The organism is uncultured Roseovarius sp., assembly GCF_947259555.1.
In the GTDB taxonomy this organism is placed as follows: domain Bacteria; phylum Pseudomonadota; class Alphaproteobacteria; order Rhodobacterales; family Rhodobacteraceae; genus Roseovarius.
In genome coordinates this window covers 1-56,203 of record NZ_CAMYMD010000038.1, presented here as the reverse complement: position 1 = coordinate 56,203, position 56,203 = coordinate 1, and the positions used below count along the sequence as shown (strand labels likewise).

Here is a 56,203-nt window from a genome sequence, read left to right as displayed (position 1 = left end):
GCACTTCAGGCCCGGCTATTCTTGCCATGTCTGCGTGCTGCGGCCCCATAGCCGGGGGCGCGTCACCCTGCGCTCGGCGCGCGCAGGCGATCCGCTGCTGATCGACCCGGCGTTCCTCAGCGACCCGCGCGATCTTGACCTGCTTAAGCGTAGTGCGCGGCGGGTGGACGAAATCCTGCGCGCCCCGCCGCTCGATACGTGGCGCAAACGGCGGCTCTATCCGCATGGCGGGAGCGATGCCGCACTGGAGGCCGACATTCGCGCGCGCGCCGACACGATTTATCACCCGGTGGGCACCTGCGCGATGGGGCGGGGCGAGATGGCCGTGGTCGACGGCGAGGGCCGCGTGCACGGCATGGAGGGGCTGCGCGTGGTGGATGCCTCGATCATGCCGCGCCTTGTCGGGGGCAATACCAATGCGCCCACCATCATGATCGCGGAAAAGATCGCCGGGGACATGACCGGGCGCAGGCCTGAGGTCAGGCGCGGTAACGCGCCAGGAACATCTCGACCGCGCCATTCACGACGCGCTCCACATCGGCCTCGGTGATCTCATCACACATCCCGCACAGCGAGCGGATGAACAGATCGCCCTTGCAAAGCTCCCCGAACTGGTTGGCGGCCAGATCCATGTCGTCGATCCGCAGCACACCCGCCTCGACATAGGGTTTCAGAACCATGCTCATACGCTCGCGCACGAGCGCGGGGCCCGAGGCATAGAACCGTTTGCCAAGCTCTGGGAAGCGGTGCGATTCCGATACGCAGATGCGAAACACCTGCTGGCCGAAATCCGACAGGAAGAAGTTTACGATCCGGCTCGCGGCCTCATGCAGCACATGCTCGATCGCAGCACCCTTGCCGATCACTTCCAGCGCCTCTTCGGCCTGCCGGTTGCATTCGACCCGCGCCACCTCGGAAAACAGCAGACGCTTGTCGGGGAAATAGCTGTAGAGCGTTGCCTTCGAAACCTGCGCCTCGCGCGCGATCTCGTCGACGCTCGCGCCCTCAAACCCGTCACGCATGAAAATGCGCCGCGCCCCGTCGAGCACCTGATCGAACTTGCGCCCTTTTTTGATTTCCGCGGCCGTTGCCGACATTAAACCCCTCCAGACAGGTCTGGACAGTGTAGTCGGGCCGGGCGGATATCCGCAAGCACATCTGCGTGCGCGGCAAGGGCGCGGGCCACCTGATCAGCGGCCCGGCGGAATTTACTTGGAGATCCCGCCCTGATCCTTGGTGACCGGCTGCGGCGCGGGGTCGGGATAGGTCAGGGTCGGGGTCAGGCTGCTCATATCCACACTGAAGGCCAGCACGGGTGAGGCGGCCAGAGAAAGGGCGAAGACAAAGGCGGTAAAGGTCGGTTTCATGGTAAGCTCCATAACTGAACTGTTTCGTTCACTTAATATCTAAACCGATCAGTTTAGAATTCAAGAGAAAAGTGAACTGACTGGTTCACTTTAAGTATCTGTGATTTTGACCATTGAACATTCCACCTGCGCACGTAAGTTAGAACTATTCTAAAATGAGGTTCGCAATGATTCCCGGTTTTTCCTCCCGCCGCCGCTTCAGGGATTTGTCCGAGCAGGAAATCCTCGCCCTCGCGATCTCGTCCGAAGAAGACGACGCGCGCATCTACCGCTCCTATGCCGAGATGCTGCGCGCCGACTATCCCGACAGCGCCGCCATGTTCGACGGCATGGCGCGCGAGGAGGACGGCCACCGACAACGCCTGATCGAGTTGCATCGCTCTCGCTTTGGTGACGTGATCCCGCTAATCCGCCGCGAGCATGTGGCGGGCTTCTATGCCCGGCGCCCGATCTGGCTGGTGGAAAACCTCGGGATCGAGCGCATCCGCGACGAGGCCGAGGCGATGGAGCACGACGCCGAAGCCTTCTATCTCAAGGCCGCCCAGCACAGCCGCGACGCCGCCACCCGCAAGCTCTTGGGTGATCTCGCCGCCGCCGAGGCGGGCCACCAGACCCGCGCCGAAGAGTTGCAGGAAGAACATCTGAGCGGCGACGCCCGTGACGCCGAGGACCGCACCTCCAAGCGGCAGTTCTTGCTGACATGGGTGCAGCCGGGCCTTGCCGGGCTGATGGACGGTTCGGTCTCGACGCTGGCCCCGATCTTTGCCACCGCCTTTGCCACTCAGGACACCTGGACGACCTTTCTCGTCGGGTTGGCGGCCAGCGTCGGTGCCGGCATCTCCATGGGCTTTACCGAGGCCGCAAGCGATGATGGCGAGCTATCGGGGCGGGGCAGTCCGTTCAAGCGTGGTCTCGCCTCGGGCGTGATGACCACTGTGGGCGGCCTTGGCCACGCGCTCCCGTATCTCATCCCGGATTTCTGGACCGCCACGATCATCGCCTTTGTCGTCGTCTTTGTCGAACTGTGGGCGATTGCGTGGATCCAGAACAAATACATGGAAACCCCGTTCTTTCGGGCGGCGTTTCAGGTGGTTCTGGGCGGCGCATTAGTCTTCGCGGCCGGGGTCTTGATTGGCAGCGGATAGACGATGACGCCAGAGCCAGGATCAGACCACGCCGGATGACGCATCTCCACCCTGCGCGGCCAAACTTTTGCGCAGGACAAGAGCATCCGAAGTCTCTCCATTCTGACGGACATAGTACGCCGTGCGTCGCGCGGCCTCTGTATAGCCTGCGCCATCATAGAGCGCGCGTGCCGGCAAATTGTCCTCCGCCACTTCGAGGAAGGCGACGCGCGCGCCACGCAAAGCGGCCTCGCGCTCGAATGCGGCGAGACAGGTGCGCGCGAGCCCGGATCTTTGGTGTGCAGGCGCGGTTGCCAACGTAAGCAACTCCGCCTCATCCGCAATCACGCGACCAAGCGCAAACCCGCGCGCATCCCCGGTGACAAACACGAGTGGACTGTCAACAAGCGCGTTGAACTCTACGTTGGACCAAGCCCGCCCGATGCCTGCAAAGGCGCTTGAATGGCAGGCCGCCATATCCTCAGGCGTCATCCAAGATCACCGGGGGAACATCGCGAGCAGGTGCCGCATCAGCAGGGCGGACATAGAGCGGTGCCGGCAACCCGGCATCGGCCGGAGCTGTCGCTGCAATCCACCCGATCCTCTCGGCCAGAGTGAGGGCTATGGGTGGCAGGACGGGCTGATCAACATCCGCCATCGCCACAAGTTCCGGCGTTTGGCCGGGCCTCTGCACATAACCCTGAGCACGTGGCGCCGGGACACAGGGTGTACCCCGCTCGGCCCCGAGTCGGATCACCGCCAATGTGCTCACGCCGATCGCGGGAATATCAAGGCTCAACGCTAAGCCACGCGCCGCCGCGACCGAAATCCGGATACCGGTGAAATTGCCAGGCCCGATCCCGACACCAATACGCGCCAAATCCTGCCACCGGGCGCCGCCCTCTGTGAGCAGTTCTTGCAGCAAGGGCATCAGCCTTTCGGCCTGCCCACGTGCCATCTCTTCAGCATGCAGAGCAATCGTGCGGTCACCAGACAGCAAAGCGGCCGCGCAATGCGCGGCCGATGTGTCAAATGCCAGTGTGAGTGGTTCAGACCCCAACAGGCCGCACCTCTGTTACCTCCGGGATATAGTGGCGCAGGAGATTCTCGATCCCCATTTTCAGGGTGATGGTGGACGACGGACACCCGGCACAGGCGCCCTGCATGTGCAGATAGACCACGCCACGCTCGAACCCGTGAAAGGTGATGTCGCCGCCATCCTGTGCCACGGCAGGGCGCACGCGGGTATCAAGCAGCTCTTTGATCTGGCCAACAATCTCGGAGTCCTCGCCACTGTGATCGGCATGGCCGGATGCGACACCACCGTCGCCCAGCATCACGGGCTGACCGGACTGGTAGTGCTCCATGATGGCACCCAGAATCGCGGGCTTGATATGGTCCCAGTCGGTAGCCTCGTCCTTGGTCACGGTCACGAAGTCATTGCCAAAGAAAACGCCTGCTACGCCCGGCACCTTGAAGATGCGTTCGGCCAAAGGTGATGTGTCAGCGCCCTCGGGGGTCGGGAAATCCGCAGTGCCAGCGTCCAACACGGTTTGCCCGGGCAGGAACTTGAGCGTCGCGGGATTGGGGGTGGATTCGGTTTGGATGAACATTGCAGCGCCCTTTCGTGTTGGCTCAGATATGCGCCCCGGCAGCGCGCAAGTCAAGGTTTGGAACCATTCTAAACTGAAAAGCTGCGATGATTCAGGTGATCGCCTCAAGCCGTTCCTTGCTCAAATCGCCGGGCACTATGGTAATGGGAATGGGCAGGGTGCCAGCGGTTTTGGTGAGCTGTGTCACCAGGGGACCCGGCCCCTTCTTGCCCGTCGCGGCCCCCAGGACGAGAACACCGATTTCCGAATCATCGCGCACCTGCGCGATAATCTCGTCAGTCGGCTCACCCTCGCGGATCACAAGCTCTGGGTCGATGCCTTGCTTGTCGCGCATCCATTTCGCGAACACTTCGAAATGCGCCTCGATCCGCTCGCGCTGCTCTTCGCGCATCAGATCGCCAACGCCGATCCAGTGGTTGAACTCCTCGGGCGGGATCACGGCGAGGATTTCAACCCCGGCCCCGGTATGGGCGGCGCGCATGGCAGCAAAGCGCATGGCATTGAGACATTCGCGGCTGTCATCCAGCACGACGAGAAACTTGCGCATCGGTCTTATCTCCTCAGGCACGCATCATGCCGTGCTTTTGTGGCGGGGGCAACACGACTGATCAGGTGGCGCGTCGGATCACTCAGTCAAACGTGCCTGCAACCCGACCAAGCAACATGAACGCACGCGCAGTGCGAGTCTCGGAAAGCTCCGATACCTCGGCATCGGTTGCAGTCTCTGCAAACTGCGTGAACATCCGGTCAAACAAACGCAGAAAATGATGTGCCGCATCGCGAAAGATCGTGTCTTGCTTCATGCGCGCCGCTGTCAGCGCAAGGGACGAACGATCCCGAATCCCGCCAAGCGCCGCGATGGTGCGCCCGCGCTCGCCCTCCGCAAAACGACGCCAGATTTCGGGGCGGGACATGTCCGGGCGCAGGTCATCCATATAAATGCCATCATGCGACATCAGCGTGAGAATATCCTGCGAGGCCCGAACCAACTGGGCCGTGGGCCGATCCTTGAGCGCGCGGCGTAGCGCGGCAAACCCGGCCTTGTCCTCGGGGTTATCCGGGAAATTGAGCGCGCGAATGAAATCCATGCGTTCCAATGGCGGCTGTATGTCCTCGGCCGAGGTGCCAAGCGGGAGCGCGACCTGATCACTCGGATCTGTCGGCGATGGCGCAGGTGCCAACACAGGTCGTGGTTCTGGCTGATCTGCGCGGGTTGTCGAGAAGGTCGCAAGCGCAGTCTCGGTCTTGCGTTGCGCTGCCGCGATCTCGTCAAGCTTCTGGCTTACAGTCTTGTCGACCGTCTGGCCGAGCGTCTGGCTCTGCGTCACATAGGCTTGGCGGATCGCATCTATAGCCGCCCGCAAACGGCGGCTTTCCTCTCGCATGACCCGGCTGGTCCGCGCCGCCGTAGCCCCGACCCAGATCATCGCGACAGGCATGAACACCGCAATCAGGATGATCACGAACTGCAACGCCCCGCCATCTGTCTCCACCCGCGGCGCCAATAACAGGAAAAACACCGCGGTTCCCACAAGCCACAGGAGCGACAGCGCCAATGCGATCAACTCGATTGACGTAATCCCTTCGGAGTCCGGCTTGGTTTCAAAGCCCTTCCCAGGGCCACTGTCGCTGCTGGGGCGCATGTGTCAGCCGCCTAATCAAATGTAAGCGATCTTTAGCACTTCGTAGGACCGATCTCCACCGGGCGTATGGACCTCGACGCTGTCGCCCTCTTCCTTGCCGATCAGAGCACGCGCAATCGGCGATTTTATGTTCAAGAGACCCTTTTCGATGCTGGCCTCGTATTCGCCCACGATCTGATAGGTCTTCTCCTCGTCGGTATCCTCATCGACGAGTGTCACCGTCGCCCCGAATTTGATCGGCCCGGACAGCTTGGCAGGGTCAATCACCTCGGCGAGGCTAAGAATACCCTCGATTTCCTTGATGCGGCCTTCGATGAAAGACTGTTTTTCCTTCGCCGAGTGGTACTCGGCGTTCTCGCTAAGATCACCATGCTCGCGCGCCTCGGCGATGGCCCGGATGATCGCCGGACGCTCGACCGACTTCAGCTGCTTCAGCTCGACCTCAAGCCCGGCATGGCCGCCTGCTGTCATCGGAATTTTTTCCATTGCGTCCGTCCATTGTCAGAAGCGGGGCCGCTGGATAGCAGGCCCCGTCATTGCACTTGTTCAGTTTCGATCCAGATTGCCCGAAGCCCATGCCCGATTGCAAGTAGAGATGACGAGGCTCGGCGGTTTCATGGTTTCATACGTGACAAATTGCCGTTTTCCATGTGGTTTTACGTCGTGTTTCAATTGACGCTTGCCGCGCGGGCAAGATACTCACACTCGCAACTTTGTTGTGTAGAGGTTCTGGCCCCACAGCGCCCCGAAAAAGGATGAGGACGATGACCGATATGACACGCGAAACGATGGAATATGACGTGGTGATCGTGGGCGCGGGCCCGGCCGGGCTATCGGCTGCGATCCGCCTGAAACAACTTGACCCCGACTGCGAGGTGGTTGTGCTTGAAAAAGGCTCCGAGGTGGGCGCGCATATCCTGTCGGGCGCAGTGCTCGATCCGTGCGGCCTAGACGCGCTGATCCCGGACTGGAAAGACAAGGGCGCACCACTCAACACGCCGGTGAACGACGACAATTTCTACATGCTGGGTGAAGGCGGCAAGGTCCGTATCCCCAACTGGCCGATGCCGCCGTTGATGAACAACCACGGCAATTACATCGTCTCGATGGGCAATGTCTGCCGCTGGATGGCCGAACAGGCCGAGGAACTGGGCGTCGAGATTTTCCCCGGCATGGCCTGCTCTGAAATGGTCTATGGCGACAACGGCGAAGTGAAGGGTGTCGTGGCTGGCGAATTCGGCAAGAACGAGGACGGCACGCCCGGCCCAAGCTATGAGCCGGGAATGGAACTTCATGGCAAGTACGTGTTCTTGTCCGAGGGCGTACGCGGCAGTCTCGCCAAGGAGGTCATGGCCAAATACGATCTGTCGAAGGACAAGGAACCGCAAAAATTCGGCCTCGGCATGAAAGAGATCTGGGAGGTGGACCCTGCCAAGCATCGCGAGGGCAGCGTCACTCATACGATGGGCTGGCCGCTTGGCAGCAATGCCGGTGGTGGCTCCTTTATCTATCACCTTGAGAACAATCAGGTTTATGTCGGCTTTGTGGTGCATCTCAATTACCAGAACCCGCATCTTTACCCCTACATGGAATTCCAGCGTTTCAAGCATCACCCGATGGTTGCGGAGCTGCTGAAAGGCGGCAAGCGGGTGGCGTATGGTGCGCGCGCCATTACCGAGGGCGGCTATCAGTCGATGCCCAAGATGGTGGCCCCGGGCGTCGCGCTTCTGGGCTGTTCGGTCGGCATGGTCAACGTGCCGCGCATCAAGGGCAATCACAATGCCATGCTCTCGGGCAAGGCGGCGGCGGAAGCGGCGCATGCGGCCATGGCTGCGGGCCGCGCCAGCGACGAACTCAATGAGTACGAAACCGAGGTGCGGACAGGCGCGATTGGCAAGGATCTCAAGAAGGTCCGCAACGTCAAGCCGCTCTGGTCAAAATACGGGCTTCTGGCCTCACTCACTGTCGGCGGCCTCGACATGTGGACCAACACTTGGGGCTTCAGCCTCCTCGGGACGCTCAAGCATGGCAAGACCGATGCCGAGGCCACGGGGTTGGCCGTTGCGCATAAAAAGATCGAATACCCCAAGCCGGATGGTAAGCTGAGCTTTGACCGACTGACCAATGTGAGCTTTTCCATGACCAATCACGAGGAAAGCCAGCCCGCGCACCTGCACCTGAAGGACCCCAATGTTCCCGTGGTAATCAATCTGCGGAATTACGCCGAACCGGCACAGCGCTATTGTCCGGCGGGCGTCTACGAGGTGGTGCACGAAGACGGCAAGGAGCCACGCTTCGTCATCAATTTCCAGAACTGCGTGCATTGCAAGACTTGCGACATCAAGGATCCCAGCCAGAATATCAACTGGGTCACACCACAGGGCGGCGACGGGCCAAATTACCCGAATATGTAACCATCGCGTGATAAACAGGTGGCGGCGCAGCAAAAGGGCTGCGCCGCATTGCCTTGGGGGGGTTGGCATATTACCTTTGCGGGAAATTGAACGAAAAAAGGCAGGACAGCTTGACATTCAGAACCTTCCCGGCGCTCGCATTGACGGCTCTTTTGCAGGCCGCGCCCGTGCCTGCCCTCGCCGACGCCGCACCCGGTGCCTATCTCGCCGCGCGGCAAGCGCGCGCCACGGGCGATTTTGCGGCCGCCGCCAAATACTACGCGATGGCACTTGCACGCGATCCTGCCAACCCTTCTATGCTCGAGAATGCGACTGTCGCCTATCTTGCACTTGGTCAACTCGATCAGGCAGTTGCCATCGCCCGCAAGATCGAGGCCGACGGGCTGCGCAGCCAAGTGACGCAGATGGCGCTTGTGGCAGACGAGACGCGCAAAGGCGAATGGGAGGCACTGCTGTCTCGGGTCAAGGACAATCGGGGCGTGGGAGATTTGGCCGACGGCTTGATTTCCGCTTGGGCCGATCTGGGCAAAGGGGATATGACCTCGGCCTTGACACGCTTTGATCGCGTCGCCGAGGAGCGTGGCCTTCGTAGCTTTGCAATTTACCACAAGGCGCTGGCACTTGCCTCCGTCGGTGATTTCGAAGGTGCCGACAAGGTGTTCAGCGGCGAGGCAGACGGCCCGATCCAGCGCACGCGGCGCGGCGTCATCGCGTGGGCGCAGGTGCTCAGCCAACTTGACGAACAGGACCGCGCCGTAAAGATCATCGATGACACCTTCGGCACGGATCTGGACCCCGAAATCATGGCGTTGCGCGCCAGGCTCACATCCGGCGAGCGCCTGTCGTTCGAGTTGGTCAACAGTCCGGCAGACGGGATTGCCGAAGTATTCTTCTCTCTCGGCCGCGCGCTCATGCAAGAGGCCAATGACGAATATATCCTGATCTACGCGCGTGTCGCCGAGATGATCAAACCCAATCACGTCGATGCCATCCTCATGGCCGCCGAACTGTTGGAAAGCCTGGAACGGTTCGATTTGGCGATCCAGGCGTTCAAAAAGGTGCCGCGCAGTCATCCCTCTTATCATCTGGCCGAATTGGGGCGCAGCGACGTATTGCGCCGTATCGAAAAGCCTGATGCCGCCATCGAAGTTCTTGAGCAACTGGCCGAGAATTACCCCGACCTCGCTACCGTGCACGTCGCGGCGGGTGATCTTTATCGCTCGCAAGAAGAGTTCGCTTCGGCGGTCACCGCTTATGACCGCGCCCTCGCCCTTTACGAGGCGCGTGGCAACGACCAATGGTTTGTGCATTACGCCCGCGCCATCAGCCACGAGCGCCTTGACAACTGGCCCGAGGCCGAGGCTGATTTCCGCCGCGCGCTGGAGTTGAACCCAGACCATCCGCAGGTGCTGAACTATCTTGGCTATACCATGGTCGAGAAACGCGTAAATCTTGACGAGGCGCTCGAGATGATCGAAAGGGCCGTGGCTGCACAGCCCGAGAGCGGCTATATCGTGGACAGCCTCGGTTGGGTGCTTTACCGGCTTGGCCGTTACGAGGAGGCCATAGGACATATGGAGCGCGCGGCAGAATTGATGCCGACCGACCCAGTCGTAAATGACCATCTGGGCGACGTTCTGTGGGCCGTTGGGCGCAAGGTTGAGGCGCGCTTTCAGTGGAAACGCGCCCTCTCGCTGCACGAGAGCGGACCCTCGCCCGATCTGGAACCAGATCGCGTGCGCCGCAAGCTGGAAGTCGGGCTCGATCAGGTTCTGTCCGAAGAGGGCTCCGAGCCACTGAGAGCTGCGGATGCCACACCCGCCAATAACTGAGACAGCCCCGGCCAAAATAAACCTGACATTGCACGTCACCGGGCGGCGAGACGATGGCTTTCACTTGCTGGATTCACTGGTTGTTTTTGCCGATTTGGGCGATATCCTGACGATTGTACCCGCTGACCAGAACAGCCTGACCGTGATCGGGCCAATGGCGCCGGGCGTCCCCGAGACTCAGGACAATCTCGTGCTGCGCGCGGCAGCGATGATGGGTCAACGCGCCCACATGACGCTCGACAAGCAACTGCCATCCGCAGCGGGCATCGGCGGTGGCTCCAGCGATGCCGCAGCCTGCTTGCGTGGCCTGTCTAGAATGAGCGGCGAGACACCTCCGGACGACGTGCTGCGCCTCGGGGCCGATGTGCCGGTTTGCCTGTTGGCACGATCGGCCCGGATGCGGGGCATTGGCGAAGACACCCAGCCAGTGCCCAACCTGCCGACGCTACACGCAATTCTGGTAAATCCCGGCGTTCCGGCATCCACGCCGGCGATCTTTCGACGCCTCCGACAGCGCGACAACCCCGCCATGCCCAACGATTTGCCCACCTGGCCCGATACTATGGCACTGATCCGCTGGCTCGCGTGTCAACGCAACGATCTTCAAGATCCGGCGCTGGAGGAGGTCCCGGTCATTACTGATGTTCTGGAAGATATCGCAGCAACGTCGGACTGCGGCCTCGCGCGCATGTCAGGCTCGGGTGCGACCTGCTTCGGCCTCTACCCCGAGGCCATCAGCGCGGCCAACGCCGCAACTGCCCTAAGTGCCAAGCGGCCCGAATGGTGGGTGCGCTCCGTACGGCTCAGCTGATACGCGCCACCACGTAATCGGCCAGATGGTCCAGCATCTCGCGGACCGGATGCGCGGGCAAGACTCGCAAAGCGCCTCGCGCTTTGGCGACCCACTCCTGCGCATTGTCACGCGTCTGATCCAAAGCCGCGTGTTTGTCCAGAAGGTCAAGCGCGTGTGCCAGATCGCCCTCGCGCTGATCGCCCTTTTCGATGACCCTCCGCCAAAAAGCCCGCTCCTCGACATCCGCTGCCGCGATCGCCTTGATCACCGGCAGCGTCAGCTTGCGTTCGCGAAAATCGTCTCCTACGTTTTTTCCCGTCGCCTTAGCGTCGCCTTGATAATCCAGCAGATCATCCACGATCTGAAAGGCGATACCAAGCGCATCACCATATTCAAAAAGCGCCTTTACCTGATCCTCCGGTGCGCTGGCGATCACGCCACCCACCTCTGTTGCCGCAGAAAACAGCGCCGCTGTCTTGCCACGCACCACCTGAAGATAAATATCTTCGGTCGTCGCCAGATCCTGTGCCGCACTCAGTTGCAGCACCTCACCCTCGGCGATCGTAGCGGAGGCATTTGCCAGAATATCCAGAACTCGAAGTGAACCGGGTTCGACCATCAACTGAAACGCGCGCGCGAACAGGTAGTCGCCCACCAGTACGCTCGACTTGTTGTCCCACAGAAGGTTGGCGGTAGGCCGCCCACGGCGCTGCGCGCTCTCGTCCACCACGTCGTCGTGCAATAGCGTGGCGGTGTGAATAAACTCGACCGTCGCTGCCAGATGAACGTCGTAAGGTCCGTCATAGCCACACAGATCAGCCGTCGCAAGCGTCAGCATCGGGCGCAGCCGCTTGCCGCCCGCCTCTACCAGATGTGCGGTCACTTGTGGAATACGCGGTGCATGGCGCGATGCCATACGATCACGGATCAACGTGTTGACCGCCTCCATCTTGCCCGCGAGATGCGCGGCCAGTTGTTCATGCGGTTTCGTCGCGGTCTCGTCCAATCCCATAACACTCCCGTCAACACGGCTCGACATAGCACAAGCCCTGCCCTTATCTATGGCCTATGAAACAGCTTTTACGCACGAATGATCCAGCGTCTATCGCCTTTGCCCAGGCGCTTCTTCAGGGCGAGGGTATAGACTGCTTTGAGATGGACGTAAACATGAGCATCCTCGAAGGGTCCATCGGTATTTTTCCTCGTCGCCTGATGGTCGCGGATGCCGACTATGACGATGCGCGTGTCGCGCTGATCGACAATGGATTTTCGCTTGAGGACTGAGCCATTTGCAGAGGCCGATCTCAGCCATGACGCCTTTCTTGGCGGCCGATTGCGAATCTCACAACCGCGCAAGGGCTATCGCGCGGGGGTCGATCCGGTACTGCTGGCCGCCAGCGTGCCGGCACGCGCCGGGCAGAGCTTGCTCGACCTGGGCTGCGGGTCAGGCATTGCCGCGCTCTGCGTTGCGACGCGCGTGGCTGGGCTGGTGCTGACAGGGCTAGAGTTGCAACCCGCCTACGCGTCGCTTGCTCGCCAGAACGCCGCCAACAACTCAATCCCGTTCGATGTCCACGAAGGCGATCTTGCAGCCATGCCCGCCGGATTGCGCGCGCGGCAATTCAACCATGTTATTGCCAACCCGCCTTATTTCGATCGCACAACCGGCACTCCAGCGCAGGACTCCGACCGAGAGCACGCCTTGGGTGAGGCACGGCCTCTCACCGATTGGGTTCGTGCGGCGGCGCGGCGGGCCCTGTCCGGCGGTACCGTTACCTTCATCCAACGGTGCGAGCGGCTGACAGATTTGCTGCCCGCCATGTCAGCACATCTCGGCTCAATCGAGATCTTGCCGCTGATTCCGCGCCGCGGCCGGTCCGCACGGCTGGTGCTGATCCGGGGCCGCAAAGGTGGGCGAGCGGCAATGCGTCTTCACGATGGCTGGCTGATGCACGCAGGCGAAAGCCACGATCAAGATGGCGACGACTATACCCCCGCCACATCAAACGTGCTCAGAAATGCCGCAGAGCTGAGTTTTCCGCATTGATTTTAGCAAAATGCCGCACGCAAATTGCTTCAGATTTCGCAGTCGCAGCGTGACACTATTGTAAAAATATGCTGCACTTCCCATGTCGAATAGACGCACCCACCAGAGAGGAGACTGCCTATGAGCTTGAGTTCGCATATTGAAGAACTGAAGAGGAAACATCACGCGCTCTCGGAACAAGTGGAACAGGCGCAGCGCGCGCCGGGCAGCAGTACCCTTGAGATTGCCGATCTCAAGAAACAGAAGCTCAAAATCAAAGAAGAAATCGAGCGCCTCAGCATCAACGCCTGAGTGCGCTTTTTTTAAATTAGCCTTGCCCGCGATCCTCTCGGGCGAGGCCGCACCAAGCCACCTGATCCAGAATGCAATCTGGTATTTTACCCGCTTCAATATTTGCCAAACAGGACTGGCACTGCCTTTTGCTTGGCGTCACAAATGAACGCCCGATTTCAGCCGCGCCAAGTGCGCCTTCTGCTTGATCCGATTTCTTTGGATGAAATCCAGTCTCACCTTTCCGACCTGAGATTTCCAGACACCCCATTGACGGTTTCGTGCTCTGTCAAGGATCAGCAGGCCGTGCATTCGCAAACCTGCCTGCAAGGCAGATGGCTTCCGCCCTTCGGGAAACACGAAGGTTGAGTCCAGTTAACAAGAATTGATCGGGCCTGCGACCATTCGCTTGAGTGTGTCTCTTGCATTAAAAGCGAACATGAGGCTAAGGGGTATCATGCAAATCTACCTCCCCATAGCCGAGGTTTCGGTCAACGCTTTCCTTCTATTGGGATTGGGTGGCCTCGTTGGCGTTTTATCGGGCATGTTCGGGGTGGGTGGCGGTTTTTTGATGACGCCACTTCTTTTCTTCATCGGCATTCCGCCCGCTGTCGCCGTTGCCACCGAGGCCAACCAGATTGTCGCCTCGTCTTTCTCCGGCGTCCTGGCCCATCTCAGGCGCAAAACGGTGGATCTCCGAATGGGCACGGTCCTGCTCATCGGCGGGCTGATAGGTGCTGCATTGGGCGTCCTATTATTCAACTACCTGAAGTCGCAGGGACAAGTCGATCTGTTGGTCAAGCTGTGCTACGTCGTATTTCTCGGCGTCGTTGGCGGCATGATGTTCGTCGAGAGCCTGCGCGCCATTCGTCAGACGCGTCGCGGCGCAGCCCCCAAACGCAAGAAACACGGCTGGGTACATGGCCTACCATTCAAGATGCGCTTTCGCACCTCGGGCCTTTATATCTCGGTCATTCCACCGCTTCTGGTGGGGGTAAGCGTGGGTATTCTGGCCGCGATCATGGGCGTCGGCGGCGGTTTCATCATGGTGCCCGCGATGATCTACCTGCTCGGCATGCCGACCAAGGTCGTTGTGGGGACGTCGCTCTTCCAGATCATTTTCGTGACCGCATTCACCACCATGCTGCACGCCACAACCAACTACACGGTGGATATCGCTCTAGCGGTTCTGTTGCTTGTGGGGGGCGTGATCGGTGCGCAGATCGGGACGACGATCGGCACAAGGATGAAGGCCGAGCAATTGCGCATTCTTCTGGCAGGCATGGTGCTGGTGGTATGCGGAAAGCTTGCATTTGACCTGCTTGTGCAACCCGCCGAGCTTTATTCTCTCGGCGCAAGCGGAGGGCATTGATGCTCTTGCGATTTGCAGCATTGTTGATCCTTGTCGCGTTTCCCTTGCGCGCAGAAGAGGTCGTCCTTGGCCTTTCGAGCGACAAAGTGGCGATCACCGCCACCTTCGAGGGGTCCGACATTTTGATCTTTGGTGCCGTCAAACGCGAATCGCCCATACCCGAGACACCGCTCGATGTGGTGATATCGGTCTCCGGACCGTCACAACCGGTGCAGGTGCGGCGCAAGGAGAGACAATTCGGCATATGGGTCAATACCGACATGGTCGATCTCGATGCCGCGCCCAGCTTTTATGCCGTGGCCACGACCGGCCCGCTCGACAAGGTGCTGTCCAGCACCGAAGATCTCCGGCATCGCGTCTCGATCCCACGTGCAATCCGCTCGGTGGGCGCGGCGAGCATGGTGGAGGACGTCGAGAGCTTTACCGACGCGCTGATCCGGATCAAGCGCGATCAGGGCGCCTACCAAATGCGCGAGGGTGCGGTGGTGTTCGACGAACAGACGCTTTTCCGGACGGCAATCGCCTTGCCAGCCAACCTTACCGAAGGGGTCTATTCGACACGTATTTTCCTGACCCGCGAGGGGCGGGTTGTGTCACAATTCGAGACCGTGATCGACGTGCGAAAAGTCGGGTTGGAGCGCTGGCTCTTCACCCTCTCACGAGAACAACCCATGCTTTACGGCTTGATGTCGCTGGCAATTGCCATTGCAGCGGGTTGGGGTGCGTCAGCCGCATTTCAGGTGATGCGGCGAGGTTGATTGACCCTATCAGCGTCGAGCGATTTGCAACAGCGCGGCAAGCCATTCTTATGGGACTATCTTCACCCGTCTGTTCCCATAATCACCTGAGCCGCAATCGCGCTCATGTAGACAACAAGCAGCGCCACGCTTTCCGCGCCGATATGCGCAGGCCCCTTGCGTTGGCGCAAAATCAGCCCTCCCAGCAAAATGGCGGTCATCAGGATCGCCGTGAGGGTCCAGAACTGATCGCTCGTGCCTGCCGCGTGGTAGAGAGACCCCTCTCGATAGGATAGGTCGGCCGCAGTCAGAAAGAGCGTGTCAAAGGTATTTCCGCCGATGATACCGCCAACCGCCAATTGCAACGCCCCACGGCGCACCGCAGCAATGGTGGTCACAAGCTCGGGGAGCGATGTCACGACCGCCGTCGCCAGGGCACCAACGAGCGATCCCGACAGCGCCATGCGCCCGGTGAGCGTGCCTGCTGTCTTGGCAATGATCCAACCCGAAAACGCCATCACCAGCATCAGCAGAAAGAGCAACAAAAAAAGCCGTGACGTGCTTGTCCAGCCCGCGTCATCGGCTTCCTCATCGGGTGTGTCTGCTCTTGTATCCTTGGTCGAAACAGGATGCCACATCGGCTGCTCGCGCAACGCGCGAGTGACGAGCAGCGCGAAGACATAGACAACCGGAATCACCAGCGAAACAGGATGAACGGCGAGGATCGTGAAATCCGGTAGGGTCTGCGCCATCAGCGGAAGTGTCAAAAGCACGATCAACGTAACCGACTGAAAGATGTTGGCCAAATCGGCGGCGGCGTGTTCCAGATTGGCTTTGCGGTACACCACATCCGCGATGGCCAAAAATGCGGTCTGAGCGGCAATACCGCCGATGCTGTTGGAATACGCCAAGGACGCATAGCCGTCGAAAGCCACCGTAATGGAAACGATCGTTCCGCTCAATGATGTTGCCGCCCCAAGCAGGACCGCCCCCGCAAGCGCCTCGCCGACGCCAGTCCTGTCTGCCAGCCTGTCGACGACACTTGTGATTCTCAGACCGGTCAGCAACACCCCGCCCGCAGCCAGCAGAAACGCTGCCAACAGTGCAGCAAGCGACCAGTCCGCAAGCATGCCCATATCTTTAGACGCCCCCTTTCTTCAGGCTCCGGCCCCGTCAGCCCCTTCCGACAAATGGCATTTTCGTGGCCATCAGCGTCATGAATTGCACATTCGCCTCGGGCGGCAGGTCGGCCATATGCAGCACCGCGCGCCCGACCTCGGCCACGTCCATGGTGGGGGGCGGGTTGCCGGGATTGGCGGCGATGATCCCCTCCAGCAACTCGGTGCGCGCATTGCCGATGTCGATCTGCCCGCAAGCGATGTCAAACGCGCGGCCATCGAGACTGAGCGTCTTGGTCAGCCCGGTGATGGCGTGTTTCGTCGTGGTATAGGCGACCGAGCCTTCGCGCGGCGCATGGGCCGAGATCGAGCCGTTGTTGATGATCCGCCCGCCTTGCGGGTGTTGCCGCCGCATCTGCCCGAAGGCCGCCTGTGCGCACAGAAACATGCCATGCAGGTTCACATCGACCACCTGCCGCCATTCGTCATAGCCCAACTCGTCAATCATCGCCGCGCGGCCAAAGCTGCCCGCGTTGTTGAACAGCACGTCGAGGCGGCCCGACTTGGCGGTGAAATCCGCGAAACAGCGCGCCACATCGTCAGGCGATGTCACGTCGCCGGGCAAGATCACCGCGCGGTCATTGCCTTCGGCCACCGCCTCCAGCGCCTCGGGGCGCCGCGCCATCAGGCCGACCTGCCAGCCTGCCTCCAGAAAGGCGCGCGCGCAGGCGGCGCCAATACCGGCACTTGCCCCGGTGACGAGAACGGATTTCATGGCTCTTCCTCCTGTTCGAGTTCCAAAGGCACAGGCGCGGCTCGCAGATCGTCGATGCTGAGCGGCGCGGTGGGTTTCGACAGCCGATTACGTACCACCCAATGCAGCCGCTCCTCGGCGCGGGTGATCGCCACATAGGCGAGGCGCTTCCACAAGGGCTGCCCGGCCTCCGACCGTCCCATCCGCGCGGCGGCATAGATGTCGGGGGCAAAGACCTGAACATCGCGCCATTGCGAGCCTTGCGCCTTGTGGATCGTCACCGCCGCGCCGTGCAGAAAGGTCGCCCCCATATTGGCCGCATAGGGAATGAACGGCTCTTCCTCACCCGGTTTTTCGATCTTCACGATCGACGCCGCCGACAGGCGCGGGTCCTCGGCACCGATGACATGCAGCCGCGAAAAACCGGGGCGCTTGCCGGGGCCGAGATAGATCACCTGCGCCCCCTTGATCAGCCCGCGCGCCTCAAGATCCAGCCGCTTCTTGCGATGCTTGAGCGGCAGTTCAATACCGTCGCACACCAGCGGCTCCCCTTCCAGCAATGCGGTCTCAGGCGCGCCATGTACCGCGCGAAACGCGTTGATCAAGCGGATGCGCGTGGCGTTGCGCCAGACGAGGACCGGCGAGCGCGCCATCAGATCGACCTCGACCCGTTCGGCCCACCTCACCCGCTCGTCGCGCTTGGCCGCGTCCTCGATCATCCGTTCGAAATGATGAAACTCCAACGCCGGATCGGCGAGCGCATGCGCCAGATCGAGGATCGGGTTATCAGCATCCTGCCGGTGAATGCGGCTCAGTTCCAGCCGGGCAGGCGCGGGCAGGGTCTCGAACACCATGCCGTCATTAGATTTCACCGGCGGCAATTGTGCCGGATCGCCGAACAGCAGAAGCGTCGGGAAAATCTCTTTCAAATCCTCGAATTGCTGCGCATCGAGCATGCTCGCCTCATCGACAAACCCGATATCGAGCGGCTCTTCGCGACGTTTCCAGCCGGTGATGAAGTCCGACCCGCGCAGGCCGGCAGCAGCAAGCGCACCCGGAATGGACTTGTTGCTCTGATAAAACGCCAGGGCCCGGTCGAGCGACAGATCGGTCAGCCCCTCGACCTCGGGGCGGTCGCCCTGCCCCGCCAGCCATTCGGCGATTTTCTCATATTCCGGGTCATAGACCGGGGTGTAGAGGATGCGGTGAATGGTCGTCGCGGGCACCCCGCGCAAGCGCAGCACGCTCGCCGCCTTGTTGGTTGGGGCGAGAATGGCCAGCGTGCGCCGGTCACGCCGTTTGCGCCCCTCCCAATCGCCCGAAACCACATCAACGCCTGCCTCCTCCAGCGCGCGGTAGAGCGCGGCCAGAAGTAGCGTCTTGCCCGACCCGGCCTTGCCCACCACCGCCAGAACCGCCTGTTTTCCCTCGCGCGGGGGTGTCAACACGCCGTCATCAATATCGACACCGACACCACGCAATGCGTCGGTGATACGGTCATGCGCCTCAGCCTGATCAGGCGAATATGTCAGAGCGGTTTCGGTCATGCGGGGACACTATCGTCGCGACGCGGCAGGTGCCAGTGAAAGCCGCTTGGCCGACTGATCGCCTCGGCCTTGAAACATCGTTTCACGCAGACTTGGAGGACGGTGGCGATCTACACCAAAAATGTAGTGCAGCATGGATAGCCCCTTTATCTTCCGAGGTGCCGCCCGATCGCAACCGGGTCAACGTGATCCGGCCGGGTGCACGCAATGCGCTTGACCATCCGGCCTTCCCTTCCCTATTGCAGCGCCAAGAGATAGAGTTTGGCAAAAAACCGCTTGCGGGCTATCCGCAGCTCAGGGGAAGCAAACCATGGCGCATATCATAGTCGTCGGCAATGAAAAGGGCGGCGCGGGCAAATCGACGGTGTCCATGCACGTCGCGACGGCATTGGCACGAATGGGGCACAAGACAAGCGCACTCGACCTGGACTTGCGGCAAAAAACCTTTGCCCGCTACGCCGAGAATCGCAAGAGGTTCATCGAGACATCCGGTCTGGACCTGCCAAGCCCGCGCTACCACGACCTCCCAGAAGTGGAGGCCGATCAGCTCAAACCCGGCGAGAACGTTTATGACAGACGCCTGTCGGCGGCGGTGGCAGAGCTGGAGGCCGATAGCGATTTTATCGTGATCGACTGCCCGGGCTCTCATACCCGGCTGAGCCAGGTGGCACACAGCCTTGCTGATACGCTGATCACGCCCCTGAATGACAGCTTTATCGATTTTGACCTGCTGGCCCATATCGACAGCGATGGAAAGAAGATCCAGGGGCCCTCAGTCTATTCAGAGATGGTGTGGAATGCCCGCCAACTCAGGGCACAAGCCGGGCTGCGTGCAATAGACTGGATTGTGGTCCGCAACCGCCTTGGTGCGCAACAAATGGTCAACAAGAAGAAGATGGGCGATGCAATCGACAATCTGGCAAAGAGGATCGGGTTTCGCGTCGCCCCGGGCTTCAACGAGCGCGTGATCTTCCGAGAGCTGTTTCCACGCGGCCTTACCCTGCTGGACCTCAAGGATATTGGGGTGAAGGGCCTCAACATTTCGAACATCGCCGCACGTCAGGAATTGCGCGATCTCATCAAGGCGCTGAACCTGCCCGGTGTGACTGTAAAGTTCTGATCCCCTGGCAATTTCATCGGCCATGCCACTTGATTGCGTCCCAAAACTTCATACCTAAATATTAAATACCGATTTTATGCGCCGACTGGGGGGGGCCGCGACGTGAGTGATCGGACAAGTTCGCCGTTTTCGAAAGGACGCGATGAGGCGTCGGATTGGCCGTCTCGATGGGATGGCATACTCGATCTCAGACAAAAGACATGGTGCGAGGCCAACGGCATCCCGCTCGCCTACGACCCGTTGCAGATTGGCTGGGTCATCGCTGAAAAAGAAGCACAGTGCCCCAATGCGGTTCCATCTGCTCCATTGTCATGGAAGGTAAAATGCGACCGCGAGCTTGCGTTTCGGCGCTGGAAGGCCGAGGACGTTGGCGACTACATTCGGCTTTTGGGCGACCCCGAGGTCTGGCGCTACATGCATGAGGCATGGCCGGGTGCGATGTCTGACACGTTGGCCCGCAGCCTGATCGACATTTCCGCTCTGGACGATCATCACGATGTTCTGGCCGTCACCTTGGACGGGCGACCGATTGGCCAAATGCGCTTAGCCTTCGGATTGGACGAGAGCAGCCGGGACACTGCTGAACTCAGCTATTGGCTGGGCCGCGAGCATTGGCAACAAGGGCTGGGGCATGATCTTGTGCGGCAGGCGACCAAAAGGGCTTTTGCCGATCACTCATGGCTTTATCGGCTAGTGGCTTTCGTGCATCCTGACAATCCTGCCTCGGTGCGCTGTCTGAGGCGCGTCGGCTATCATGACCGGGGGCATCGCGACGATGGATGGCAGTGTTTCGTGATCTACCGAGATAGCTGAGGATCAGGTCGGTGGTCCGGTGCGGGGGTGCGGTCGATTGCGCAGCCGGCGATGTGCGAGCAACGCCCAAAGGTTCGACACGAAAAGCGCACCGATCACCACAGCGCCACCGATGATCGCCCACACGCCAGGGTCTTCCCCGACCACGGCCCAAACCAAAAGTGGCGCAAGCACGGATTCAAGCAAGATCAGCAGCGCAACCTCTGCAGAGGCGATATAGCGGGGACCAAGCGTCAACAGACAGGTCGAAACGCTGATGAACGCGCCATGCCCCAGCAAGAGCGGCCAGTTTCCAGACCAGACCGCCATCGGCTGAGCCATTGGCCAGATCGCCAAAGAGGCCCCGAGGAAGGCAATCGGAATAGCCGGAATCATCGACACTGACCGCAACTGACGCGCCGCCGTCATCGCCGCAGCAAAGCTGGCAGAGACACCGAGCGCCACCAAATCACCGCTCCAATGCGCCCCTTTCGTCTCGCCCGACCCCCAAGCAATGAGCGCAAGACCTGCAAAAACGCCCATCATCGTCAAGACCATGCGACGGCTGATCGGTTCTCGCAGAAAAATCCGGCTGAAAATCGCAGCGAAAACCGGCATCGAGGCCAGAATGAAGACCACGTTGGCCACGCTGGTGAGACTTACGGCAAAGACAAAGCCCGGCGCGGTTGAGGCGATCAGAACGGTGTAGATAGCACCCGGCCAGCCGGTACGCGCAACACTCGAAAACCCACGCGGCCCTCTTGTGGCCAGCACGCCCATCAGGATCACGCTGCCCGCCGTCACACCACGCCAGAACGCGATCGAGGCCGCGTCGCCATCTATCAGCCGCACAAAGAGCGAATCCGGCACGACAAAAAGCACGCCAAGTGCGGTGATAACCAGTCCTTTTAGATGCGTGGTCATACGCCAATGAGTGCGTTGATGGCGATCCAAAGTAAACCCCGCACTGCACTCTCGTCTTTTACGCCACTGGTCCTTTATGCTGACCGAGAAGCAAGAGGAGAGACGCATGCCCGCACCTGACGATCCCGGACACGCAGCTTCAGCCGCATGGCTCGTCGCCGACGTCGGAGCGAGCCATTCGCGGCTTGCACTCGCAACGACAGACGGGCTTTGCGAACAGAGTGCACAACGGGTTCGAAACACCGACTACCCCGGGTTCGAGCAGGTGGTCGCACAGTACCTTGCTCATCAGGACGTGCGCCCAACCGCTATTTGCGCCGGAGTCGCCGGGCCTGTTCGCGACGGGATATCGCGGCTCACGAACCTCGGCTGGGTGATCGACGCGGGGACGCTTGCCAGCGGCAGCGGGATTAGGCGCGTCCACCTCATCAACGACCTGCAAGCACAGGCTCATGCGTTGGATGACCTAAAAGCACCCAATGTCCAGACCCTGTTTGCGGGCCAGCCTACCCTTGATGGGCCACGCATGGTGATGGGCCTAGGGACCGGCAGCAATATCGCTGTCGCGTACCGCCTGAACGGGGCCCTTTTTGTGCCTGCGGCCGAAGCCGGGCATTCGGGCTTGCCGCATCTGGACGATGAGACAAACGCGCTTATCACCGCGCTTGAACGGCAGGTCTCTCACAAACCTTACGAGGCGCTCTTGTCAGGGCCTGGCCTTGCCCGGCTGCATCGGCTGCGCACGGGTGTCGAGATGACGCCAACCGACATCGTCGCAGGGTATGAGATCAGCCAGCCCGCCTGCGTGCAAAGTCTTGAGATGTTTGCGCGCATCCTCGGCGCGGTCATGGGGAACCTTGCGCTTGCGCATATGTCCACCGGCGGCGTTTTCCTGATCGGTGGTCTGGCGCGGGCCATCGCGCTGCATCTCGCAAATCTGCCGTTTTACGAGAGTTTCGTGTCAAAAGGCCCTTACCGTGACATCATGCAAGCGATGCCCATCCACATCGTTTCCGATGATCACGCCGCATTGTTGGGCTGCGCGCAATATCTGCGGGCGCAACGGGGCTGACAAAGGCAGGTCAGGCAACCGAAGGCGGACCGCACCGCGCAGAGGGAGCCGCGCCCACTTCCCCCGCCCCGCCCGCTCTGTCATACTGCCGCCCAACCCATAAAATAAAGAGCAGCGGCATGAACGATCTTCTCTCGCCCACCCCGAAATCCGACTATGACGCCTCCTCGATTCAAGTGCTTGAGGACATGGAGCATGTGCGCCTGCGCCCCGGCATGTATATCGGCGGCAAGGATGACCGCGCCCTGCATCACATGGTGGCCGAGATCATCGACAACTCGATGGACGAGGCGGTGGCGGGCCATGCCACATGGATCGAAGTGGAACTGCACGCCAATGGCCATGTCAGCGTGCGCGACAATGGGCGCGGCATCCCGATTGATCCGCATCCCAAGGACCCCAGCAAGACCGCGCTCGAGATCATTTTCTGCACGCTCAACGCGGGCGGCAAGTTTTCCGGCGACAGCTACCAGACCTCGGGCGGTTTGCACGGCGTCGGCTCTTCGGTGGTGAACGCGCTCTCTGATCACCTCAGCGTCGAGGTGGCGCGCAACCGCGAGCTTTACCGCATGGCGTTCTCGCGCGGCTTGCCGCAGGGCCCGCTGGAAAAGGTCGGCGCCGCCCCCAACCGGCGCGGCACATCCGTCACCTTCCACCCCGATCCCGAGATTTTCGGCTCGCTCACGCTCAAGCCCGCGCGGCTCTTCAAGATGGCGCGCTCCAAGGCGTATCTGTTTTCGGGCGTGGAAATCCGCTGGAAGTCCGAGATCAGCGATGGCGAAACCCCGCAGGAGGCGACGTTCAAATTCCCCGGCGGTCTGGCCGATTATCTCGCCGAGACGCTTGGCACCAGCACCACCTATGCCGAGCGCCCCTTCGCCGGGACGGTCGATTTCCGCGACAAGTACAACGTGCCCGGCAAGGTCGAATGGGCGATCAACTGGACGCCCGCGCGCGACGGCTTCATCCAGTCCTATTGCAACACCGTGCCCACGCCGGAGGGCGGCACGCATGAGGCAGGCTTCTGGGCCGCGATCCTCAAGGGCATCAAGGCCTATGGTGAGCTGAGCAACACCCGCAAGGCCGCGCAGATCACCCGCGAAGACCTCATATCGGGGGGCTGCGCGCTGGTCTCGTGCTTTATCCGCGAGCCGGAATTCGTCGGCCAGACCAAGGACAGGTTGGCCACCACCGACGCACAACGCATGGTCGAGGGCGCGGTGCGCGACCATTTCGACAACTGGCTGGCCGCCGACACCAAATCCGCCGGTGCGATCCTCGATTTCCTGGTGCTGCGCGCCGAGGAGCGGCTGCGCCGGAGGCAGGAGAAAGAGACCGCCCGCAAGACCGCCACCAAGAAACTGCGCCTGCCCGGCAAGCTGGTCGATTGCACCTCGAACACCCGCGACGGCACCGAGCTTTTCATCGTCGAGGGCGACTCGGCTGGCGGCTCCGCCAAGATGGGGCGGGACCGCAAGACACAGGCGCTTCTGCCGCTGCGGGGCAAGATCCTCAACGTGCTGGGCGCCGCGTCCTCGAAACTGGGCAGCAATCAGGAAATCAACGACCTGACACAGGCCCTCGGCGTGGGCTTGGGCTCCAAATTCAACCTCGACGATCTGCGTTATGACAAGGTCATCATCATGACCGACGCCGATGTCGACGGCGCGCATATCGCGGCGCTCCTGATGACCTTTTTCTTCACCCAGATGCGCCCGATGATCGACGCGGGCCACCTCTACCTCGCCTGCCCGCCGCTCTACCGGCTGACCCAGGGGGCAAAGCGGGTCTATTGCCTCGACGAGGCCGAGCGCGATTTGTGGATGGAAAAGGGCCTCGGCGGCAAGGGCAAGATCGACTACAGCCGCTTCAAGGGTCTGGGCGAAATGGACGCCAAGGACCTCAAGGAAACCACGATGGACCCGGCCACCCGCAAACTCATCCGCGTGACGATAGACGAGGACGAACCCGGCCAGACCGGCGACCTCGTGGAGCGCCTGATGGGGAAAAAGCCGGAACTGCGGTTCCAGTATATCTCGGAGAACGCGCGGTTCGTGGAGGAGTTGGATGTTTGAGAGAGGATAGACAATCAAAACTCAACAACTTACAACCCTAAGCAAAGAAGGTGCCGAAAGCGAGGGGTAAATAGTTCTATGGCAACGGAAACCGAACATCGTGCGCGGCTAAGGGCCGCGCTGGACGAGGCAGCACGGCGTCAGGGCGTGACGCTAACGCAAGAGGCCCGCACATTTTTCGTTGATCGAGCGATTAGGCATATTTATGACCGTTTTTTAGCGGAGCAAAACAGAGATCGTGAGATTTCCAACGCAGTTGGATCAGCAAACGACTTACTTCGCAATCTCTCTCCATTGGTACAAAACCGAGTAGCTAAAAACTTAGACGGCTCAATGGTCCAGAATTTTGCGAGGACGTCTGTCAACTGTATTTACCCTTTCTGCAAACCAAGCCCGTAATGAAAAGATTCGATATCGCCTTAGAGATTTCGAAACAATTGATAACGCTATGCAGCGCAATGCTTGTTGGCGTATCTGCACTAGCAAACTCGATTTTAAACAATGAAGCTGACGGCAGAGTGTTTACCACTTTGGTTCTTTTGTACATCTTTCTTTGCTGCTCAATAATTGCTGGGCTTCTTCACTTGGGTGCAATCACAAATTTAGTCGAGGCAAATGAGCGTAGAGCGTTTGATGCAAGCAGAGGCGAAGGAAAGGACGAGTTCGTTTCTTTGTTTGACAACAAGGCGGCACCCATCTCGCTCATTTTTCAACAAGGCCTTTTTCTATTGGCAATCATATTCCTCATAGCGGCCCTTCTTATTGATCGCTGCATAACCGACTTACCGACGCCAGCCTAGTCAAACCGAGTGAGCCTAGGACTGGGTTGCTTAGCAATAACAAGGCTACCCGCGCGAAACGCACCGAAGGTGCCGCGCGATCGCCGGGCCGCCCGACCGGCACGGCGATTTGGCTGCCACCTGCGCATCGCCCCGATGTTTTCCGGATTTGGCGGCCATAAAGGGCCCATACCCCCTGTTGGATCGCCGCACCGCGGCCCGTCGACCGCGCGGCCTCATCACGGCCCTTGTCGGCGCGACGCAGCAGGCATATCTTACATCTCGCAGCACCGGCCCCGCGCCGTGCCTGCTGCGCCCGAGGGCTCATCGCCCTGACCCTGTCAGGCTCCCCTGATCCCCTGAGCACGGACCGGCCCGGCATCCCGCCCGGCCGGGATCTTTCAGGAGTCGAACCCATGTCCAAAGAGAAAAACCGGGGCAACCGCGAGGCCAAGAAGCCGAAGAAGGAAAAGCCCAAGGTCCTCGCCACCGCGAATTCCAATATTGGCAAGACCGCCCCCGTGATCGCGGGCAAATCCGTCAAGTAACGCCGAACATTGCCCGCGGGGTGGGGTATACCCGCCCCGCGCGGCCCCATCTCACAGGTCACTCCCGCGCAGTCGGGCCTCTCGCGCAACAGGCTCCAGGAGATCCCCGCCTTCGCGGGGATGACGAGTTCATTTTCCGGCCATTTTGGTCCGACCTGTCGGCTGACCTCGAATGTGCGATTGACCTGGTGCCGCTGAAGGGACTCGAACCCCCGACCCCATCATTACGAATGACGTGCTCTACCAGCTGAGCTACAGCGGCCCCGGTTGCGGCGCTATAGCACCGTGTTTCCGAGGGGAAAAGACCTATTTTTCGGCCTTCGCCGCGTCCTCTTCTGCGACGATTTCGGCGTCGACGACGGCCTCGTCGGCATCCGCCGGTTCGGTTTCGCCGGCCTGATCCTCAATGGCCCCCACGATCAGCGGCAGCATTTCAAGGCCGGTGGGCGCGGCAATCGGGCTGTTGGGCGGCGCGCGCCAGCTGAGCGTATCGAACGACTCGCAGTTTTCGCAGGAGGGCGACCACTCGGCATGGATGTGCTGACATTTGTCACACACCCATTGCGGACCTCGCGGCGCCCCGAGCGCGCGCGCAAGCCAGCCCTTGACCACCGCGTCGGGCGCTCCTTCGCCACGCTCGATGGCCGCCATGATGGTCAGCGCACGCGCGTCCGGCTCGACCTCGGCGAGATCGCCGAGCGCGCGGCGGGCCGCCGGGAAATCCTCTGCCGCAAGGTGCAATTCCGCCTCAAGCAGTCGGGTCTCGCGATTGTCGGGATGCACCTTGAGCAACTTGCGAAATCGCTTGAGCCGCTGCGCCGGCGTCTCGTCGGGCGCAATCGCGGCAAAGGCGGCGGCGAGATCCGGATGCGGCCGCACTTGCCACGCCTTGTTGATCACCCGAACGGCGTGCCGCTTGTTGCCCTGCTCGATATAGCCACGCGCGGCGAGCACGGCGGCCGGGATAAGATCGGGCGACAGGCGGTTGGCCTCGATGGCGGCCTCGCGCGCCTCGATGCTCTTGCCCTCGGCCATCACGTCGCGCGCCTCCGAAAGGGCCAGCACCGCGTCGCGACGGCGATGAACATCCCGCGGCAGGGTGCCGTATTTCAGCTTGGCACTCAGGGTTTCGCGCGCGCCCTTCCAGTCGGATTTCCGGGCCTGCAACTCAAGCAGCGTATCCTGTACCTCGGCATGTCTCGGTTTGAGCGAAAAGGCGGTCTGCGCCAGTTTGAGCGCGGTTTCGGTATCGCCATCGGCCAGCTTCTGACGCATGATTCCACGCACACCGACAAAGCGGGTCTTTTCATTGGTCAAAAGGCGTTTATAGACCTTCTCCGCGCGCGTCCTGTCACCCGCCATCTCGGCGGCCTGCGCCGTGATCAGATCGGTCAGCGCGGGCTTGCGAAGATACCTGTCGGCCTTTTGCGCCTTGGCCATGGCAACTTCGCCCTCACCCGAGGCCAGCGCCAGCATACCTTCGGACAGCGCGCGATAGCCCTTGTCCTGACGGCTGCGGTCAAAATAGCGCGACAGCGCAGTTTCATCGCCATTGATGAATTTCAGCACCGCAACCACCAGCCCCGCCAGCTTCATCAACAGCCAGATCGCAAAGACCATAAGGCCCAATGCGATCACCGCCTTGATCGGTGTCAGGTTGATCTCGAGACCAGCCATGACGATACGCACGCCGCCATCCAGTTCGAGCAGCATGCTCGAGCCCAGCGTCAGGCCTGCCACGAGGGCGATAAAAACGGCTATCTTAATAATCGACCAAAGCATGACGCCCGCCTTTTCCAGTTCAATTCAAATGATCGGCCAGCGCCTCGGCGGCGGACAGGGCCTCTTGTCGGCGCGTGGCCTCTGCTGCCCAACCATCCAGCGCGGCGCGCGCGCCTTCGGGCAGGGCTTCGATTTCGGACAGAGCATCGCCCAGCCGCCCCTCCGCCAGCGCCGCCTCGGCGCGCGACAGGATGGCATCCGGGTCGTCGCCCTCGCGGGGGCTCAGCGAGCGGATACCCAATTGGTTCTTGAGAAAACCGCCCACCCCCTCTGCAATATCGTCTGTCTCGGCACGCGCAGCGGCCAGCGCGGCACGCGCAGCCTCGGGAAAGCTATCGGTCAGAGCAGATTGCGTCGGTACGCCAGAGTCGGCCTGATCGGCCAGCGCCGCAGGAACCTCAGCACCGGTTTCACGTAGATCATCCAAGGCCGCAGTATACTCGCTACCGCTGTCCAGTGCCGTCATGACGCGCGTGAGAGCGGCACGGCGAAGAGCGCCCAGCGCGCTGTCACGTGCTGCGCTCTCACGTGCCTCGGCGTCAGAGCGCAGTGTTTCGAGCGCGTCACCTTGTGCCTCAAGCTCTGCCGCCTGCTCTTCGAGGCTGGACCGCAGGGCGCTCAGGTCTTCTGACGAGGGTCCCGTCCCGTCACCCGTGGGCGCGGGGCGGTCTTCAAGCGCCGCAACCCGCGTTTCAAGCTCCGATATCTGTTCGGTCAGTGCGGTCATTGTCTCGCCAAGGCCGTCAATCTCGTCACTCAAATCAGGAGGTACAGAAAAGCCTTCCAGCCGAGAGCCTAGGTCGGCAAGCTGCGCGTCATGCTCGGACAACGCTGCTTCGACCTGCGTTTCAAACTGATCATCCGCTTGCGTGAACCAATCAGGCGGTAAGACATATGGCGCGGCATAGACCCCAAGACCTGCCGCGACAGCACCGCCCAGAACCATTGACCAAAAGCCGCCCTTGCGCACATGGACCTGCTCCGTCCTGACCACCGGCGACGGGGTCGGATCTGTCTCGGCGTTGCTGGCATAGATCGCACCGGGGGCCGTGGGCGGTGTGTCGGTCTCGGTTTCAGAGGTGGTCTGCGCGTCTGTGTCGGCCACAGGCTCCGTGCGGTCTTCGGCATTTGTCTCGTCTGTCGTGCCTGCGGTGTCCTCCGCCATCTCCGGCTTAGGTACTGTCGGCTCGGGCTCGGCGTCGGTGTCCTGCGGCGCTGGTTCATCAGTCGATGCAGCCTCGGTGCTCACGTCAGGATCTTCACCCTTTAAAGACGGCGCCGCAGATGTGGGATCAGCGTCACTATTGGTATCCGGCGCGCTGCTATCGGAGGTCTTTTCAACTTCGCTCGGATCTTTTGCAGCTTTCTTTTTATTCGCCACCTTGCGCCACCCCTTCGAATCTCACCATGCGTTCGTGTCAACTTGACCTTACTGTGCTCGTTTTCCACCCTCAAGCCACTTGGTTGCACTGATCTGCTCCTGCAGAATCTTTAAAACTCCATGCGAATCGGGTGTCTCCGCCACGCGGACCTCGTACGCGGCACCGTCTGGCACCTCTTCTGCGACCTTGCTGCTGATTGCCGCAATCGTCAGGGGGGCCCTTAACCGACCGGCACACGCCTTGAGCTGAGAAAAAAACAGCCTCGCACTGCGCGGAGACATCAGAGGCAGAATGATCTTGTTTTTTCCGCCCAGTGCCGCGAGCGCTTTTTCGGTCAAATTGGCCTCATGTTGCTCATAAACCACCGCGTCTTGTGCTTTGTACCCTTTGGCACGCAGACTGCCCGCAACATCGGCAGCAACATGTGTGCCGCGCAGATGAAGAAAAGGCCCACGAGCACCATCGCGGGCTATCGTGTCGAGCAGGGCGACCGCATCGCCACGGGCTGAGATAGCGCGCAGACCTTCTGCCCGCGCAGCCGCTGCCGTTGCATCACCCACCGCATAACACGTCAGTCCTCGCCGATCCGTCAGCCGACAAAACCCTGAGACCCCATGGCGTGATGTGAAAATCAGCACTTCGTCATCCGAAAAGTGAGGCAACACTCCGCAATAGTCTATGCGGATCAGCGGCGATACGATCACTTTCGCGTTTTCTCCCAGTACAGCTTGCAGGTGCCCCGCAAAACGGGTCGCCTCCGGCTCTGGCCGGATGATGAGGATCGTCACGGGCATGGATCATCCACAGTTGTTGGCTGCCTCATTCGGTGTTACCTGCCTTGCACCCTCCACGCAACGTATGGGCGCGATGAGCAAGCCGCTGATCTTCCTTGGACTTGAGAGTAGCTGCGACGATACCGCCGCTGCGGTCGTGCGTATCGATCTGGATGGGGCCCCCGAAATCCTTGCCTCGGTCGTGCATGGGCAGGCCATGCTGCATGCCGATTACGGCGGTGTGGTGCCGGAAATTGCGGCGCGGGCGCATGCTGAAAAGCTCGACATCTGCGTGCGCGAGGCGCTGGCGCAGGCGGGGCTTGCGCTGGCCGATGTGGATGCCGTCGCCGTCACCGCCGGGCCGGGCCTGATCGGCGGGGTGATCGCCGGGGTGATGTGTGCCAAAGGGATCGCCGCCGGGGCGGGCCTGCCGCTGATCGGGGTCAATCATCTTTCCGGGCATGCGCTGACGCCCCGCCTGACCGATCAGGTCACCTATCCCTACCTTATGCTGCTGGTCTCGGGCGGGCATTGCCAGTTCCTGATCGTGCGCGGGCCGGATGACTTTACGCGGCTTGGCGGCACCATCGACGACGCGCCGGGCGAGGCGTTCGACAAGACCGCGCGCCTATTGGGCCTCTCGCAACCGGGCGGGCCGAGCGTGGAGCGAGAGGCCGCATCGGGTGACGCCAACCGCCTGCGCTTTCCTCGTCCGCTGTTAGACCGGGCGGGGTGCGACATGTCGTTTTCCGGTTTGAAAACCGCGCTGCTGCGGGCCCGTGATCAGATCGTGGCCGAGAAATCCGGGCTGACCCGACAGGACCGTGCCGATCTTTGCGCCGGGTTTCAGGCGGCCGTCTGTGACGTGCTGGCCGAAAAGACCCGACGAGCGCTCAGCTTATATATGGCAGAGGCCCCTGCCGCGCCGCTTATTGCCGTGGCGGGGGGCGTCGCCGCCAACGGCCCGATCCGAGCGGCGCTGACGGACGTGGCGGCAGAGGCTGGCGCGCGGTTTCTCGCCCCGCCCCTCGCGCTTTGCACAGACAACGCGGCGATGATAGCCTATGCGGGGGCCGAACTCTACGCGCAGGGCCATCGTGACGACATGACGCTTGCGGCGCGGCCCCGCTGGCCGCTGGACAATGCCAGCCCGGCGATGCTGGGCAGCGGCAAGAAGGGGGCCAAGGCATGACTCTGATCTGCGGCGCGGGTGCGTTCGGCACGGCACTTGCCGTGACACTGGCGCAAAACGGCCCGGTCACGCTCTGGGCGCGCGATGCCGAACACGCCGCCGAGATGCAGGCAAACCGCGTCAATGCGCGTCGCCTGCCGGACATCGCCTTGCCCGAGGCGATCACCGTGATCTCGGGCATCCTGCCCAAGGGCGATACCCCCTGCCTTCTGGCCATGCCGATGCAAACGCTTGGCGGTTTTCTGACAGCGCATCACGGAGCACTCGGGCACCGGCCCCTCGTCGCCTGCTGCAAGGGCATGGACCTTGCCACCGGCCTTGGCCCGACCGGCCTGATCGCGCAGACCTGTGCCCAGGCCATTCCGGCAATCCTCACCGGGCCGAGTTTCGCGCGTGATATCGCGCTCGGCCTGCCCACGGCGCTGACGCTTGCCTGCGCCGACGCGGCGATCGGCCAGACATTACAATCCACGCTGAACACTCCCACCCTGCGCCTCTATCGCACCACCGACACCACTGGCGCAGAACTGGGCGGCGCGCTCAAGAACGTCATCGCCATCGGCTGCGGTGCAGTGATGGGTGCGGGGCTGGGCGAGAGCGCGCGCGCGGCCCTGATGACCCGTGGCTTTGCCGAGATGCACCGGTTTGCCCATGCTCTGGGCGCGCAGCCCGATACGCTCGCGGGGCTGTCGGGTTTTGGTGATCTGGTGCTCACCTGCACCAGTGGCCAGTCGCGCAACTATCGCTACGGCCAAAGCCTCGGGCGCGGCGAGGATTTCGATGCAACCGTCACCGTCGAAGGGGTCGCCACCGCCCGCGCTGTCCTGACCCGCGCCCACGCGCTTGGCCTCGACATGCCTGTCACCCATGCCGTCACCGCGCTTGTCACGGGCGAATTGCGCGTCAGCGAGGCGATGGATATGCTGCTTTCACGACCATTGAAGGAAGAATGATGCTGATTGCCCTGATTGCCCGCGACCATCCCGGTGCCCTGCAAACCCGCCTCGACAACCGCGATGCCCATATCGCCTATCTCAAGGAGACCGGCGTGGTGTCTCAGGCGGGTCCGCTTTTGAACGAAGAAGGCGAGATGGTCGGCTCGCTGGTGATCCTCGATGTCGAGGATATGGAGGCGGCGCAGGAATGGGCCAATAACGATCCCTACGCCAAGGCCGAACTGTTTTCGGGGGTCGAACTGATCCCGTGGAAGAAAGTGATCTGATGCGATATTGGCTATTCAAGTCCGAACCGTCGGTCTGGGGCTGGTCCGATCAGGTGGCCAAGGGCGATGTGGGCGAGGAATGGGACGGCGTGCGGAACTATCAGGCGCGCAATTTCATGCGCGAGATGGCGGTGGGGGATCGCGGCTTTTTCTACCATTCGCAAAAGGAAAAGGCGGTCGTCGGCACGGTCGAGGTGATCACCGAGGCGCATTCCGACAGCACCACCGATGATCCGCGATGGGAGTGTGTGGATATCAAGGCGCTGGAGGCGGCGCAAACCCCCGTCACGCTGGAGATGATCAAGGCCAATCCGCGCCTGTCGGAGATGGTGCTGGTGCGCAACTCGCGCCTCTCGGTACAGCCGGTGACGGCGGAGGAATGGCACATCATCTGTGACATGGCGGGGCTGAATAGCCAACGGTAAGAGCCTGCCTGGCGATATGTGGCGAGGCTTGCACTATTCAGGCTCGGTTCAAGATCAGGCGCGACACTGCAGCCCCGATCGCATGAAACCACCTGCATTTTGCTACTGAACGGTATCTGTCAAACGAAAAAGAGCAGCCGGGATGGCTGCTCTTTTCTCATTTTGCCGAGCAAACGAGGCTTCACTTCAAGGTCCGAACGACCTCTTCGCGCTCGAAAATCTCGATCACATCGCCGGGGCGAATATCATCGTAGCTCTCGAAAGCCATACCGCATTCCTGACCCGAGATAACCTCCGGGACTTCGTCCTTGAAACGCTTGAGCGTCTTGAGCGTGCCCTCGTGGACCACCACGTCGTCGCGCAGAAGCCGCACACCGGCAGAGCGCCTTGCGATACCTTCGGTCACGAGACAACCCGCGACACGGCCCACACCGGTGACCTTGAAGACTTCCTTGATCTGCGCATAACCGATGAACTTCTCACGAATTTCATTGCCCAGAAGGCCGCTTGCCGCCGCTTTCACGTCGTCCACGAGATCGTAAATCACCGAGTAATAGCGGATCTCCACGCCCTTCTGGTTGGCGCTGTTGCGCGCGGGCGCATTGGCCCGGACGTTAAAGCCAAAGACAGGTGCCCCCGACGCCTCGGCGAGGCCGATATCGGACTCCGTTATCGCACCGACACCTGAATGAAGGACGCGCACGCGCACCTCGTCATTGCCGATTTTCTCCATCGCTTGAACAATCGCCTCGGCAGAGCCCTGCACGTCCGCCTTGACGACGATCGGCATCTCCTTGAGGTTCTCATCTTCCTTGGCCTTGGCCAACAATTGTTCGAGCGATGTACCGGCCCCAGCCGCTGCACGTTTCTCTTTCGCGGCGTTCGCGCGGTATTCGGCGATCTCTCGCGCCTGCGCTTCGGTATCGACAACGTTGAGCACATCACCGGCCTCGGGCGTACCATTCAGGCCAAGCACCTCAACCGGCACAGAGGGGCCAGCCTCCTTGACGCGATCACCACGGTCATTGATCAGCGCGCGCACCTTGCCGTATTGTTCTCCGACGACAAAGATATCGCCCTGGCGCAACGTGCCCTTCTGAACAAGCACAGTCGCCACAGGCCCACGGCCCACATCGAGCTGCGCCTCGATCACGGCGCCTTCGGCAGAGCGATTCGGGTTGGCCTTGAGTTCAAGGATCTCAGACTGAAGCGCAATGGCCTCAAGCAGATCGTCGAGCCCCTGACCTGAGATGGCAGACACTTCGACATCCTGAACATCACCCGACATCGCCTCGACAACGACTTCATGCTGCAACAGGTCGGTACGTACCTTGTCGGGGTTCGCCTCGGGCTTGTCGCACTTGTTGATCGCCACGATCATCGGCACCTTTGCCGCCTTGGCATGGTTGATCGCCTCGATGGTCTGCGGCATGACCGCGTCATCGGCAGCCACGACAAGGACCACGATATCAGTCACCTGCGCACCCCGCGCCCGCATCGACGTAAAGGCCGCGTGACCCGGCGTATCGAGGAAGCTGAGCACCGCGCCACTTTCGGTGGTGACCTGATAGGCCCCGATATGCTGAGTGATGCCGCCAGCCTCTCCTGCCACGACCTTGGCGTCGCGGATCGCATCCAGAAGCGATGTCTTGCCGTGGTCCACGTGACCCATGATGGTAATCACCGGCGGACGCGACACGAGATCCTCAGACTTGTCAGCAACTTGCGCGATGACATCCTCGACATCCGAGTCGCTCACACGCACAACGCGGTGACCGAACTCCTCGATGATCAGCTCGGCGGTATCGGCATCGACCGACTGGTTCTGCGTGACCATCATGCCATTCTGCATGAGCGCCTTGACCACGTCACCGACGCGCTCGGCCATGCGATTCGCCAATTCCGAGACAACGATCACCTCGGGCAGCTGCACGTCGCGGACGACCTTCTCGCGCTCTTGCGCACCGCCCATGGCTTTCTGACGCGCGCGCTCCTGCTTGCGCTTCATGGCGGCCATGGATTTCTGACGGCCACCCTCGCCGCCCGAGAGCGCCTGATTGAGCGTCAGCTTGCCAGAGCGGCGGCCATCGTCGCCGCCACGGCCTTTGCCCCGGCGCGATTGTTGGTCGTTGTCGTCACGCTTGCGCGGCGTCGGCGCCGCTTTCGGCGCAGGCGTGCGGGACGGCGCAGGCGCGGCATCCGGCTCTGCCGCCGAGGCGGCTGCCTTCAAGGCGGCTTGCTCGGATTCGCGCTTCTTGCGCTCGTCTTCCTCGGCCTTGGCACGGGCACGCTCTTCGGCTTCGCGCTGTTCGCGTTCCTTTGCCTCGGCCTCATCGCGGCGACGCTGGCGCTCTTCCTCGCGGGCTTTCTCCTCGGCCTCACGCTGCGCGGCTTCTTCGGATTCGCGCGCCTTGGCGGCGGCGAGCGCCTTCATGCGGCGGTCCATCTCGGCATCAGAGATGCCCGCAGGGCGCTTGGCAGAACTGCCGGGACCGGAAGACTTGCCCGCACCAGCCGACCCGCCGGCAGCACCCGCTCCGGGCTTGGGCACGACGACGCGCTTGCGTTTGGTTTCCACCACGACGTTCTTGGTCCGTCCATGGCTGAAGCTTTGCTTCACGTTCCCCGGCCGGGACCCGCCGCCACGCACACCCAAAGGTTTCTTTCCGTCGTTGTCGCTCATATTCTCTTACTTTCCTTTCCGGCGCGCAGTCTCGCCGTCCGAGACGCGCAGACCTTTCAGTCTTGCCGCCTCCTCTACAACACGTTGCAACAAACCTCCAGCGCCCAGTGCCGCGTGAATTGTGGTTTGTCGGCCAAAGGCCTGACCCAGCTCATTCGCCGTAAGCCAGCCTATGAAAGAGCCGCCATGCGGCGTGCTCAGCTTCGATTTCCCTCGTTCAGAGCCATCGCTGGCCTGAATGAGCACGCGCGCGTCCTCGCGCGCGAGCATATCCTTTACCTTTTCATAGCCCGAGACCGCGCGCCCACCCTTGCGGGCGAGGCTGATCAGGCCGATGACCCGCTGCACGAGCAGCGCCTCGACCCGATCGGCGAACCCGTCGGGAACGTTGACGGGCTGCTTGGCCGCGCGGGCGAACAAGCCCTTGGAGGATGCTTTCTCCAGCGCCTTGCGCTCTGCTGACACCCAGATACCACGACCCGGCAACTTTTCCGCCAAATCGGGGGCAATCTGCCCTTCGGGACCGACCACAAAGCGGATCAATCCGCTCTTGGCGCGCACCTCTCCCGTGGCAATGCACTTGCGTTCAGGACCGTCATCCCGGTCTTTGGGTTGCCCACCGCGCCCCATCAGATGCCTCCGAGGCCTGAGAATCAGGCCCCGGCCTCCTGTTCTTCGCCCTCAAGCTCGGTTTCGTCGGCATTGGCCTCCAGGTCGGCCGGATCGACCCAGCCCAGCATGACCCGTGCCGTCATGACCATATTCTGCGCCTCTTCAAGCGACACGTCAAACTGCTCCAGGATCCCATCGTCCTTGACCCGCTCACCATCGACCGTGGTCCAGCCCCCGGCCAATTCCCAATCCGCACAAGTTGCAAAATCCTCAAGCGATTTCACATCGTCCTCGGCCAGGGCCTGAACCATCTGCGGCGTCAGCCCCTCAAAGTTGATCAGGCTGTCCTCGACTCCCATCTCGCGCACCTTCTCAAGTGCCTGCTTGGCCTGCGCCTCCAGCACATCTCGCGCCCTGGCCTGCAATTCGTTGGCCGTATCCTCGTCGACCCCATCAATCACCAAGAGCTCGTCAAGATCGACATAGGCCACCTCTTCGAGATTGGTGAAGCCCTCGGACACGAGCAATTGCGCAAAGAACTCGTCCAGATCAAGCGTATCGACAAACAGCTTGGTGCGTTCCTCGAACTCCTTCTGACGGCGTTCGCTGTCTTCGGCCTCGGTCATGATATCGATGTCGAGACCCGTCAGCTGGCTGGCCAGACGCACGTTTTGCCCACGACGCCCGATGGCCAGCGACAGCTGATCTTCGGGAACGACCACCTCGATACGCTCGGCCTCTTCGTCAAGAACCACCTTGCTCACCTCGGCGGGCTGCAATGCGTTGACGAGGAACGTCGGCTGATCCTCGTTCCAAGGGATGATATCGATCTTCTCGCCCTGAAGCTCATTGACCACCGCCTGAACCCGGCTGCCGCGCATACCGACGCAGGCACCGACCGGGTCAATCGACCCGTCGTAGGAGATCACCGCGATCTTCGCCCGGCTCCCCGGATCGCGCGCAACGGCCTTGATCTCGATGATACCGTCATAGATTTCCGGCACTTCCATCTTGAAAAGCTCGGCCATGAACTGCGGATCGGTCCGGCTCAGGAATATCTGCGGCCCACGCTGCTCGCGGCGGACATCCTTGATGTAGCAGCGCACGCGGTCATTGGGCCGATAGGCTTCGCGTCCGATTTTCTCGTTGCGGCGCAGGATAGCTTCGCCCCGACCTACATCGACGATGACGTTGCCATACTCCTCGCGCTTGACCACGCCATTGATGATCGTGCCCACGCGGTCCTGAAATTCCTCGAACTGGCGGTCACGCTCGGCCTCGCGCACCTTTTGCAGGATCACTTGCTTGGCGCTCTGTGCTGCGATCCGGCCCATCTCCACTGGCGGAACCTCTTCGACCAAGGTATCGCCAACCTTGGGGTCATCGAGATATTGCTTGGCCTGCTCGACGGTGAACTCGGCCTGATAATTCTCAAGCTCCTCGTCCTCGACCACGGTGCGCACCCGGGTGAACGTCGCGCGCCCGGTTTTGCGGTCGATATTGACCCGGATATCCATTTCGCTGCCATAGCGGCTCTTGGCGGCACGGGAGAGGCTCTCTTCCATCGCCTCGACCACCAGCGCCGGGTCGATCATCTTCTCGCGTGCCACCGCTTCTGCGGTCTGCAACAGCTCCAGCTGGTTGGCGGATGTGATTGCCATGGTTTCAGTCCTCCTCAGAACCGCTGTCGGTTTCAATCTCGTCAAAATTTTCTTCGTTTAGTGTGCCTGCCGCCTTGCGCTGGCGCAGCATGTCGCGGATCAACTCGTCGGTCAGCACCAGCTTGGCATCGCTCAACCAGTCAAATTCCAGACCGATCGTGCCTTCCTCGACATTGATCAACACTTCGCTGCCTTCAACGCCGGCCAGCACACCCTTGAACCGCTTGCGCCCCTCGATCATCTCGGCCGTCTCGATCTTGGCCTCATAGCCTTCGAACACCTCGAAATCCTTGAGCCGCGTCAGCGGGCGGTCAATCCCGGGGCTCGACACTTCGAGCGTATAGGCGTCGATGATCGGATCCTCGACATCCAGCACCGCGCTCACCGCAGTGCTGATCAATGCGCAATCATCCACCTCGATCCCGCCCTCGGGCTTGTCCGCCATGATCTGTAGCGTATGCGTCTTGCCGCCCATCAGGCGAACGCGCACCAGTTCATAGCCCATGTCCTCGATCACCGGTGTGATGATCTCGGCCATGCGGCGATCAATCGCTGCCTTTGCAATCAGGTCGTTCGTCATCATTCCCAAACACAAAAAAACGGGCGCGCGGCCCGTTACATTCTCCGGTGGTACTGTCGGAGTGGACCCGAAAGCGCCGCTATTAACGGGCGTATACGCCCCTCTCTCTGAGTCTGCAAGGGGATTCCGCCCTAGCCAAACCTTGCGCACCATGCAGGCCGTGGATCGCCTGCCGCAGGTGTCGCAGCATATACCGCGCGCGCAATCGCCCGCGCCATGACACAGGCCGCCGCATGACCCAACATCACCTGCCCCGCCAGATCGGGCGCGGGCCTTTCACCGGTGGCCGCAGCAAACACAAGGTCGCCATCCATCAAGGTATGGGACGGCATCAACGCGCGGGCAAACCCGTCATGCGCAACAGTGGCGAGCCGCGTGCACTGCGCCTGGCTCAGCGCCGCATCGGTGGCAACGATGCCAATCGTCGTGTTGGCGTGCTGTGCCAATTTGGTCGGGGCGGCCAGTGGATCGGGATAGACAGATGCGGGCCCGAGCCCGCCGAACTCGCCGTTCACCTCGAAAGGGGCGGCCCAGAACTCCGGGCCATCGCCAACCGTTGCAGAGCCAAGCGCATTGACCGCGACCAGCGCGCCCACGGTCGTGCCATCGGGCAAAACGACCGAGGCAGAGCCAAGCCCACCCTTAAGGTTTGCTGTGGTCGCCCCTGTGCCTGCGCCGATGCTACCAATTGCAAAATGTCCGTCCGACGCCTCAAGCGCCGCGCGACCTAGGGCCTTGTAGGGGTTTTCCGACCAGTCCTTTTCCCCACCATTCAGCAGATCGAACAGGATCGCCCCGGGCACAATCGGCACGCGCATACCGCCCACGTCAAAACCGCGCCCGGCCTCGCGCAGCCCGTCCGCCACGCCCGAGGCGGCATCCAATCCAAAAGCCGAGCCGCCCGAGAGCACAAGCGCGTCGACCTGCTCGACCACCCGGTCGGGGGCCAGAAGATCAGTCTCCCGCGTGCCCGGCGCACCGCCCATGATATGCACCCCTGCGGTAAACGGCGAATCGGCCACCAGCACCGTCACGCCAGAGCGCAGGCCCATGTCCTGCGCATTGCCCACCCGCAGCCCGGCAACATCGGTGATCAAATTTCGCGCCCCCGCCTGCGTGTTCATGCCGCAAATCTCCCTCTCGATCACAAATGATCTTGCCAGAGCGCGCGCTTTAGGCAAGGACAGGCGTCAGGCCCGGGCGATGGCGTCGCCCCAACGTTGCCTTTCCCAACAGTCCTGAACGCCGGGACCTTCTTTTGCAAGGAGGGTCACTATGACTGCACGTCCAGACTTTTACCATTTCCACAACGGCGAAAAGGCCCCGCTGCCCTTTGCCGTCCCGGAATACGAGGCGCGGGTCGCGGGCCTGCGCGCGCTCATGGAGGAGGCGGGGGCCAGCGCCGTTGTCCTCACCTCGATGCACAACATCGCCTATTACTCGGGCTTTCTCTATTGTTCCTTCGGTCGTCCCTATGGCCTTGTCGTGACCGAAACCGCCTGCGTCACGATCAGCGCGGGCATCGACGCGGGGCAACCGTGGCGGCGCTCGTTCTGCGACAACATCACCTATACCGACTGGCAGCGCGACAATTTCTGGCGCGCGGTGCGCGAGGTCGCAGGCGAGGGCGGCGTCATCGGCTACGAGGGCGATCACCTGACGCTGATGCAGCGCGACAGGCTGGAGGATTTCCTCAAGCCGCTGACGATGGTGGACGTGGCCCCCGCCACAATGCGCCAGCGGATGCGCAAATCCGAGGCTGAAATTGCCCTGATCCGGTCCTGCGCGCAGGTGGCGGACGTCGGTGGCTATGCCATCCGCGACGCCGTTAAAATCGGGGCGCGCGAGATCGACGTCGCCATGGCGGGGCGCGATGCGATGGAAATGGAGATCGCACGACGTTTCCCCGACGCTGAATATCGCGACACATGGGTATGGTTCCAGTCCGGCATCAACACCGACGGCGCGCATAACCCGGTGACGGCGCGCGCCATCAAACGCGGCGACATCCTGTCGCTCAATGCCTTCCCGATGGTCTCGGGCTATTACGTGGCGCTGGAACGCACCATGTTCGCCGGAGAGGTGGACGCGGCCAGCCGAGCGATCTGGGAGGCGAATGTCGCCGCCCATGAATACGGCATGTCGCTCTTGGAGCCGGGCGTGAGTTGCGCCGAGGTCACGCACAAGATCAATGCATTCCTCAATGACCGCGACCTGCTGCAATACCGCACCTTCGGCTATGGCCACAGCTTTGGCATTCTCAGCCATTACTATGGCCGCGAGGCGGGGCTGGAACTGCGCGAGGATATCGACACGGTGCTGGAGCCGGGCATGGTGATCTCGATGGAGCCGATGCTGACGCTTGGCGCGGATCAGCCCGGCGCGGGCGGCTACCGCGAGCACGACATTCTCGTGATCACCCAAGACGGCAACGAGAACATCACCGGCTATCCCTACGGCACGGATTTCAACGTCGTCGGTTAGCGCCTGTCGCACTTGTTGAGAGCGCGGCCGCTCCGGGTCATGCCCGGGGCGGTCTTTCCAGCGCGACGCAACACATACTAGCGCACCCAGACCTCGACTCGACGGTTCACCTGCCGCCCCCACGCTGTATCGTCACAGGCCATCGGCATCGCCTCGCCAAAGGCTTCTGCTTCAAGTCCGATCCGATCGAGATTCGCTGTTTCTGCGGCCCGCACCACGGCGCGTTGCACGGTTTCCGCCCGTCGCAAGGCAATCTCGCGATTGGCGTTGGCCGCCCCCTCACCATCCGAGAAACCGACAAAAACCAGACGCCGCGCATCATAGAGCCCTAGCTCCATCGCACGCGCCAATTGCTCGGCATTGGACCGGGATTGAGCATCAAGCCTGACGGACCCGGTCTCGAATCGAAATGTCGTGGTAAGCCGCTTGAGTGGCGACAAAACCTGCACCATGCGTTGTAACTCCGTCAGCCCAAGTTCCTCGCCGGCCTGCGCAATGGCATTGGCAAAGCGATCACCCTGCGCATTGATCTCGATTTCTTCCGGGGTTTGATCCACAAACCCGGCGCGCCGAATGACCAGCTGCGCCGAGGGGTCGCGCAGATAGGTCAGAAATTCACGCCCAAGCTTGGGAAACCGCCGCGCCGGGAGATATAGAAAAAGCGGTGCAGTCAGCGGGTAATCCTCGGTCTTGACCGCCCTGCGGGTCGCACGCAGGGCAAAGCCGCATTGCCCCGTCAGGGCCAGTTCCCACGTATTGCCCTGTTCGGAGCGCGTGGTCAGGCCCAACGCGAACGGATCCCGCGCCACCGCTTCGGCAAAGGCGGCGCCATCTTTGTGCCGCACCACCTTTTCGAGCAACTCCCGACCGTCCGGCACGAGGACCTGATCGACACTCGCCTGCCCGATGCCGGTACTCGCCTCCCAAAGATGCACATCGACAGGCGCGTCGGGGCCGCCAAGTCTCGACCAATTGGTAATCTCACCCGCCAGAACCCGCGACAACTCTCGCAGGCTGATGCCCTGTACCGGATTGCTAGGCGCGACCACCGGTATGAGGGCATCAAGCGCGAGGACGCGCGCACGGCCCGGTGCGGTCAGATCACCCAGCCCCGCGTCACGGGCGCGCTCCACCTCGTCGCGGCGCGCCTCACGCAACGTCATGGCGATGTCGGCCTCATTGGCCAGCAGATCAGCAAAGCCCTCGTCTGTATTTGTCAGACGAAAGATGAACTCGCCAATGAGATCGCTATCCACACCACCCGAGATCGCATAGCGTGTCTCCTGCGGGCTCAATTGTTCGCGAGTCACCTCGTAGTCGCCGCGTATCGCGAACGCTTCGATCAGTGCAGGCATCAGAACGCGCCCGATCGTAGGTGCCCCTGAAAACACCATCCGTGCGACGTAATTTTCAAGGTTGGGACATCCGGGGCCATCGCAGGCCACACCAGAGCCATCGACGGTCAACTCGCCATAGATCGTGTCGACGCGGTAAAATTCGCCGTCAAACCCGAGAAGGTTGCCGGAAATCTCGACACTCCCGTCATGCGACCGCAACGTGACGTCCTGTGCCGCCGCCAGCCCCGGCATCATCCAAAATGAAAGTGCGGCGATTATCGCCGCACGTAGTCCTGCCATCAGTTGTCCCCCGAATGACGCGCGTCTAGTTGCGCGCGATCTTCAGGTCATTGAACAGGTTTTTCAACACCAGAAAGTCACCCAAGCCCTCGCAATCGGGCATTGCCAGCACAATATCTTGCACCTTTGGCGCTGCGTCTGTGGTGACGGCAATGGACTGGGCCTCAAGATCGCGTCCGCAATTGGCTGTCGTAATCTCGGCCTCGACCCTGACATCGACGGTGCCCGCACGGGGGGCTGTGCCTGTGGGAAAGGTATAGACTTCGGCCATCAACGCCTGATCCATTTCCTGCTCTCCCAACCGCGTGAGAAAGCCGCCCTCGCCAGAAGCCGCGCGCGCCATGTCGTGGCCCGTCTCGGCCCAGACATGCCCATCCTCGCCAAATCCGGCGTCATATTCCAGGGCGTGCACATGCAGCCCTGCGGCCCCGCGCCACTGAACGACATAACGATCGTAAAGTGAGAGGGTATCGACATTCGCAGTGGCAATCGCCCCGTCGCCCTCGTCGAACGATGCGATAAACACCGCCTGCTCTGCCAGCGCGGGGACGGACAGCGTGCTCTGACCCTGTTCATCCGTGACTGCGGTGAACATCATACCGTTGTGATGCAGAGTATAGCGCGTATTGATCATGCAGGGCGCATCCAGCGTCACCTTGACCATTGCAGCAGCCAGGGGAGTGGCTTGCATCTCGAAGTCGCAGACAAAGCTGGGGGCCGCCTCTTCCTGGGGCAACACCTCGTCCAGCGGCTCGTCCTTGGCCACGGCAAGTTTTACCGGCTCGGCGGGCAGGACCGCAGGCTCCGGTGCGGTCAACGGGGGCACCACCTCGGCCGATGTCAGCTTGATCTGCCGGATTTCGACCGGGCGCTCCAGAGTCGGCAACTGACCGACCATTGCCGCGCTCTGAACGGGTGCGGTCGCACCGGCCTGCATGAAATAGCCTATTCCCATCGCACAGGCGAGCGTGGCACCTGCGGTGATATAACGTCTGGCGTTTGCCATTGCACTCTCCTGACTGGTCAACAATCAGGGATGGTCTAACGTGCAAAAATGGCCCCCTTGTGGCGCCGAATTGGTGTCATTCGGGCGTTCAGGTCACGCCAGCCGCCCGTGGCAATGCTTGAATTTCTTGCCAGAGCCACAGGGGCACTGGTCGTTGCGGCCCGGATTTCCCCAGCTTGCGGGATCAGCTTCATTGAATCCCGATGCCGCCGTTTCCGGCGTCTCGGCGGGTGTGCCGGTATCCGCCTCGGCCATCATCGCAGCGCGTTGCTCGGCCATTTCCTGCATGAGTCGCTGCTGCTCTTCTTCGGTCATCGGACGGATCTGCGAGAGTTTCTGCGTCACATCCATACGCAAGCTGTCGAGCATGTTCTCGAATAGCTGGAACGCCTCGTTCTTGTATTCGTTGAGCGGGTCGCGTTGTGCGTAGCCGCGAAAGCCCACAACACTGCGCAAATGCTCCAGTGTCAGAAGGTGCTCGCGCCATTTGCCGTCGATGGTTTGCAAGAGGATCTGCTTTTCGATCATCCGCATGCTGTCGGCACCAAATTGTGCCGCCTTGGCCGCCATCATCTCGTCAGCGGCCTTTTCCAGCCGTTCAATGATCTCGTCGTCGTCCACGCCTTCCTCGGCGGCCCAGTCGATCACCGGCAAGTCCATGCTCAGCTTTTCGATCACGGCGGCATAGAGACCCTGAGTGTCCCACTGGTCGGCATATGTCTTGGGCGGCATGTACTGATCGACCAGATCGTCGATCACCTCGCCGCGCATGTCCTTGACGATCTCGCTCAGATCCTGGGCCTTCATGATGTCGAGACGCTGCTTGAAGATCACCTTGCGCTGCTCGTTCATCACATCGTCGAATTTCAAGAGCTGCTTGCGGATGTCAAAGTTTCGCGCTTCGACTTTGGCCTGCGCGCGCTCAAGGCTCTTGTTGACCCAAGGGTGAATGATCGCCTCGCCTTCCTTCATCCCGAGCGTCGCAAGCACCTTTTCCAACCGCTCGCTGCCAAAGATGCGCATCAAGTCATCTTCGAGGCTCAAAAAGAAGGCCGATTTGCCGGGGTCGCCCTGACGGCCTGAACGACCGCGCAGCTGGTTGTCGATGCGGCGGCTCTCGTGGCGTTCTGTGGCGAGCACGAACAGACCACCTGCGGCCTTGACGGCCTCTTCGTCCGCGTCATGGTCCGCCTCGATACGCTTGCGAATCTCTTCGGGGTCGCCCTCGGGATCAGCCGCAATCGCCTCCATGATCTGAAAGTCCACATTGCCGCCCAGCTTGATGTCGGTCCCGCGCCCGGCCATGTTGGTGGCGATGGTCACGGCGCCCAGCTTGCCGGCGTCCGCGATGATCTGCGCCTCTTTCTCATGCTGCCGCGCATTCAGGACATTATGCGGGATACCGGCCTCGGTCAGCAAATTGCTCAGCATCTCGGATTTCTCGATAGACGTGGTCCCGACCAGTGTCGGCTGACCCTTGCCATGCGCATCGCGAATGGCGTCGACGATGGCGTCGAATTTCTCGCGCGCCGTGCGATAGACAGCATCATCCTTGTCGATCCGCGCAATCGGTCGGTTGGTCGGCACCTCGACCACACCGAGCCCATAGATTTCGGCAAATTCCTCGGCTTCTGTCACGGCAGTGCCGGTCATGCCCGAGAGCGTGTCGTACAGGCGGAAATAATTCTGGAACGTCACCTGCGCGAGGGTCACGTTCTCGGGTTGGATCGCGCAGCCCTCCTTGGCTTCGATCGCCTGGTGGAGACCCTCGGACAGCCGCCGCCCGGACATCATACGCCCAGTGAACTCGTCGATCAGGACAACTTCGCCGCCGCGTACGATATAGTCCTTGTCCTTGTGAAACAGCTTGTGCGCACGCAGACCCTGATTGACGTGATGCACGATGGTCGTGCTCTCGGGATCATAGAGCGATTGGCCTTCGGGCAACACACCACGCGCGAGCAGCAATTCTTCCAGAAACTCGTTGCCCTCATCGGTGAAGGTCACGTTGCGGGTCTTTTCGTCAATCGTGTAGTGATCTTCCTGCAATTCGGGAATCAGCGCGTCGATCGACTGATACAGATCGCTCCGGTCCTGACTGGGGCCGGAAATGATCAGGGGCGTGCGCGCCTCGTCGATCAGGATGCTGTCCACCTCGTCCACGACCGCGAAATTGTGGCCGCGCTGGTTCATCTCCTCGAGTGAGGATTTCATGTTGTCGCGCAAATAATCGAAGCCGAGCTCGTTGTTTGTGGCATAGGTCACGTCAGCGGCATAAGCGGCCTTTTTTTCGGCCTCGGGCTGTTGCGGATAGACGACACCCGTGGTCATGCCCAGCGCGCCAAAGACCTTGCCCATCCATTCGGCATCCCGGCGCGCGAGATAATCATTGACCGTGACGACATGCACGCCCTTGCCCGTCAGCGCATTGAGATAGCATGGCAAGGTCGCAACAAGCGTCTTGCCCTCACCGGTCTTCATCTCAGAGATATTGCCCTGATGCAGAAAGATGCCGCCCATCAACTGCACGTCGAACGCCCGCAGGCCAAGCGCCCGGCGCGCAGCCTCGCGGCAATTCGCGAACGCTTCCGGCAGGATCGAATCGAGGCTTTCGCCCCCGGCAATCCGGTTGCGGAAATCGTTGGTCCTGTCGATCAGCGCCTGATCGCTCAGCGCCTCATATTCAGGTTCAAGCGCATTGATCCTGGCAATCATCTGGCGCGTCGCCTTGATCTTACGGTCATTCGGGGTGCCGAAGATCTTTTTGGCGACCGATCCAATACCCAACATGTTTTATCCGTTCCGGTGTTTTGACTATCCGTGACAGGCAACCGCTTGCCCCGCTTGCCCCGTCACCCTAAAACGGGCGCAAGACGGCGGTTCCGCCTTGGCCTCATGGCGATGTAAGGGGCCGCCGGTAGAGTGTCAACGCCACGCGCCCGCGCACCCGTGCGCCGCGCGCCACACCAAAGGATGAATTCATGCTCCGTCATATGCTCTCGAACGCCGCGCTGATCGCCGGTCTCGCCATCTCTGCGCCGGCAATCGCTCAGGACACCCCCACAGCCGACACGGTAATGGCGACCGTGGGCGACACCGAGATCACCCTTGGCCACATGCTTTCACTGCGCGCAGGCCTGCCCCAACAGTACGATCAGGTGCCGCCCGAGACGCTATTCACCGGCGTTCTGAACCAGCTTGTTCAACAAGAGCTGCTGATGCAGGCGCATGATGGTGAAATGTCCACGGCGGCAGCCCGGCGGCTGGAGAACGAACGCCGTGCCGTGCTTGCGGCGGATGTGGCCGAAGAGGTGGTCAACGCTGAAATGACCGATGAGCGACTGCAAGAAGCCTATGAGACTCAATATGCCGATGCCGATGCGGGCACCGAGTACAAGGCCGCGCATATTCTGGTCGAGACCGAGGAAGACGCCCTCAAACTCGTGGAAGAGCTGGAGAACGGCGGCAATTTCACCGCCCTCGCGCAAGAGCACTCCACAGGCCCTTCCGGCCCGTCGGGCGGTGATCTGGGTTGGTTTGGCGATGGCGTCATGGTGCCCGAGTTCTCTGAAGCCGTGACCACCCTCGAGGTTGGCGCGATCTCGGCTCCGGTGCAGACGCAATTTGGCTGGCACGTGATCAAGCTGAACGAGACCCGGGTGAAAGAGCGCCCAAGTCTTGATGAGGTGCGCCAAGACCTTCTGGCCGAGCTTCGCCAAGCGGCAATCGACGCCTATATCGCAGATCTTCGCAGTGCGACCACGGTCGATCAGGCAGATACCAGCGCCTTCGATCCCGCACTGATCAACCAAACCGACTTGCTGGAGAACTGAGCCATGGGCGCCAAACCGCCGCTTTCCCCGCTGGCCCCGGCGGGCTTTCCCGCACTGCCCGAGATCGCCGGGGTGAGCTTTGCCACCACGGCGGCGGGGGTGCGCTACAAGGACCGTACCGACGTGATGCTGGCAGCCCTCGCGCCGGGAACTGCGGTAGCAGGGGTGTTCACCCGCTCTGCCACGCGCTCGGCGGCGGTGTTGGATTGCCAGGAAAAAATCGGCGGCGTGGCGTCGGGCGGGGCCGCGATCCTGGTCAATTCCGGCAATGCCAACGCCTTTACCGGGCGGCGCGGGGCCGAGTCGGTCGAGGCCGTCACTGGCGCCGTGGCCGAAACGCTTGGCATTTCGGCCGCCCGTGTCTTTTCCTCGTCGACCGGCGTCATCGGCGAGCCGCTAGCGCATGACCGCATCACCGCCTGCCTCGCTGATCTCAAATCCGCGCTCTCGCCGCAGGCCATCGAGACGGCGGCGCATGCGATCATGACGACCGATACCTTTCCCAAGGGATCGGGCACCACGATCACGGTCGATGGTCAGCCGGTGCACATAGCAGGCATCGCCAAAGGCTCGGGGATGATTGCGCCCGACATGGCGACGATGCTGGTCTATATTTTCACAGATGCGGCGATGGATCAGGGCATCCTGCAAGACATGGTCAGCGCGCTCAACCGCACGACGTTCAACTGCATCACCGTGGACAGTGATACTTCGACCTCCGACACTCTTTTGGTCGCGGCGACCGGCGCCTCTGGCATTCGAGTGACCGAAAACAGCGTCGGTTTCATGGAGGGGCTGCGCCGGGTCATGCTCGATCTGGCGCATCAGGTGGTGCGGGATGGTGAGGGCGCGACGAAATTCGTCGAGATTTCAGTCACCGGCGCCGCCTCGGACGCAGAGGCGCATATCCACGCCAAGTCCATCGCCAATTCGCCGCTGATCAAGACGGCAGTGGCGGGCGAAGACCCGAATTGGGGGCGCGTGGTTATGGCCGTGGGCAAGTCCGGCGCGCGGGCCGATCGCGACCGGCTATCTATCTGGTTCGGCGATCTGGAAGTGGCGCGCGAGGGCTTTGTCAGCCCCGACTATGACGAGGCGCGCGCGGCGGCCTACATGAAAAACGAAGAGATTGTCATTCATGTCGATCTGGGCCTGGGCGGCGGCACCGCGCGTGTCTGGACATGTGACCTGACCCACGGCTATATCGACATCAACGCGGATTACCGGTCGTGAAAACAGTTCTGGTTTCGGCGGTCGCGCTCATCGACGTCGATGGGCGCATCCTGCTCACGCAGCGCCCCGAGGGCAAATCCATGGCCGGGCTGTGGGAGTTTCCGGGCGGCAAGGTCGAGCCGGGCGAGACCCCCGAACACGCCCTGATCCGCGAATTGCAGGAAGAGTTGGGTATCGACACATGGGCCAGCTGTCTGGCCCCTTTGACGTTCGCCAGCCATTCCTACGAAGATTTTCACCTGCTGATGCCTCTCTTTGCCTGCCGCAAATGGCAAGGCATTCCGCAGGGCCAAGAGGGCCAGGCTCTTAAATGGGTCCGCGCGGGCGATTTGAGATCATACCCCATGCCCCCGGCCGATCGTCCATTGATTCCGATCCTGAGGGACTGGCTATAGTTGAGCCATCTGAGATTGCGCTCGACCTCTCGGCAACGCACCCAGTCTTTGCTCTTCGTGTCAACGCAGACACCACAGGACGAAAACCCCGAACGGAGGATGTCGACCAAACCTGACCGACACCCTCCGTTACCCCACGTGCTCCCTACGCACCACACGTGTAACTGACTGGGTCTCGGCCATCCTGGCCCTGACCCCTTGACCATACACAAAAAGCGCGGCGCCCCCAAACGAAGAGTGCCGCGCATTCGGTTCAAATTGTCATATGCCGACTGACACATCTCCTTGTCATCATCCGGCTTGACCGGATGATCCCGCGTCAGGCGGCCTGCTTAGGGACTTGGGCCACCTTGCCCTCGATCAGCACCCGGTGCAGTGCGGTGATGCCCGGCTCCAGATCCGCCGAGGGGAGCACGAATTGCACGTCCACGCCACGTGGTGTCTGATGCGCGGCGATCACCTCGATGCCCGCATCCTCCAGCGCCGCCAAACCCCGGCTCAGCACCTTGAGCCCGCTCAGGTCGCGGCCGATGGGCGAGACCAGCGACAATGTGCGCGCCGAGACGGTGGCCGATGTGAACTGCTCTTCCAGATCGCGCGCCACGCGGCGCACCGTCTTGAGCGAGGCATGCACGTAATGCGTGATCGTGTTGGCGTTCGAGGTCTTGGAAACGATCCAGACATTGTGCCGTTTGAGCGCCTCGAGAATGGCCGCGTCATAGCCTTTGACGCCGACCATGTCCTGTTCGAACAGCTCCAATGCCACGACCTTGAGGCCGGTCACGATCTCTACATTGGCCTCCTTGGCGGGCTGATCGTCGATCAGCGTGCCGGGATCGCCGGGATCAAAGGCGTTGGTCACGCGCAGCGGCACCTCGGCCTGACGCAGGGTCTTGGCGGCCTTGGGATGGATCGCCTCCATCCCCAGGTTCGAGAGCTGATCGGCGACGTCGTAATTGGTGTGCCCCAGCTTGCGCACAGCGTCCTCTCCGACAAGGTTGGGATCGGCAGAAGACAGGTGGAATTCCTTGTGGATGATCGCCTCTGACGCGCTCGTATAGGCGGCGATGCGGGCGAAGGTAACCTCGGAGTAGCCCCGGTCAAATTCGCGCATCAGCCCTTCGGTGCATTGCGCATAGCCGGTGATAATGGGCATTTCGCTGGCGAGGTCCACATCGTTCAAGCCCTGCGCGATACGCTCCGAGAGGGTATGCTCAGTCTCGTCGCGCCAGCCACTGAGGTCAATGAAGCGCGCGTTGACGCCTGCGCGCTGCAACAACAGCGTGGTCACAAAAGCGGAGTGCGCCTCGCCCAGCCCCGAGAGCAATTCGCGGATGACCAGCATGTGATCGCTGAGGCGGAAATGCCCGTAAGAGCACAGCCGCTGCAGGTCAAACAGACACGAGCGCGCGCCCTCGATCCGCTCGCGCACGAACTCATCCGCCATGCTGCGGTCGCCGGGATGGTCCAGGATATCGCCATGCGCCTCGGTCATCGCGCGGCCCGCCTCTGTGAGCGCATCAAGCCAACCATGATCGTCATCGTCATTGGCAAACAATCCATACACCCCCGGCGTGCCGGATTTCTTGTGCTCCAGCAGCTTGTTGGTGATCCCGCCAAAGGCCGAGACGACGAAGGCGCGATGATAGAGCGCCTCGCCCTCGCGATCCCCGATGAAGAGCGTGTCCAGCAATTCAGCCACACGGCTCATGGATGTGCCGCCGATTTTCTCGACGGTATGGGTTGGAAATGTCATATCCCTCTTCCCGGGGGGCGCACCCCCGAGCCTTTGTTAGCTGTCTTCCAGCGCGTAAGAGCCATCGGCCTGATGCACTTCCTTGCCGGTCACCGGCGGGTTGAAGCAGCAAGCCATAACTAGCTCTTCCTCAGCGCGCAGAATGTGGCGATCATGCTTGTCGAGCGCGTACATCACGCCGGGCTTGATCTCATGCGTCTCGCCGGTGGCGATATCGGTGATCGAGCCCTTGCCCTGCATGCAATAGACGCTCTCGAAGTGGTTCTTGTACTCGAACGTGTGCTCCGATCCCGGCTCCAGAAAGGTGATGTGGAACGAAAACCCCATCCCGTCATCGGCCAGCAGCATCCGCACGCTCGACCATTGTGCATCCGAGACGACCCGGTTGCGCTCTTCCTCGATGATCTTGTTGAAGTCTCTGACGATCATTCGTGTTACTCCGCTGCGTATTTGGTTGTGGCCGTCACGTCGCGCGCGGCCTCGGTGAGAATGTCCAGCCCCTTGGCAAAGGTGGCTTCGGGCGTGGTGAGCGGGGCCAGAACCTTGACCACCTCGTCATGCGCGCCCGAGGTCTCGATGATGAGACCTTTTTCAAAGGCCCGCGCGCAAATCTCGCCCGCCAGATCGCCATTGCCGACATCGACGCCCCGCATCATGCCGCGGCCCTTGAGCCGTGCACCGGGGATGTTGTCGGCGATCTGCTCCAGCGCCTCGCGCAGCATCTCGGCCTTGGTCGCGATTTCCTTCTGGAAGGTGTCGTCTTTCCAAAACTTCTCCAGCGCGACACGCGCGGTGACGAAAGCATGGGTGTTGCCCCGGAAGGTGCCGTTATGCTCGGCCGGGCCCCAGATGTCATGCTCGGGCTTGATCAGCAGGGCCGCAAACGGCAGGCCCATGCCCGAAAAGCTCTTGGCCATCGGGATAAGATCCGGCTCGATGCCCATCTCTTCGAAGCTGAAGAAGGTGCCGGTGCGGCCACAGCCCGCCTGAATGTCATCGACGATGAACAAGGCGCCATGCTCTTTGGCCAGACGCGCGATACCCTTCATAAAGGCCGTTGACGCGGCATTGAGCCCGCCCTCGCCCTGCACCGGCTCGATTATGAAAGCCGCAGGCGCATCGACACCGCTCGACGGGTTGCCAAGCATTTCCTCGATGACTCGCAAGCTGTCGATGTCCTGACCAAACGCACCCTCGAAGGGCATATGCGTGGTGCCACAAAGGGGTCCGCCGCCTGCCCCGGCGCGTTTGCCGGCATTACCGGTGCACGACAGCGCGCCCATGGTCATGCCGTGAAAGCCGTTGGTGAAGGCAATGATATTCTGACGGCCAGTGACCTTGCGCGCGAGCTTCATCGCCGCCTCGACGGCGTTGGTGCCGGTCGGGCCGGTCATCATCACCTTGTAGTTCATATCGCGCGGGTTGAGGATGATGTCCTCGAACGCGGTCAGGAAGTCTGCCTTGGCATCGCTGTGCATGTCGAGACCATGAGTAATCCCGTCAGCATTGAGATGCTCGATCAGCGCCGCTTTCATGTCCGGGTCGTTGTGCCCATAGTTGAGCGACGAGCACCCGGCGAGAAAGTCGATATAGGTTTTGCCCTCCGCATCAGTCAACTCCGAGCCCTGCGCCTTGACGAAGGACTTGGGAAAGCTGCGGCAATAGCTGCGCGCCTCGGATTCGCGGCGCTCAAATACGGATAGGTCGGCTGACATGTCAGTCGGCATAACGTGTTCCTTTGTGTGATTGAGATACAGGCAACGGCGGGGCCCGAAGATCAGGCCGCCTTTTTGGTCCGTGCCTTCATGGCGATTGTCACCATGTATTCCGTGTCGTGCTGATCATTGAAATGCAGCGACTTCGAAAAATAAGGCGTGCTCGACAGCTCACCGTCGTTTACATCACTGAACTTGCGGAACAGTGCCCAGCTGCCGGGGTTGTCGCGCGTGATGGTGGTCTGCAGCCGGGTTACGCCCTTACAGTTTTCACGCGTCAGCAACCCGCGCAACATCAGAGTGCCCAAGCCGGTGCCGCGCGCCTTTTCGGACACGGCCACCTGCCAAACAAAGAACGTTTCCGGATCGTCGGGCAAGATATAGCCAGACACCCAGCCTACGATTTCGCCGTTCAGCTCTGCAACGATGCAGGTGTCGCGAAAATGATCGCATTGGATCAGGTTGCAGTACATCGAGTTCTCGTCAAGCGGCTTGCAAGCCTGAATCAGCTCCCAGATCGCTGCGCCGTCATCGGACGATGGCTTGCGCAGGGTCGGCAGGACTTTCCGAAACATTTCCATTGCATGTCGCATAGGTTGCGTGACCTCTCTATTTGCTTCGCTTGACTAAATATAACAACCGATCTGAAAAATCAACCGCTCCATCTGAAATATCGCTATATACGCTTACTATGAAAAACTCCCTTATTTTCGCTTCCAAAACGTCCTATATATTTAATTAGCTAACTAAACTATCATGTAGGGGAGAAATCAAATTGCAATTGAGCGGCAGCTTTGCGACCATAACAGCCATCACAAGAGGGGCCCGTATGGACCGCACAGACCAGAGCCTGATCGCCCTGCGCCGCATTCTGAGAGCGACCGAAATCTACGGGCGATCTCTCGCGCGTGCGGCCGGGCTGACAGCAGTGCAATTCCGGGTCCTCCAGATCGTGGCGGATTGGGAGAGTTGCACGGCGACACAAATCGCCCAACAGATGCGCGTCTCCCAAGCGACGGTCACGGCACTTGTCGACAAGCTCGTCAAGCATGGCGTCGTCGTGCGCGAGAAATCGCAGACCGACCGTCGTCAGACCAATATAGTCATCACCGCGGCGGGCCGGGACACGATACGCCGCGCACCTGATGCGCTCCAACAGCGCTATGTGCGCAAGTTCGAGACACTGGAGGATTGGGAGCAGGCTCAGCTCGTGGCCTCACTTGAACGCGTGGCGACAATGCTGGACGCAGAGGATATAGATGCCGCCCCGGTGCTCGATACCGGCGATTTCAGGACTCTCAGTTAAGCGCACACGAAAAACGCCCGCCAGAGAGAGCGGCGGGCGCTATTGGCATACACCGACCCGATAATCAGCCGTAAACAGATTCTTTGCCGAAATGCTTGGTCAGCATGTAATAGACGACCGCGCGATACTTGTTCCGCTCGGATTTTCCGTAGGTCTCAAGCACCTGATTGATCGCATCCATCAGCGCCGGGGTGTCCGCGAGCCCCAGCTTCTTGATCAGGAAATTATTCTTGACCGTCTCCAGCTCATCCGGCTGGCTGCCCGCAACGGTTGAGGCGTCGGCATTGTAGATCGCCGGACCGCACCCAATGGTCACCTTGCTCAGCAGGTCCATATCCGGTTCCATCCCGCATTTGTTGCGCAGATCATCCGCGTACTGGGCGATCAGGTCGTCACGCTTTCCCATAAACATTCTCCCGTAAGTCCGGCAAACAGCCGGCATATCGTTTCACCAAGCCCCACAAAATGACGCTTCTGGCACGATAGCCGCTGCTTTTTGCCATACAAAGGGAAATTTGACAGAAGCCTCCCCGCAGGCGGAAAGATAACAAAACGCCCGCAGGCTGAGGCTGCGGGCGCTTGGTGTTGGTCTTGGTCAGGCAGGCTATCAGTAACGATAATGCTCGGGCTTGAACGGCCCCTCGGGCGTCACCCCGATATAGGCGGCCTGCTCGGCATCCAGTTTGGTCAGCCTCACCCCGATCCGGTCAAGATGCAGGCGCGCCACCTTTTCATCGAGATGCTTAGGCAGAATATAGACCTGATTGTCGTATTGATCGCCTTTGGTCCAGAGTTCGATCTGCGCCAGCACCTGATTGGTAAAGCTGGCGGACATCACAAAGGAGGGGTGCCCGGTGGCATTGCCGAGATTGAGCAAGCGGCCTTCGCTGAGCAGGATCAGCCGATTGCCCGAAGGCATCTCGATCATGTCCACTTGTTCCTTGATGTTTGTCCACTTGTGGTTCTTCAGGCTGGCCACCTGGATCTCGTTGTCGAAATGGCCGATATTGCCAACAATGGCCATGTCCTTCATCGCGCGCATGTGCTCGATCCGGATCACATCCTTGTTGCCGGTGGTGGTGATGAAGATATCGGCAGTCGACACCACATCTTCCAGCAGCACCACCTCGAACCCGTCCATGGCAGCCTGAAGCGCGCAAATCGGATCGACCTCTGTCACCTTGACCCGGGCACCGGCACCGCGCAGCGACGCCGCCGAGCCCTTGCCGACATCGCCGTAGCCCATGACAACGGCCACCTTGCCGGCCATCATCGTGTCGGTGGCGCGGCGGATACCGTCGACGAGGCTTTCCTTGCAGCCGTACTTGTTGTCGAATTTCGACTTGGTCACGGAATCGTTGACGTTGATCGCCGGAAAGGGCAACTGACCCTCGCGCACCAGTTGGTAGAGACGGTTCACACCCGTGGTGGTCTCCTCGGAGACGCCCTGAATCTGGTCCCGGATCTTGGTGAACCAGCCGGGGCTTGCTGCCATCCGCTTCTTGATCTGCGCCTTGATGGCCTCTTCCTCTTCGGATGAGGGCACCGGAATGACATCTTCGCCAGCCTCGGCCCGCGCGCCCAGCAGAACGTAGAGCGTCGCGTCGCCGCCATCGTCGAGGATCATGTTGGGGCCGTCTTCGAACAGGAAGGACTTGTCGAGGTAATCCCAATGCTCTTCCAGCGTCTGCCCCTTGATCGCAAAGACCGGCGTGCCGCCCTCGGCGATCGCGGCCGCAGCGTGATCTTGGGTCGAGAAGATGTTGCACGACGCCCAACGCACGTCCGCCCCAAGCTCCACCAGCGTCTCGATCAGCACGGCGGTCTGGATCGTCATGTGCAGCGAGCCCACAATGCGCGCACCCTTAAGCGGCTTGGCCGCGCCATATTCCGCACGCAGCGCCATCAGCCCCGGCATCTCGGTTTCCGCAATATCCAGTTCCTTGCGCCCGTAAGCGGCCAGGCTGATGTCCTTGACGATATAATCCTTTGCCATCTCGAAGTGGCTCCTTGCATGAGAATTTTGCAAGGCAGATAGCACTCACCCCGTGATTGGGCAACGTGCGATTACCCGGCCACAGCGTCGGGCTGCGTTCTGGTGGCTCCGGTCCAGTTCTGGCCGGTCGCGAGGATGCAGCTCACGCCGTTGGGGCGGGTCACGAAAACCGTGAAACTGCCGCTCTCGTCCGAGGCCCAGACCTCCAGCAATTGTTGCGGGTTTTGCAGCCCGCCACCGGCGGGATGCTCGTTGTATCGGCCTTGCAGCCGTTCGACCAAGGCGTCACGCGGCAGGCAGGTCATCGCCTGCGCCTGCGCGGGCGGCGGCGGGGCGAGGGCGGCGGCCCCAAAGATCATGGCGGTGGAACAAAGACGTTTGAACATGGGGGTTCTCCTTGGATCAGGGGCGCGGATGCGCCGGTGTCATGCCTCAAATCTGGGGGCTGACCGCGCGCGCCGCATTAACAGGCTGCTGAAAAAGTCGGCCCTCGACGCGGTTATGAGAACATGATTCACTTCCGGCATGGCAGCGGCAGCAGGAGGTGGCGATGCGTGGGACGGACGAGGCAAGCGGGTCGCTGTTCAGC

General features: G+C 61.2%; 56 protein-coding genes and 1 tRNA gene (1 of these 57 cut by a window edge). 25 read left to right on the top strand and 32 right to left on the bottom strand.

Annotated elements, in window-relative coordinates; all coding sequences use genetic code 11:
* Positions 1-550 carry the final stretch of a GMC family oxidoreductase N-terminal domain-containing protein gene (locus Q0X85_RS07175; RefSeq protein ID WP_297770909.1) on the top strand. 1,130 nt of this gene lie to the left of the window's left edge, so only the last 550 of its 1,680 coding nucleotides appear in the window; the start codon falls outside the window, past its left edge; its stop codon occupies positions 548-550.
* On the opposite strand, the gene Q0X85_RS07170 is transcribed toward Q0X85_RS07175, so the two are convergent.
* Positions 480-1,097 carry a TetR/AcrR family transcriptional regulator gene (locus Q0X85_RS07170; protein WP_297770906.1) on the bottom strand — a complete coding sequence of 206 codons (618 nt, stop codon included), beginning with the start codon at positions 1,095-1,097 and terminating at the stop codon, positions 480-482. The genes Q0X85_RS07175 and Q0X85_RS07170 overlap by 71 nt on opposite strands.
* Positions 1,098-1,208: 111 nt before the next feature.
* A complete protein-coding gene (locus tag Q0X85_RS07165; protein WP_297770904.1) occupies positions 1,209-1,367 on the bottom strand; it encodes a hypothetical protein in 159 nt (52 codons plus the stop codon).
* 167 nt (positions 1,368-1,534) lie between these two features.
* Between Q0X85_RS07165 and mbfA the strand changes: the two genes are divergently transcribed.
* Complete coding sequence (mbfA, locus tag Q0X85_RS07160) at positions 1,535-2,512, top strand: iron exporter MbfA (protein WP_297770947.1); 978 nt, start codon at positions 1,535-1,537, stop codon at positions 2,510-2,512.
* Positions 2,513-2,533: 21 nt separating this feature from the next.
* On the opposite strand, the gene Q0X85_RS07155 is transcribed toward mbfA, so the two are convergent.
* From Q0X85_RS07155 to greA, 6 genes are all read right to left on the bottom strand, one after another.
* On the bottom strand, positions 2,534-2,983 hold the full coding sequence (locus Q0X85_RS07155) for a GNAT family N-acetyltransferase (RefSeq protein WP_297770902.1): 450 nt from the start codon (positions 2,981-2,983) through the stop codon (positions 2,534-2,536).
* The gene (gene tsaB, locus Q0X85_RS07150) at positions 2,973-3,551 is read right to left on the bottom strand and encodes a tRNA (adenosine(37)-N6)-threonylcarbamoyltransferase complex dimerization subunit type 1 TsaB (protein ID WP_297770901.1); all 579 of its coding nucleotides are present in this window, start codon (positions 3,549-3,551) and stop codon (positions 2,973-2,975) included. The genes Q0X85_RS07155 and tsaB overlap by 11 nt, the downstream gene beginning before the upstream one ends.
* On the bottom strand, positions 3,541-4,104 hold the full coding sequence (locus Q0X85_RS07145) for a NifU family protein (RefSeq protein ID WP_297770900.1): 564 nt from the start codon (positions 4,102-4,104) through the stop codon (positions 3,541-3,543). The genes tsaB and Q0X85_RS07145 overlap by 11 nt, the downstream gene beginning before the upstream one ends.
* A gap of 91 nt (positions 4,105-4,195) precedes the next feature.
* Positions 4,196-4,651, bottom strand: coding sequence for a universal stress protein (locus Q0X85_RS07140; protein ID WP_297770898.1), 456 nt, complete (start codon positions 4,649-4,651; stop codon positions 4,196-4,198).
* A gap of 82 nt (positions 4,652-4,733) precedes the next feature.
* Positions 4,734-5,747, bottom strand: a complete 1,014-nt coding sequence (locus Q0X85_RS07135) for a hypothetical protein (RefSeq protein ID WP_297770896.1) — start codon at positions 5,745-5,747, stop codon at positions 4,734-4,736.
* A gap of 15 nt (positions 5,748-5,762) precedes the next feature.
* On the bottom strand, positions 5,763-6,233 hold the full coding sequence (gene greA / locus Q0X85_RS07130; protein ID WP_297770894.1) for a transcription elongation factor GreA: 471 nt from the start codon (positions 6,231-6,233) through the stop codon (positions 5,763-5,765).
* A gap of 278 nt (positions 6,234-6,511) precedes the next feature.
* Between greA and Q0X85_RS07125 the strand changes: the two genes are divergently transcribed.
* From Q0X85_RS07125 to Q0X85_RS07115, 3 genes are all read left to right on the top strand, one after another.
* On the top strand, positions 6,512-8,161 hold the full coding sequence (locus Q0X85_RS07125; RefSeq protein ID WP_297770892.1) for an electron transfer flavoprotein-ubiquinone oxidoreductase: 1,650 nt from the start codon (positions 6,512-6,514) through the stop codon (positions 8,159-8,161).
* 110 nt (positions 8,162-8,271) lie between these two features.
* On the top strand, positions 8,272-9,993 hold the full coding sequence (locus tag Q0X85_RS07120; protein ID WP_297770890.1) for a tetratricopeptide repeat protein: 1,722 nt from the start codon (positions 8,272-8,274) through the stop codon (positions 9,991-9,993).
* The gene (locus Q0X85_RS07115) at positions 9,971-10,804 is read left to right on the top strand and encodes a 4-(cytidine 5'-diphospho)-2-C-methyl-D-erythritol kinase (protein WP_297770887.1); all 834 of its coding nucleotides are present in this window, start codon (positions 9,971-9,973) and stop codon (positions 10,802-10,804) included. Before Q0X85_RS07120 ends, Q0X85_RS07115 begins: the two co-directional genes overlap by 23 nt.
* Here the strand turns inward: Q0X85_RS07115 and Q0X85_RS07110 are convergent.
* The gene (locus Q0X85_RS07110; RefSeq protein ID WP_297770945.1) at positions 10,797-11,798 is read right to left on the bottom strand and encodes a polyprenyl synthetase family protein; all 1,002 of its coding nucleotides are present in this window, start codon (positions 11,796-11,798) and stop codon (positions 10,797-10,799) included. The two genes, Q0X85_RS07115 and Q0X85_RS07110, sit on opposite strands and share 8 nt — an antisense overlap.
* Before the next feature lie 56 nt (positions 11,799-11,854).
* On the opposite strand from Q0X85_RS07110, the gene Q0X85_RS07105 reads away from it, so the two are divergent.
* From Q0X85_RS07105 to Q0X85_RS07085, 5 genes are all read left to right on the top strand, one after another.
* Positions 11,855-12,070 (top strand): DUF2007 domain-containing protein, encoded by a 216-nt coding sequence (locus Q0X85_RS07105; protein WP_297770886.1) that lies wholly within the window; start codon positions 11,855-11,857, stop codon positions 12,068-12,070.
* Positions 12,060-12,833, top strand: coding sequence for a methyltransferase (locus tag Q0X85_RS07100; RefSeq protein ID WP_297770883.1), 774 nt, complete (start codon positions 12,060-12,062; stop codon positions 12,831-12,833). Before Q0X85_RS07105 ends, Q0X85_RS07100 begins: the two co-directional genes overlap by 11 nt.
* Before the next feature lie 120 nt (positions 12,834-12,953).
* Positions 12,954-13,124: a YdcH family protein gene (locus tag Q0X85_RS07095; RefSeq protein WP_297770881.1), complete on the top strand. Its 171-nt coding sequence runs from the start codon at positions 12,954-12,956 to the stop codon at positions 13,122-13,124.
* Between the two features lie 436 nt (positions 13,125-13,560).
* Complete coding sequence (locus tag Q0X85_RS07090; protein WP_297770878.1) at positions 13,561-14,475, top strand: sulfite exporter TauE/SafE family protein; 915 nt, start codon at positions 13,561-13,563, stop codon at positions 14,473-14,475.
* Positions 14,475-15,233 (top strand): TIGR02186 family protein, encoded by a 759-nt coding sequence (locus Q0X85_RS07085; protein WP_297770876.1) that lies wholly within the window; start codon positions 14,475-14,477, stop codon positions 15,231-15,233. Before Q0X85_RS07090 ends, Q0X85_RS07085 begins: the two co-directional genes overlap by 1 nt.
* Positions 15,234-15,295: 62 nt before the next feature.
* Here the strand turns inward: Q0X85_RS07085 and Q0X85_RS07080 are convergent, their stop codons facing one another.
* From Q0X85_RS07080 to Q0X85_RS07070, 3 genes are read right to left on the bottom strand one after another with little or no spacing between them, the layout of a single operon-like run.
* Positions 15,296-16,348, bottom strand: coding sequence for a sodium:calcium antiporter (locus tag Q0X85_RS07080; RefSeq protein WP_366129523.1), 1,053 nt, complete (start codon positions 16,346-16,348; stop codon positions 15,296-15,298).
* 37 nt (positions 16,349-16,385) lie between these two features.
* Positions 16,386-17,105: an SDR family oxidoreductase gene (locus Q0X85_RS07075; protein ID WP_297770873.1), complete on the bottom strand. Its 720-nt coding sequence runs from the start codon at positions 17,103-17,105 to the stop codon at positions 16,386-16,388.
* Positions 17,102-18,631 (bottom strand): AAA family ATPase, encoded by a 1,530-nt coding sequence (locus Q0X85_RS07070; RefSeq protein ID WP_297770871.1) that lies wholly within the window; start codon positions 18,629-18,631, stop codon positions 17,102-17,104. The genes Q0X85_RS07075 and Q0X85_RS07070 overlap by 4 nt, the downstream gene beginning before the upstream one ends.
* Before the next feature lie 310 nt (positions 18,632-18,941).
* Here Q0X85_RS07070 and Q0X85_RS07065 point away from each other — a divergent pair, with 310 nt between their 5' ends.
* Together Q0X85_RS07065 and Q0X85_RS07060 are read left to right on the top strand one after the other, a co-directional pair.
* Positions 18,942-19,751, top strand: a complete 810-nt coding sequence (locus Q0X85_RS07065; protein WP_297770869.1) for a division plane positioning ATPase MipZ — start codon at positions 18,942-18,944, stop codon at positions 19,749-19,751.
* A 102-nt stretch (positions 19,752-19,853) separates the two neighbouring features.
* Positions 19,854-20,564 (top strand): GNAT family N-acetyltransferase, encoded by a 711-nt coding sequence (locus Q0X85_RS07060; RefSeq protein ID WP_297770866.1) that lies wholly within the window; start codon positions 19,854-19,856, stop codon positions 20,562-20,564.
* 3 nt (positions 20,565-20,567) lie between these two features.
* Here Q0X85_RS07060 and Q0X85_RS07055 read toward each other — a convergent pair whose 3' ends face one another.
* Positions 20,568-21,467: a DMT family transporter gene (locus Q0X85_RS07055; protein WP_297770863.1), complete on the bottom strand. Its 900-nt coding sequence runs from the start codon at positions 21,465-21,467 to the stop codon at positions 20,568-20,570.
* 106 nt (positions 21,468-21,573) lie between these two features.
* Here Q0X85_RS07055 and Q0X85_RS07050 point away from each other — a divergent pair, with 106 nt between their 5' ends.
* The 4 genes from Q0X85_RS07050 (at position 21,574) to Q0X85_RS07035 (ending at position 25,941) form a co-directional block, all read left to right on the top strand.
* Positions 21,574-22,539, top strand: coding sequence for a glucokinase (locus tag Q0X85_RS07050; protein WP_297770861.1), 966 nt, complete (start codon positions 21,574-21,576; stop codon positions 22,537-22,539).
* A 119-nt stretch (positions 22,540-22,658) separates the two neighbouring features.
* Positions 22,659-24,614: a DNA topoisomerase IV subunit B gene (gene parE, locus Q0X85_RS07045; protein ID WP_297770859.1), complete on the top strand. Its 1,956-nt coding sequence runs from the start codon at positions 22,659-22,661 to the stop codon at positions 24,612-24,614.
* Between the two features lie 398 nt (positions 24,615-25,012).
* Positions 25,013-25,414 carry a hypothetical protein gene (locus tag Q0X85_RS07040; protein WP_297770857.1) on the top strand — a complete coding sequence of 134 codons (402 nt, stop codon included), beginning with the start codon at positions 25,013-25,015 and terminating at the stop codon, positions 25,412-25,414.
* Between the two features lie 395 nt (positions 25,415-25,809).
* On the top strand, positions 25,810-25,941 hold the full coding sequence (locus tag Q0X85_RS07035; protein WP_297770856.1) for a hypothetical protein: 132 nt from the start codon (positions 25,810-25,812) through the stop codon (positions 25,939-25,941).
* A 186-nt stretch (positions 25,942-26,127) separates the two neighbouring features.
* Here the strand turns inward: Q0X85_RS07035 and Q0X85_RS07030 are convergent.
* From Q0X85_RS07030 to Q0X85_RS07015, 4 genes are all read right to left on the bottom strand, one after another.
* Positions 26,128-26,203, bottom strand: a tRNA-Thr gene (locus tag Q0X85_RS07030).
* Positions 26,204-26,247: 44 nt separating this feature from the next.
* Entirely contained in the window at positions 26,248-27,723 is a 1,476-nt protein-coding gene (locus Q0X85_RS07025) for a heme biosynthesis HemY N-terminal domain-containing protein (RefSeq protein ID WP_297770855.1), read from the bottom strand.
* Positions 27,724-27,742: 19 nt separating this feature from the next.
* Positions 27,743-28,972 (bottom strand): hypothetical protein, encoded by a 1,230-nt coding sequence (locus Q0X85_RS07020; protein ID WP_297770853.1) that lies wholly within the window; start codon positions 28,970-28,972, stop codon positions 27,743-27,745.
* Positions 28,973-29,152: 180 nt separating this feature from the next.
* Positions 29,153-29,899, bottom strand: coding sequence for a uroporphyrinogen-III synthase (locus Q0X85_RS07015; RefSeq protein ID WP_297770851.1), 747 nt, complete (start codon positions 29,897-29,899; stop codon positions 29,153-29,155).
* A 73-nt stretch (positions 29,900-29,972) separates the two neighbouring features.
* On the opposite strand from Q0X85_RS07015, the gene tsaD reads away from it, so the two are divergent.
* Genes tsaD through Q0X85_RS06995 form a run of 4 tightly spaced genes read left to right on the top strand, consistent with a single transcriptional unit; the run spans position 29,973 to position 32,717 of the window.
* Positions 29,973-31,070, top strand: coding sequence for a tRNA (adenosine(37)-N6)-threonylcarbamoyltransferase complex transferase subunit TsaD (tsaD, locus tag Q0X85_RS07010; RefSeq protein WP_297770850.1), 1,098 nt, complete (start codon positions 29,973-29,975; stop codon positions 31,068-31,070).
* Positions 31,067-32,023 carry an NAD(P)H-dependent glycerol-3-phosphate dehydrogenase gene (locus Q0X85_RS07005; protein WP_297770849.1) on the top strand — a complete coding sequence of 319 codons (957 nt, stop codon included), beginning with the start codon at positions 31,067-31,069 and terminating at the stop codon, positions 32,021-32,023. The genes tsaD and Q0X85_RS07005 overlap by 4 nt, the downstream gene beginning before the upstream one ends.
* Positions 32,023-32,292: a YciI family protein gene (locus tag Q0X85_RS07000; protein WP_297770942.1), complete on the top strand. Its 270-nt coding sequence runs from the start codon at positions 32,023-32,025 to the stop codon at positions 32,290-32,292. The genes Q0X85_RS07005 and Q0X85_RS07000 overlap by 1 nt, the downstream gene beginning before the upstream one ends.
* Positions 32,292-32,717 (top strand): EVE domain-containing protein, encoded by a 426-nt coding sequence (locus Q0X85_RS06995; protein WP_297770847.1) that lies wholly within the window; start codon positions 32,292-32,294, stop codon positions 32,715-32,717. The genes Q0X85_RS07000 and Q0X85_RS06995 overlap by 1 nt, the downstream gene beginning before the upstream one ends.
* Before the next feature lie 181 nt (positions 32,718-32,898).
* Here the strand turns inward: Q0X85_RS06995 and infB are convergent, their stop codons facing one another.
* The 5 genes from infB to Q0X85_RS06970 all read right to left on the bottom strand — a co-directional run bounded on the left by infB (position 32,899) and on the right by Q0X85_RS06970 (position 39,377).
* On the bottom strand, positions 32,899-35,400 hold the full coding sequence (gene infB / locus Q0X85_RS06990) for a translation initiation factor IF-2 (RefSeq protein WP_297770844.1): 2,502 nt from the start codon (positions 35,398-35,400) through the stop codon (positions 32,899-32,901).
* Positions 35,401-35,406: 6 nt separating this feature from the next.
* On the bottom strand, positions 35,407-36,030 hold the full coding sequence (locus Q0X85_RS06985) for an RNA-binding protein (RefSeq protein WP_297770842.1): 624 nt from the start codon (positions 36,028-36,030) through the stop codon (positions 35,407-35,409).
* Between the two features lie 23 nt (positions 36,031-36,053).
* On the bottom strand, positions 36,054-37,673 hold the full coding sequence (nusA, locus tag Q0X85_RS06980) for a transcription termination factor NusA (RefSeq protein WP_297770838.1): 1,620 nt from the start codon (positions 37,671-37,673) through the stop codon (positions 36,054-36,056).
* A gap of 4 nt (positions 37,674-37,677) precedes the next feature.
* Complete coding sequence (gene rimP, locus Q0X85_RS06975) at positions 37,678-38,253, bottom strand: ribosome maturation factor RimP (protein WP_297770837.1); 576 nt, start codon at positions 38,251-38,253, stop codon at positions 37,678-37,680.
* A 131-nt stretch (positions 38,254-38,384) separates the two neighbouring features.
* Positions 38,385-39,377, bottom strand: a complete 993-nt coding sequence (locus tag Q0X85_RS06970) for a P1 family peptidase (protein WP_297770835.1) — start codon at positions 39,375-39,377, stop codon at positions 38,385-38,387.
* Positions 39,378-39,528: 151 nt separating this feature from the next.
* Between Q0X85_RS06970 and Q0X85_RS06965 the strand changes: the two genes are divergently transcribed.
* A complete protein-coding gene (locus Q0X85_RS06965; RefSeq protein ID WP_297770832.1) occupies positions 39,529-40,737 on the top strand; it encodes an aminopeptidase P family protein in 1,209 nt (402 codons plus the stop codon).
* A 77-nt stretch (positions 40,738-40,814) separates the two neighbouring features.
* Here the strand turns inward: Q0X85_RS06965 and Q0X85_RS06960 are convergent, their stop codons facing one another.
* The 3 genes from Q0X85_RS06960 to secA all read right to left on the bottom strand — a co-directional run bounded on the left by Q0X85_RS06960 (position 40,815) and on the right by secA (position 46,170).
* A complete protein-coding gene (locus tag Q0X85_RS06960; RefSeq protein WP_297770828.1) occupies positions 40,815-42,374 on the bottom strand; it encodes a phosphate ABC transporter substrate-binding/OmpA family protein in 1,560 nt (519 codons plus the stop codon).
* Positions 42,375-42,399: 25 nt separating this feature from the next.
* Entirely contained in the window at positions 42,400-43,380 is a 981-nt protein-coding gene (locus Q0X85_RS06955) for a hypothetical protein (RefSeq protein ID WP_297770825.1), read from the bottom strand.
* A gap of 93 nt (positions 43,381-43,473) precedes the next feature.
* Positions 43,474-46,170, bottom strand: a complete 2,697-nt coding sequence (secA, locus tag Q0X85_RS06950) for a preprotein translocase subunit SecA (protein ID WP_297770823.1) — start codon at positions 46,168-46,170, stop codon at positions 43,474-43,476.
* Positions 46,171-46,361: 191 nt separating this feature from the next.
* Between secA and Q0X85_RS06945 the strand changes: the two genes are divergently transcribed.
* Genes Q0X85_RS06945 through mutT form a run of 3 tightly spaced genes read left to right on the top strand, consistent with a single transcriptional unit; the run spans position 46,362 to position 48,841 of the window.
* Complete coding sequence (locus tag Q0X85_RS06945; RefSeq protein ID WP_297770820.1) at positions 46,362-47,213, top strand: peptidylprolyl isomerase; 852 nt, start codon at positions 46,362-46,364, stop codon at positions 47,211-47,213.
* A gap of 3 nt (positions 47,214-47,216) precedes the next feature.
* Positions 47,217-48,446 (top strand): bifunctional glutamate N-acetyltransferase/amino-acid acetyltransferase ArgJ, encoded by a 1,230-nt coding sequence (argJ, locus tag Q0X85_RS06940; RefSeq protein WP_297770817.1) that lies wholly within the window; start codon positions 47,217-47,219, stop codon positions 48,444-48,446.
* A complete protein-coding gene (gene mutT, locus Q0X85_RS06935) occupies positions 48,443-48,841 on the top strand; it encodes an 8-oxo-dGTP diphosphatase MutT (protein ID WP_297770814.1) in 399 nt (132 codons plus the stop codon). Before argJ ends, mutT begins: the two co-directional genes overlap by 4 nt.
* Positions 48,842-49,160: 319 nt before the next feature.
* Here the strand turns inward: mutT and Q0X85_RS06930 are convergent, their stop codons facing one another.
* The 4 genes from Q0X85_RS06930 to ectA form a co-directional block, all read right to left on the bottom strand.
* Positions 49,161-50,597 (bottom strand): aspartate kinase, encoded by a 1,437-nt coding sequence (locus Q0X85_RS06930; protein ID WP_297770811.1) that lies wholly within the window; start codon positions 50,595-50,597, stop codon positions 49,161-49,163.
* 36 nt (positions 50,598-50,633) lie between these two features.
* Positions 50,634-51,026: an ectoine synthase gene (locus Q0X85_RS06925; protein WP_050662811.1), complete on the bottom strand. Its 393-nt coding sequence runs from the start codon at positions 51,024-51,026 to the stop codon at positions 50,634-50,636.
* 5 nt (positions 51,027-51,031) lie between these two features.
* Positions 51,032-52,312, bottom strand: a complete 1,281-nt coding sequence (ectB, locus tag Q0X85_RS06920; RefSeq protein WP_297770807.1) for a diaminobutyrate--2-oxoglutarate transaminase — start codon at positions 52,310-52,312, stop codon at positions 51,032-51,034.
* 62 nt (positions 52,313-52,374) lie between these two features.
* Positions 52,375-52,893, bottom strand: coding sequence for a diaminobutyrate acetyltransferase (gene ectA, locus Q0X85_RS06915; RefSeq protein WP_297770805.1), 519 nt, complete (start codon positions 52,891-52,893; stop codon positions 52,375-52,377).
* 248 nt (positions 52,894-53,141) lie between these two features.
* Between ectA and Q0X85_RS06910 the strand changes: the two genes are divergently transcribed.
* Positions 53,142-53,618: a MarR family transcriptional regulator gene (locus Q0X85_RS06910; protein ID WP_297770802.1), complete on the top strand. Its 477-nt coding sequence runs from the start codon at positions 53,142-53,144 to the stop codon at positions 53,616-53,618.
* 64 nt (positions 53,619-53,682) lie between these two features.
* Here Q0X85_RS06910 and Q0X85_RS06905 read toward each other — a convergent pair whose 3' ends face one another.
* The 3 genes from Q0X85_RS06905 to Q0X85_RS06895 all read right to left on the bottom strand — a co-directional run bounded on the left by Q0X85_RS06905 (position 53,683) and on the right by Q0X85_RS06895 (position 56,000).
* The gene (locus tag Q0X85_RS06905; protein WP_297770799.1) at positions 53,683-54,024 is read right to left on the bottom strand and encodes a DUF2853 family protein; all 342 of its coding nucleotides are present in this window, start codon (positions 54,022-54,024) and stop codon (positions 53,683-53,685) included.
* A gap of 201 nt (positions 54,025-54,225) precedes the next feature.
* On the bottom strand, positions 54,226-55,614 hold the full coding sequence (ahcY, locus tag Q0X85_RS06900) for an adenosylhomocysteinase (RefSeq protein WP_297770796.1): 1,389 nt from the start codon (positions 55,612-55,614) through the stop codon (positions 54,226-54,228).
* A gap of 71 nt (positions 55,615-55,685) precedes the next feature.
* Positions 55,686-56,000 (bottom strand): hypothetical protein, encoded by a 315-nt coding sequence (locus tag Q0X85_RS06895; protein WP_297770793.1) that lies wholly within the window; start codon positions 55,998-56,000, stop codon positions 55,686-55,688.
* Between the last annotated feature and the right edge of the window lie 203 nt (positions 56,001-56,203).

Coding starts and splice junctions, on each gene's coding strand:
- greA (WP_297770894.1), bottom strand. CDS start 6,233: ATGGAAAAAATTCCGATGACAGCAGGCGGCCATGCCGGGCTTGAGGTC.
- Q0X85_RS07145 (WP_297770900.1), bottom strand. CDS start 4,104: ATGTTCATCCAAACCGAATCCACCCCCAATCCCGCGACGCTCAAGTTC.
- Q0X85_RS06905 (WP_297770799.1), bottom strand. CDS start 54,024: ATGGGAAAGCGTGACGACCTGATCGCCCAGTACGCGGATGATCTGCGC.
- Q0X85_RS07065 (WP_297770869.1), top strand. CDS start 18,942: ATGGCGCATATCATAGTCGTCGGCAATGAAAAGGGCGGCGCGGGCAAA.
- Q0X85_RS07125 (WP_297770892.1), top strand. CDS start 6,512: ATGACCGATATGACACGCGAAACGATGGAATATGACGTGGTGATCGTG.
- Q0X85_RS06925 (WP_050662811.1), bottom strand. CDS start 51,026: ATGATCGTCAGAGACTTCAACAAGATCATCGAGGAAGAGCGCAACCGG.
- tsaD (WP_297770850.1), top strand. CDS start 29,973: ATGAGCAAGCCGCTGATCTTCCTTGGACTTGAGAGTAGCTGCGACGAT.
- Q0X85_RS06895 (WP_297770793.1), bottom strand. CDS start 56,000: ATGTTCAAACGTCTTTGTTCCACCGCCATGATCTTTGGGGCCGCCGCC.
- Q0X85_RS06965 (WP_297770832.1), top strand. CDS start 39,529: ATGACTGCACGTCCAGACTTTTACCATTTCCACAACGGCGAAAAGGCC.
- Q0X85_RS07135 (WP_297770896.1), bottom strand. CDS start 5,747: ATGCGCCCCAGCAGCGACAGTGGCCCTGGGAAGGGCTTTGAAACCAAG.
- Q0X85_RS06945 (WP_297770820.1), top strand. CDS start 46,362: ATGCTCCGTCATATGCTCTCGAACGCCGCGCTGATCGCCGGTCTCGCC.
- Q0X85_RS07170 (WP_297770906.1), bottom strand. CDS start 1,097: ATGTCGGCAACGGCCGCGGAAATCAAAAAAGGGCGCAAGTTCGATCAG.
- nusA (WP_297770838.1), bottom strand. CDS start 37,673: ATGGCAATCACATCCGCCAACCAGCTGGAGCTGTTGCAGACCGCAGAA.
- Q0X85_RS07015 (WP_297770851.1), bottom strand. CDS start 29,899: ATGCCCGTGACGATCCTCATCATCCGGCCAGAGCCGGAGGCGACCCGT.
- Q0X85_RS07075 (WP_297770873.1), bottom strand. CDS start 17,105: ATGAAATCCGTTCTCGTCACCGGGGCAAGTGCCGGTATTGGCGCCGCC.
- Q0X85_RS06955 (WP_297770825.1), bottom strand. CDS start 43,380: ATGGCAAACGCCAGACGTTATATCACCGCAGGTGCCACGCTCGCCTGT.
- ahcY (WP_297770796.1), bottom strand. CDS start 55,614: ATGGCAAAGGATTATATCGTCAAGGACATCAGCCTGGCCGCTTACGGG.
- Q0X85_RS06910 (WP_297770802.1), top strand. CDS start 53,142: ATGGACCGCACAGACCAGAGCCTGATCGCCCTGCGCCGCATTCTGAGA.
- Q0X85_RS06970 (WP_297770835.1), bottom strand. CDS start 39,377: ATGAACACGCAGGCGGGGGCGCGAAATTTGATCACCGATGTTGCCGGG.
- Q0X85_RS07050 (WP_297770861.1), top strand. CDS start 21,574: ATGCCCGCACCTGACGATCCCGGACACGCAGCTTCAGCCGCATGGCTC.
- Q0X85_RS07115 (WP_297770887.1), top strand. CDS start 9,971: ATGCCACACCCGCCAATAACTGAGACAGCCCCGGCCAAAATAAACCTG.
- Q0X85_RS07105 (WP_297770886.1), top strand. CDS start 11,855: ATGAAACAGCTTTTACGCACGAATGATCCAGCGTCTATCGCCTTTGCC.
- secA (WP_297770823.1), bottom strand. CDS start 46,170: ATGTTGGGTATTGGATCGGTCGCCAAAAAGATCTTCGGCACCCCGAAT.
- Q0X85_RS07005 (WP_297770849.1), top strand. CDS start 31,067: ATGACTCTGATCTGCGGCGCGGGTGCGTTCGGCACGGCACTTGCCGTG.
- Q0X85_RS07155 (WP_297770902.1), bottom strand. CDS start 2,983: ATGACGCCTGAGGATATGGCGGCCTGCCATTCAAGCGCCTTTGCAGGC.
- Q0X85_RS07165 (WP_297770904.1), bottom strand. CDS start 1,367: ATGAAACCGACCTTTACCGCCTTTGTCTTCGCCCTTTCTCTGGCCGCC.
- parE (WP_297770859.1), top strand. CDS start 22,659: ATGAACGATCTTCTCTCGCCCACCCCGAAATCCGACTATGACGCCTCC.
- Q0X85_RS07040 (WP_297770857.1), top strand. CDS start 25,013: ATGAAAAGATTCGATATCGCCTTAGAGATTTCGAAACAATTGATAACG.
- Q0X85_RS07090 (WP_297770878.1), top strand. CDS start 13,561: ATGCAAATCTACCTCCCCATAGCCGAGGTTTCGGTCAACGCTTTCCTT.
- Q0X85_RS07035 (WP_297770856.1), top strand. CDS start 25,810: ATGTCCAAAGAGAAAAACCGGGGCAACCGCGAGGCCAAGAAGCCGAAG.
- Q0X85_RS06995 (WP_297770847.1), top strand. CDS start 32,292: ATGCGATATTGGCTATTCAAGTCCGAACCGTCGGTCTGGGGCTGGTCC.
- Q0X85_RS07000 (WP_297770942.1), top strand. CDS start 32,023: ATGCTGATTGCCCTGATTGCCCGCGACCATCCCGGTGCCCTGCAAACC.
- Q0X85_RS07025 (WP_297770855.1), bottom strand. CDS start 27,723: ATGCTTTGGTCGATTATTAAGATAGCCGTTTTTATCGCCCTCGTGGCA.
- Q0X85_RS07110 (WP_297770945.1), bottom strand. CDS start 11,798: ATGGGATTGGACGAGACCGCGACGAAACCGCATGAACAACTGGCCGCG.
- Q0X85_RS07140 (WP_297770898.1), bottom strand. CDS start 4,651: ATGCGCAAGTTTCTCGTCGTGCTGGATGACAGCCGCGAATGTCTCAAT.
- Q0X85_RS07080 (WP_366129523.1), bottom strand. CDS start 16,348: ATGGGCATGCTTGCGGACTGGTCGCTTGCTGCACTGTTGGCAGCGTTT.
- argJ (WP_297770817.1), top strand. CDS start 47,217: ATGGGCGCCAAACCGCCGCTTTCCCCGCTGGCCCCGGCGGGCTTTCCC.
- Q0X85_RS06985 (WP_297770842.1), bottom strand. CDS start 36,030: ATGGGGCGCGGTGGGCAACCCAAAGACCGGGATGACGGTCCTGAACGC.
- ectA (WP_297770805.1), bottom strand. CDS start 52,893: ATGGAAATGTTTCGGAAAGTCCTGCCGACCCTGCGCAAGCCATCGTCC.
- rimP (WP_297770837.1), bottom strand. CDS start 38,253: ATGACGAACGACCTGATTGCAAAGGCAGCGATTGATCGCCGCATGGCC.
- Q0X85_RS06930 (WP_297770811.1), bottom strand. CDS start 50,597: ATGACATTTCCAACCCATACCGTCGAGAAAATCGGCGGCACATCCATG.
- mbfA (WP_297770947.1), top strand. CDS start 1,535: ATGATTCCCGGTTTTTCCTCCCGCCGCCGCTTCAGGGATTTGTCCGAG.
- Q0X85_RS07070 (WP_297770871.1), bottom strand. CDS start 18,631: ATGACCGAAACCGCTCTGACATATTCGCCTGATCAGGCTGAGGCGCAT.
- Q0X85_RS07055 (WP_297770863.1), bottom strand. CDS start 21,467: ATGACCACGCATCTAAAAGGACTGGTTATCACCGCACTTGGCGTGCTT.
- infB (WP_297770844.1), bottom strand. CDS start 35,400: ATGAGCGACAACGACGGAAAGAAACCTTTGGGTGTGCGTGGCGGCGGG.
- Q0X85_RS07085 (WP_297770876.1), top strand. CDS start 14,475: ATGCTCTTGCGATTTGCAGCATTGTTGATCCTTGTCGCGTTTCCCTTG.
- Q0X85_RS07095 (WP_297770881.1), top strand. CDS start 12,954: ATGAGCTTGAGTTCGCATATTGAAGAACTGAAGAGGAAACATCACGCG.
- ectB (WP_297770807.1), bottom strand. CDS start 52,312: ATGTCAGCCGACCTATCCGTATTTGAGCGCCGCGAATCCGAGGCGCGC.
- Q0X85_RS06960 (WP_297770828.1), bottom strand. CDS start 42,374: ATGGCAGGACTACGTGCGGCGATAATCGCCGCACTTTCATTTTGGATG.